This window comes from Streptomyces sp. NRRL F-5630, assembly GCF_000719475.1.
Classification (GTDB): Bacteria; Actinomycetota; Actinomycetes; order Streptomycetales; family Streptomycetaceae; genus Streptomyces.
The window spans coordinates 55,566-113,015 of sequence record NZ_JOGO01000008.1 but is presented as its reverse complement, the minus strand read 5'-3'; the positions used below and the strand labels follow the sequence as shown (position 1 = coordinate 113,015).

At 72.7% G+C, this 57,450-nt stretch carries 45 protein-coding genes (2 of these 45 running past the window's edge); 26 read left to right on the top strand and 19 right to left on the bottom strand.

Annotated elements, in window-relative coordinates:
• Positions 1 to 1,079: the 5' portion of an NADH:flavin oxidoreductase/NADH oxidase gene (locus tag IF99_RS0106355; protein ID WP_030995358.1), read on the bottom strand. 25 nt of this gene lie to the left of the window's left edge; the window shows 1,079 of its 1,104 coding nt (coding positions 1-1,079); its start codon is at positions 1,077 to 1,079; its stop codon lies off the left edge, out of view.
• Positions 1,080 to 1,257: 178 nt separating this feature from the next.
• Between IF99_RS0106355 and mmuM the strand changes: the two genes are divergently transcribed.
• From mmuM to IF99_RS0106335, 4 genes are all read left to right on the top strand, one after another.
• Positions 1,258 to 2,172: a homocysteine S-methyltransferase gene (gene mmuM, locus IF99_RS0106350; RefSeq protein WP_030995357.1), complete on the top strand. Its 915-nt coding sequence runs from the start codon at positions 1,258 to 1,260 to the stop codon at positions 2,170 to 2,172.
• Positions 2,173 to 2,591: 419 nt separating this feature from the next.
• Positions 2,592 to 3,506: an NADP-dependent oxidoreductase gene (locus IF99_RS0106345; protein ID WP_030995356.1), complete on the top strand. Its 915-nt coding sequence runs from the start codon at positions 2,592 to 2,594 to the stop codon at positions 3,504 to 3,506.
• A gap of 40 nt (positions 3,507 to 3,546) precedes the next feature.
• Entirely contained in the window at positions 3,547 to 4,644 is a 1,098-nt protein-coding gene (locus IF99_RS0106340; RefSeq protein WP_420705644.1) for an alkene reductase, read from the top strand.
• Positions 4,641 to 5,120, top strand: coding sequence for a MarR family winged helix-turn-helix transcriptional regulator (locus IF99_RS0106335; RefSeq protein ID WP_030995354.1), 480 nt, complete (start codon positions 4,641 to 4,643; stop codon positions 5,118 to 5,120). Before IF99_RS0106340 ends, IF99_RS0106335 begins: the two co-directional genes overlap by 4 nt.
• Before the next feature lie 23 nt (positions 5,121 to 5,143).
• On the opposite strand, the gene IF99_RS0106330 is transcribed toward IF99_RS0106335, so the two are convergent.
• The 5 genes from IF99_RS0106330 to IF99_RS0106310 form a co-directional block, all read right to left on the bottom strand.
• Entirely contained in the window at positions 5,144 to 8,290 is a 3,147-nt protein-coding gene (locus tag IF99_RS0106330; protein WP_030995353.1) for a glycoside hydrolase family 38 C-terminal domain-containing protein, read from the bottom strand.
• A 66-nt stretch (positions 8,291 to 8,356) separates the two neighbouring features.
• On the bottom strand, positions 8,357 to 9,619 hold the full coding sequence (locus tag IF99_RS0106325; protein WP_078655003.1) for a glycoside hydrolase family 76 protein: 1,263 nt from the start codon (positions 9,617 to 9,619) through the stop codon (positions 8,357 to 8,359).
• A gap of 146 nt (positions 9,620 to 9,765) precedes the next feature.
• Positions 9,766 to 10,587 (bottom strand): carbohydrate ABC transporter permease, encoded by an 822-nt coding sequence (locus tag IF99_RS0106320; RefSeq protein ID WP_030995351.1) that lies wholly within the window; start codon positions 10,585 to 10,587, stop codon positions 9,766 to 9,768.
• On the bottom strand, positions 10,584 to 11,543 hold the full coding sequence (locus tag IF99_RS0106315) for a carbohydrate ABC transporter permease (RefSeq protein WP_030995350.1): 960 nt from the start codon (positions 11,541 to 11,543) through the stop codon (positions 10,584 to 10,586). Before IF99_RS0106315 ends, IF99_RS0106320 begins: the two co-directional genes overlap by 4 nt.
• Complete coding sequence (locus tag IF99_RS0106310) at positions 11,540 to 12,853, bottom strand: ABC transporter substrate-binding protein (RefSeq protein ID WP_030995349.1); 1,314 nt, start codon at positions 12,851 to 12,853, stop codon at positions 11,540 to 11,542. The genes IF99_RS0106315 and IF99_RS0106310 overlap by 4 nt, the downstream gene beginning before the upstream one ends.
• 295 nt (positions 12,854 to 13,148) lie before the next feature.
• Between IF99_RS0106310 and IF99_RS34715 the strand changes: the two genes are divergently transcribed.
• The 4 genes from IF99_RS34715 (at position 13,149) to IF99_RS0106290 (ending at position 18,368) form a co-directional block, all read left to right on the top strand.
• Positions 13,149 to 14,867 (top strand): class I mannose-6-phosphate isomerase, encoded by a 1,719-nt coding sequence (locus IF99_RS34715; RefSeq protein ID WP_030995348.1) that lies wholly within the window; start codon positions 13,149 to 13,151, stop codon positions 14,865 to 14,867.
• On the top strand, positions 14,864 to 15,790 hold the full coding sequence (locus tag IF99_RS34710; protein ID WP_030995347.1) for an ROK family protein: 927 nt from the start codon (positions 14,864 to 14,866) through the stop codon (positions 15,788 to 15,790). Before IF99_RS34715 ends, IF99_RS34710 begins: the two co-directional genes overlap by 4 nt.
• A gap of 44 nt (positions 15,791 to 15,834) precedes the next feature.
• Positions 15,835 to 16,875, top strand: coding sequence for a LacI family DNA-binding transcriptional regulator (locus IF99_RS0106295; RefSeq protein WP_030995346.1), 1,041 nt, complete (start codon positions 15,835 to 15,837; stop codon positions 16,873 to 16,875).
• Between the two features lie 191 nt (positions 16,876 to 17,066).
• On the top strand, positions 17,067 to 18,368 hold the full coding sequence (locus IF99_RS0106290) for a glycoside hydrolase family 125 protein (RefSeq protein ID WP_030995345.1): 1,302 nt from the start codon (positions 17,067 to 17,069) through the stop codon (positions 18,366 to 18,368).
• 66 nt (positions 18,369 to 18,434) lie between these two features.
• On the opposite strand, the gene IF99_RS0106285 is transcribed toward IF99_RS0106290, so the two are convergent.
• On the bottom strand, positions 18,435 to 19,112 hold the full coding sequence (locus tag IF99_RS0106285) for a uracil-DNA glycosylase (RefSeq protein ID WP_107048940.1): 678 nt from the start codon (positions 19,110 to 19,112) through the stop codon (positions 18,435 to 18,437).
• Positions 19,113 to 19,245: 133 nt separating this feature from the next.
• Here IF99_RS0106285 and IF99_RS0106280 point away from each other — a divergent pair, with 133 nt between their 5' ends.
• Together IF99_RS0106280 and IF99_RS0106275 are read left to right on the top strand one after the other, a co-directional pair.
• Positions 19,246 to 20,232: an N-acetylglucosamine kinase gene (locus tag IF99_RS0106280; protein ID WP_030995343.1), complete on the top strand. Its 987-nt coding sequence runs from the start codon at positions 19,246 to 19,248 to the stop codon at positions 20,230 to 20,232.
• Positions 20,233 to 20,397: 165 nt separating this feature from the next.
• Positions 20,398 to 21,336 carry a sirohydrochlorin chelatase gene (locus tag IF99_RS0106275; RefSeq protein WP_199806460.1) on the top strand — a complete coding sequence of 313 codons (939 nt, stop codon included), beginning with the start codon at positions 20,398 to 20,400 and terminating at the stop codon, positions 21,334 to 21,336.
• A gap of 148 nt (positions 21,337 to 21,484) precedes the next feature.
• Here IF99_RS0106275 and IF99_RS0106270 read toward each other — a convergent pair whose 3' ends face one another.
• Complete coding sequence (locus tag IF99_RS0106270) at positions 21,485 to 22,516, bottom strand: lactonase family protein (protein WP_030995341.1); 1,032 nt, start codon at positions 22,514 to 22,516, stop codon at positions 21,485 to 21,487.
• A gap of 359 nt (positions 22,517 to 22,875) precedes the next feature.
• Between IF99_RS0106270 and IF99_RS0106265 the strand changes: the two genes are divergently transcribed.
• The 5 genes from IF99_RS0106265 (at position 22,876) to IF99_RS0106245 (ending at position 28,789) form a co-directional block, all read left to right on the top strand.
• Positions 22,876 to 23,100, top strand: a complete 225-nt coding sequence (locus IF99_RS0106265) for a hypothetical protein (RefSeq protein ID WP_030995340.1) — start codon at positions 22,876 to 22,878, stop codon at positions 23,098 to 23,100.
• An 843-nt stretch (positions 23,101 to 23,943) separates the two neighbouring features.
• Positions 23,944 to 25,263, top strand: coding sequence for an extracellular solute-binding protein (locus IF99_RS0106260; RefSeq protein ID WP_030995339.1), 1,320 nt, complete (start codon positions 23,944 to 23,946; stop codon positions 25,261 to 25,263).
• Between the two features lie 86 nt (positions 25,264 to 25,349).
• On the top strand, positions 25,350 to 26,345 hold the full coding sequence (locus tag IF99_RS0106255) for a carbohydrate ABC transporter permease (RefSeq protein WP_030995338.1): 996 nt from the start codon (positions 25,350 to 25,352) through the stop codon (positions 26,343 to 26,345).
• A 14-nt stretch (positions 26,346 to 26,359) separates the two neighbouring features.
• Complete coding sequence (locus tag IF99_RS0106250) at positions 26,360 to 27,280, top strand: carbohydrate ABC transporter permease (RefSeq protein ID WP_030995337.1); 921 nt, start codon at positions 26,360 to 26,362, stop codon at positions 27,278 to 27,280.
• A 42-nt stretch (positions 27,281 to 27,322) separates the two neighbouring features.
• Entirely contained in the window at positions 27,323 to 28,789 is a 1,467-nt protein-coding gene (locus IF99_RS0106245; protein WP_030995336.1) for a GH1 family beta-glucosidase, read from the top strand.
• 157 nt (positions 28,790 to 28,946) lie between these two features.
• On the opposite strand, the gene IF99_RS0106240 is transcribed toward IF99_RS0106245, so the two are convergent.
• Positions 28,947 to 31,664, bottom strand: coding sequence for a glycoside hydrolase family 2 (locus IF99_RS0106240; protein ID WP_030995335.1), 2,718 nt, complete (start codon positions 31,662 to 31,664; stop codon positions 28,947 to 28,949).
• Between the two features lie 193 nt (positions 31,665 to 31,857).
• Here IF99_RS0106240 and IF99_RS0106235 point away from each other — a divergent pair, with 193 nt between their 5' ends.
• The 5 genes from IF99_RS0106235 to IF99_RS0106215 all read left to right on the top strand — a co-directional run bounded on the left by IF99_RS0106235 (position 31,858) and on the right by IF99_RS0106215 (position 37,799).
• Positions 31,858 to 32,898 carry a LacI family DNA-binding transcriptional regulator gene (locus IF99_RS0106235; protein ID WP_199806459.1) on the top strand — a complete coding sequence of 347 codons (1,041 nt, stop codon included), beginning with the start codon at positions 31,858 to 31,860 and terminating at the stop codon, positions 32,896 to 32,898.
• 189 nt (positions 32,899 to 33,087) lie between these two features.
• The gene (locus tag IF99_RS0106230; protein ID WP_030995333.1) at positions 33,088 to 34,191 is read left to right on the top strand and encodes an ABC transporter substrate-binding protein; all 1,104 of its coding nucleotides are present in this window, start codon (positions 33,088 to 33,090) and stop codon (positions 34,189 to 34,191) included.
• Positions 34,191 to 35,822, top strand: coding sequence for a sugar ABC transporter ATP-binding protein (locus IF99_RS0106225; protein WP_030995332.1), 1,632 nt, complete (start codon positions 34,191 to 34,193; stop codon positions 35,820 to 35,822). The genes IF99_RS0106230 and IF99_RS0106225 overlap by 1 nt, the downstream gene beginning before the upstream one ends.
• Entirely contained in the window at positions 35,815 to 36,777 is a 963-nt protein-coding gene (locus IF99_RS0106220) for an ABC transporter permease (protein WP_030995331.1), read from the top strand. Before IF99_RS0106225 ends, IF99_RS0106220 begins: the two co-directional genes overlap by 8 nt.
• The gene (locus IF99_RS0106215; protein WP_030995330.1) at positions 36,774 to 37,799 is read left to right on the top strand and encodes an ABC transporter permease; all 1,026 of its coding nucleotides are present in this window, start codon (positions 36,774 to 36,776) and stop codon (positions 37,797 to 37,799) included. The genes IF99_RS0106220 and IF99_RS0106215 overlap by 4 nt, the downstream gene beginning before the upstream one ends.
• 93 nt (positions 37,800 to 37,892) lie before the next feature.
• On the opposite strand, the gene IF99_RS0106210 is transcribed toward IF99_RS0106215, so the two are convergent.
• The 7 genes from IF99_RS0106210 to IF99_RS0106180 form a co-directional block, all read right to left on the bottom strand.
• Positions 37,893 to 38,501 (bottom strand): TetR/AcrR family transcriptional regulator, encoded by a 609-nt coding sequence (locus tag IF99_RS0106210; protein ID WP_030995329.1) that lies wholly within the window; start codon positions 38,499 to 38,501, stop codon positions 37,893 to 37,895.
• Positions 38,489 to 39,223: an enoyl-CoA hydratase family protein gene (locus tag IF99_RS0106205; RefSeq protein ID WP_030995328.1), complete on the bottom strand. Its 735-nt coding sequence runs from the start codon at positions 39,221 to 39,223 to the stop codon at positions 38,489 to 38,491. Before IF99_RS0106205 ends, IF99_RS0106210 begins: the two co-directional genes overlap by 13 nt.
• Positions 39,224 to 39,239: 16 nt before the next feature.
• Positions 39,240 to 40,406, bottom strand: a complete 1,167-nt coding sequence (locus tag IF99_RS0106200) for an acyl-CoA dehydrogenase family protein (RefSeq protein ID WP_030995327.1) — start codon at positions 40,404 to 40,406, stop codon at positions 39,240 to 39,242.
• Entirely contained in the window at positions 40,403 to 42,538 is a 2,136-nt protein-coding gene (locus tag IF99_RS0106195; RefSeq protein ID WP_234340601.1) for a biotin carboxylase N-terminal domain-containing protein, read from the bottom strand. The genes IF99_RS0106200 and IF99_RS0106195 overlap by 4 nt, the downstream gene beginning before the upstream one ends.
• An 84-nt stretch (positions 42,539 to 42,622) precedes the next feature.
• A complete protein-coding gene (locus IF99_RS0106190) occupies positions 42,623 to 44,221 on the bottom strand; it encodes an acyl-CoA carboxylase subunit beta (RefSeq protein ID WP_030995325.1) in 1,599 nt (532 codons plus the stop codon).
• Positions 44,218 to 46,020: an acyclic terpene utilization AtuA family protein gene (locus IF99_RS0106185; protein WP_051703388.1), complete on the bottom strand. Its 1,803-nt coding sequence runs from the start codon at positions 46,018 to 46,020 to the stop codon at positions 44,218 to 44,220. The genes IF99_RS0106190 and IF99_RS0106185 overlap by 4 nt, the downstream gene beginning before the upstream one ends.
• Positions 46,021 to 46,387: 367 nt before the next feature.
• On the bottom strand, positions 46,388 to 47,677 hold the full coding sequence (locus tag IF99_RS0106180; protein WP_051703387.1) for an MFS transporter: 1,290 nt from the start codon (positions 47,675 to 47,677) through the stop codon (positions 46,388 to 46,390).
• 105 nt (positions 47,678 to 47,782) lie between these two features.
• Here IF99_RS0106180 and IF99_RS0106175 point away from each other — a divergent pair, with 105 nt between their 5' ends.
• Positions 47,783 to 48,787, top strand: a complete 1,005-nt coding sequence (locus tag IF99_RS0106175; protein ID WP_030995322.1) for an ArsR/SmtB family transcription factor — start codon at positions 47,783 to 47,785, stop codon at positions 48,785 to 48,787.
• Positions 48,788 to 48,910: 123 nt separating this feature from the next.
• On the opposite strand, the gene IF99_RS0106170 is transcribed toward IF99_RS0106175, so the two are convergent.
• Complete coding sequence (locus tag IF99_RS0106170; protein WP_078655002.1) at positions 48,911 to 49,537, bottom strand: TetR/AcrR family transcriptional regulator; 627 nt, start codon at positions 49,535 to 49,537, stop codon at positions 48,911 to 48,913.
• 126 nt (positions 49,538 to 49,663) lie between these two features.
• Between IF99_RS0106170 and IF99_RS0106165 the strand changes: the two genes are divergently transcribed.
• Positions 49,664 to 50,452 (top strand): SDR family NAD(P)-dependent oxidoreductase, encoded by a 789-nt coding sequence (locus IF99_RS0106165; RefSeq protein WP_030995320.1) that lies wholly within the window; start codon positions 49,664 to 49,666, stop codon positions 50,450 to 50,452.
• A 326-nt stretch (positions 50,453 to 50,778) separates the two neighbouring features.
• On the opposite strand, the gene IF99_RS0106160 is transcribed toward IF99_RS0106165, so the two are convergent.
• Together IF99_RS0106160 and IF99_RS0106155 are read right to left on the bottom strand one after the other, a co-directional pair.
• Complete coding sequence (locus IF99_RS0106160) at positions 50,779 to 51,579, bottom strand: GntR family transcriptional regulator (protein WP_078655001.1); 801 nt, start codon at positions 51,577 to 51,579, stop codon at positions 50,779 to 50,781.
• A 130-nt stretch (positions 51,580 to 51,709) separates the two neighbouring features.
• Entirely contained in the window at positions 51,710 to 53,269 is a 1,560-nt protein-coding gene (locus IF99_RS0106155) for a glycoside hydrolase family 3 N-terminal domain-containing protein (protein ID WP_030995318.1), read from the bottom strand.
• Between the two features lie 406 nt (positions 53,270 to 53,675).
• Between IF99_RS0106155 and IF99_RS0106150 the strand changes: the two genes are divergently transcribed.
• The 4 genes in view from IF99_RS0106150 to IF99_RS0106135 are tightly spaced (each overlapping or abutting the next) and all read left to right on the top strand, a layout consistent with a single transcriptional unit that may run on beyond the window.
• Complete coding sequence (locus IF99_RS0106150; protein ID WP_030995317.1) at positions 53,676 to 54,731, top strand: phytanoyl-CoA dioxygenase family protein; 1,056 nt, start codon at positions 53,676 to 53,678, stop codon at positions 54,729 to 54,731.
• Positions 54,713 to 56,038: a DUF6271 family protein gene (locus tag IF99_RS0106145; RefSeq protein ID WP_030995316.1), complete on the top strand. Its 1,326-nt coding sequence runs from the start codon at positions 54,713 to 54,715 to the stop codon at positions 56,036 to 56,038. The genes IF99_RS0106150 and IF99_RS0106145 overlap by 19 nt, the downstream gene beginning before the upstream one ends.
• On the top strand, positions 56,035 to 57,225 hold the full coding sequence (locus IF99_RS0106140; RefSeq protein ID WP_030995315.1) for a type III PLP-dependent enzyme: 1,191 nt from the start codon (positions 56,035 to 56,037) through the stop codon (positions 57,223 to 57,225). The genes IF99_RS0106145 and IF99_RS0106140 overlap by 4 nt, the downstream gene beginning before the upstream one ends.
• Positions 57,222 to 57,450 carry the 5' end (the start) of a GNAT family N-acetyltransferase gene (locus IF99_RS0106135; protein WP_037826515.1) on the top strand. It continues 380 nt past the right edge of the window, so the window shows 229 of its 609 coding nt (coding positions 1-229); its start codon is at positions 57,222 to 57,224; its stop codon lies beyond the right edge, outside the window. Before IF99_RS0106140 ends, IF99_RS0106135 begins: the two co-directional genes overlap by 4 nt.

Sequence of the window (57,450 nt, the reverse complement as noted above, 5' to 3'; positions counted from 1 at the left end):
GCCACGTACGGCCGCTCGCCCAGTTCCGTGGCGGCGTGCGCGGCGAAGTACGGATCGCGCAGGAGTTCGCGGCCGAGGAGGATCGCGTCGGCCTGGCCGTCCGCGAGGATCTTCTCGGCCTGCCGTGCCTCGGTGATGAGCCCGACCGCCGCCGCGGCGAGGTCGGTCTCGTTCTTGACCCGCTCGGCGAAACGCACCTGGTAGCCGGGGCCGGCCGCGATCGGCGCGGTGGGCGAGATGCCGCCCGTGGAGACGTCGAGGAGGTCGACGCCGTGCTCCTTGAGGGTGCGGGCGAAAGCGACGGTCTCGTCGGCGGTCCAGCCCGTACGCGGGTCCTCGGGGTCCTCCTCGAACCAGTCGGTGGCCGAGATGCGGAAGAGCAGCGGCAGTTCCTCGGGCCACACGGCGCGCACGGCGTCGACGACCTCGCGCGCGAAACGGGTGCGGTTCTCGTAGGAGCCGCCGTAGGCGTCGGTGCGGTGGTTGCTGTACGGGGAGAGGAACTGGTGGATGAGGTAGCCGTGCGCGCCGTGGATCTGGACGGTGCGGAACCCGGCGTCGAGCGCGCGGCGCGCCGCGTCGGCGAACTGGCCGACGATCTCGCGGATGCCGTCCTCGGTCAGCTCCTCGGGGACGGTGTGGGCGTCGCTGAAGGGGAGGGCGCTCGGGGCGACGGGCGTCCAGCCGTGCTCCGCGCCGGGCGGGATGGGGGCGCCGCGGTCGACCCACGTGCGCTCCGTCGAGGCCTTGCGGCCCGCGTGCGCGAGCTGGACACCGGAAACCGCGCCCTGCTCGTCGAGGAAGCGGGTGATACGTCGGAAGCCCTCGACCTGCGCGTCGTTCCAGATCCCGAGGTCGTAGGGGCTGATGCGGGCCTCGGGGCTGACGCCGGTCGCCTCGGTGAGGATGAGCCCGGTGCCGCCGGTGGCGCGCGCGGCGAGGTGCTGGAAGTGCCAGTCGTTGGGCACCCCCTGCTCCGGCCCGTCCGGGACGGCGCTGTACTGGCACATGGACGCCATCCAGAGCCGGTTGCGGGCGGTCAGCGACCGGAGGGCGTAGGGCTCGAAGAGCGCGCTCACGCGATTCCCCTTTCGTGGTGAAGTGGCGAGGCCGCCGAGCATAGTACGAACGTCCTCGTAATACGAAACTTCTCGTACGACGTGAGGAGGGGCGGTCCCCTCGGGCCTGTCTTCAATCTCGCCTCGTCGCCCGCAGCACGGCAGAGGCGAGATTGAAGACAGGCCCTAGCCTGGGGGCATGGACGGTACGGGTGCTGACGAGACCGGCTCCGCGGGGTTCGTCCGGGCGCTGGGCGAGCGGGCGGTCGTCCTGGACGGCGGGCTGTCGAACGAGCTGGAGGCCGCGGGGCACGGGCTGGCGGACGCGCTGTGGTCGGCGCGGCTGCTGCGTGACGAGCCCGCCGCGCTCACCGAGGCGCACCGCGCGTACGCCCTGGCCGGGGCGGAGGTCGCGACGACGGCGAGCTACCAGGCGAGCTTCGAGGGCTTCGCGCGGCACGGGATCGACGCGGCGCGCACGCGTGAGCTGCTCGCCCTGTCGGTGGCGGCGGCGCGCGCCTCGGGGAGCCGCTGGGTCGCGGCATCCGTGGGCCCGTACGGCGCGATGCTCGCGGACGGCTCGGAGTACCGGGGGCGGTACGGGGTCGGTCGCGCGGCGCTCGAACGCTTCCACGGTCCCCGGGTGGAGGCCCTGCTGGCGGCCGGGCCCGATGTCCTCGCACTGGAGACGGTCCCGGACGTGGACGAGGCGCGGGCGCTGCTCGCCGTGGTGCGGGGCTGCGGGGTGCCGGTGTGGCTCTCGTACAGCGTGGCGGGCGGCGAGACGCGGGCGGGTCAGTCGCTGGACGCGGCCTTCGGGCTGGCGGCAGGGGCGGACGAGGTGGCGGCGGTGGGGGTCAACTGCTGCGAGCCGCGCGAGGTGGCGGACGCGGTGCGGCGCGCGGTCGCCGCGAGCGGGAAGCCGGGCGTCGCGTACCCGAACAGCGGTGAGCGGTGGGACGCGCACGCGCGGGGCTGGCGCAGCGACCCGAGCTTCGCGCCGGACCTCGCGGCCGAGTGGTACACAGCCGGGGCGCGACTCATCGGCGGGTGCTGCCGGGTGGGGCCGGAGGGGATCAGAGGCGTCGCGGACGTGCTGCGCGCAGGAGCGTGAGCGCGGCGGCGAGCCTCACGAGGCCGCCCGTCAGGAAAGTGGCACGTACTCCCGCACGGGCGAGGTCCGCCGAGCGCGAGGCCGGACACGGTGAGGCAGCACACCACGAGGACCCGATGGCGGGTCCCGGCGGCGAGGCCGACGAGAGCCCCTGGACCGGTTCGGCCATCTCACCACCGTTTTCGCACCGTCCTCGCTCACGCGCGGCCGGGGTCATGCACGACGCCCTCCCCGAGCAGCCGAAGCAGGATTCCGGCGCCAGCGCCACCGTGCCGCGCACTCGGCACCGGCCCCCCGTCCGGCATAGAAACGTGGCTAGCCACAAGAAAACACTTGGCTAGCCACGCAATGGCTGCTACGTTTTACGTGTCCGGCCACATATTCGGGTCGGGCGCCCGGCTCACAAGGAGACAGCAGCCATGAAGGCCATCGTTTTCGACACGTTCGGCGGCACCGAGGTCCTGCACGAGGCGGACCTGGAGATCCCGCAGCCCGGCCCCGGCCAGGTCCGCGTCCGGGTCCACGCGGTCGGCGTCAACCCGGTGGACGGCAAGATCCGCTCCGGCGCCATGGAAGCGATCTTCCCCACCACGCTGCCCGCGATCCCCGGCGGCGAGATCGCCGGTGTCGTCGACGCCGTCGGGGCCGGAGTCGACCACCTCAAGGCCGGTGACGCGGTCCTCGGCTGGTCCGACACCGGCTCCTACGCCCAGTACGCCCTGGCCGACGCGACCGTCCTCGCGCTCAAGCCCGCCGGGCTCGACTGGACGCACGCCGCCGCCCTGCCCGTGGCGAGCGACGGTGCCGACCGCGCCCTGGACATCCTCGACGTCAAGGCGGGCGAGACCCTGCTCATCCATGGCGCCTCCGGCGCCCTCGGCACCATCGCCGTACAGCTCGCCGTCGCCCGAGGTGCCCGCGTCATCGGCACCGCCGGACCGGGCAACCAGGAGTACGTCACCTCCCTCGGCGCCACCGCGCTCGTCTACGGTGACCACCTCGTCGAGCGGGTCCGTGACCTCGCCCCCGACGGTATCGACGCCGTCCTCGACGCCGCGGGCAAGGGCGCCCTGGAGGACTCCCTCACCCTGCGCGGCACCACCGACCGGATCGTCACCACCGCCGACTTCCGCGCCCGCGAACTGGGCGTCGTCTTCTCCGAGGGACCCCAGCGCCGCTCGGCCGCCCGCCTCGCCGAACTGGCCCAGCAGGCCGCCGACGGCACCCTCGTCACCACCGTCGGCGCGACCCACCCGCTCTCCGACGCGGCCAAGGCCCAGCAGGCCAGCGACGCCGGACACAGCCGCGGAAAGCTCGTCCTCACCGTCGACTGACCCGCTCACGCCCGCACCCCCCTTCTACCGAGGAGAACCCGTGTTCGAGAACGTCGACCCCGCCCTGGACGCCCTGTGGGAGCCCGCCCGCGCCGGAAGCCTCCGGCTCCCGCACCGGCTGGCCATGGCACCGATGACCCGCAGCCGCTCCACCCCCGAAGGCGTGCCGACCGCGCTGAACGCCGAGTACTACGCGCAGCGCGCCTCGACCGCGCTGATCATCACCGAGGGCACCCAGCCCTCCTCCGACGGGCAGGGATATCTGCTCACCCCCGGCATCCACTCCCCCGCGCAGGTCGCCGGCTGGCGCAAGGTCACGGACGCCGTACATGCCGAGGGAGGCCGGATCGTCATCCAGTTGATGCACACCGGGCGGATCGCCCACCCCGAGAACACCCCGCACGGCCGGCAGCCGGTGGCACCCTCCGCGATCCGGCCCGCGGGCCTCATGTTCACCGCGGCCGGTATGCGGGAGATGCCCACGCCCCGTGCCCTGTCCACCGACGAAGTCGCCGCCACCGTCGACGACTTCCGGCGCGCCGCCGCCTACGCCGTCGAGGCGGGCGCGGACGGCGTGGAGATCCACGGCGCCAACGGCTACCTCATCCACCAGTTCCTGTCCGGCAACGCCAACGAGCGCACCGACCGCTACGGCGGCTCCGTCGCCCACCGCATCCGGTTCGCCGTCGACGTGGCCGCCGCGGTCGCCGACGAAATCGGCGCCGACCGTACCAGCATCCGTCTGTCCCCCGGCAACCCGTACAACGACATCCGCGAGGACGACACCCACGAGGTGTACCCGGCCCTCGTCCGCGCCCTCGCCCCGCTGGACCTCGCCTACCTGCACCTGATACACGCCGGTGACGAGGAACTGCTGCGCACCTTGCGGTCGCTGTGGCCGGGGACGCTGCTTCTCAACCGGGCCGGTGCCGAACTCGGCGTACGGGCCAAGGACGTATCGGACGGCCTCGCCGATGTCGTCACCGTCGGCGCGCCGGTCCTCGCCAACCCCGACCTCGTCGAGCGGCTACGCTCAGGGGCGCCGCTGAACGCCCCCGACCAGGCCACCTTCTACGGCGGCGGCGCGAGCGGCTACACCGACTACCCCGCCCTGAGCAGCGCGGAAGGAACACGATGACCGACCCGGCGTCCAGGCTCCCCGGCACGGCGCGCGACGGCCGCCTCAGCTACGCGATCTTCCAGCTGGCCCGCGCCCACCGTGCCCACGCCTCCGCCATGCTCCGCGAGATGAACCTGCACCCCGGGCAGGAGCTGCTCCTCATGCAGCTCTTCGACCGCGACGGCCAGACCCAGTCCGAGCTTCTGGACAGCGTGGGGCTGGACCACTCCACGGTCTCGAAGTCGCTGCGCCGTATGCAGGAGGCCGGGCTGCTGGTGCGCGAGCCGGCCGCGTACGACCGTCGGGTGATGATCGTCCATCTCACCGACAAGGGCCGCGCCATGCGGGAGCCGATCGAAGCCATGTGGCGCAGCCTGGAGGAGATCTCGGTCCGGGACCTGACGCCCGAGCAGATCGAGGCGTTCACCGAGGCGGCGTTCGCCATCGAGCGGTCCGTCAGGGACACCGGCCGCGAGGCCCTGCCGCACGCATAGGCCCGGCAGGGCGCCCGCCTCCCTCAGGAGCGCAGGATGAGGAGCACCGCCGCCGTCCCGAGCGGCGCCACCTCGACCGGGACCGCTTGGTCCTCGTCCAGGTCGAGGTCGCTCGGGGTCAGCCCCAGGTAGGTGGTGCGGGCGGCGCGTGCCACGGGGAACGGGGTACGCAGGCGACAGGTGACGGGGGCGTCCGCAAGGGACTGCAACCGCACCAGGAGCGTGCCGTCGCCGGGGACGGTGGCCCCGACCAGGCGCACCCGGGGATCGTCCAGGTCCAGGAAGTGGGTCCGCGCCGGGCACGCGGTCCCGGCGCCGCCCCGGGCCCGTACCGGCACCAGCGGATGGCTGGTGACCGCGGCGATCCGTGCGGCGAATACGTCGGCGTCGGTGTTCTCCTCGGCCGTGGCTGTGGCTGTGGCCGTGGCTTGGGTGAAGCCGGCGCTGTACCGGAAGACGTGGTCGAACCCCTGCTGGGAGGGGAAATTGGTGTCCCAGATGTTGTTGTGCACCCAGGAGAAGACGGTGCCGGGCTCCTCCCGCGGCAGCGACGGCGGGTAGGGGACGTACGGGATCGCGATGCCGCCGAGCTGGACGAGCGGCGCGTCGGCCGTCGCCAGGGCCGCGTGGTGGGTGCCGTCGCTCAGGCTGACCCAGCGCCGGATCGCCCGCATGTGGGCGGCCGAACCCGGCACGGTCTCGCGGTCGGTGCCGAGCACACCGCCCGTGGCCTCGGTGTGCACGACGGGGCGGTCGAGGGCGAAGGGGAACGCGAAGAAGGCGCTCTCCTTGGTCAGGGTCGCGTTCTTGTCGATGCGGTTCTCGATGTCGACGCGGGCCGCGTCGTGCGGCAGGTGCACGCGCACGCGAAGGCGCCGGGTGCCCGCCGGGGCGCATTCGTAGACGAGGGTCTGGCCGGTGGCGTCCGTGATGCGGTCCACGAGCGCGGCCGGCGGGGCGGTGCTGCGGGAGGCCAGCAGGTGCATCGAGTCGTCCGCGACGGTCTTGCTGGACTGGTGGTTGAACCCGCCCGCGGTGGCGTACTCGTCGTACACGTACCCGTTGAAGCCGACGACGGCGTCCTGGCGCACCATCTCGCGGCCAGTCCGTTTGTCGACGATGGAGGCGATGCACGCCTCGCGCAGGTCGACGGTCACGCGCAGGCGGTCGTTCTCCAGAACGCCCACCCCGGTGGGCTCGTCGTGCGGTACGGGGGACTCGGCGCCGGTGACGACGATGTCCAGGCGGACCGCCCCGCAGGCGGGCACGTCCGCGACGGGCACGTGCAGGAAGCGGCCCGCCGCGCGGTGGCGCTCGTTGCTCTGCGCCTCCTCGGCGCAGGGCAGCGGGTGACCGGTGCGTGCGTCGAGGACCTGGACCGGAGTGTCGAGGGCGACGGTGCTCTCCGGCAGGAAGAGGCGGGCGGTCTCGGTCCGTGGCCAGCTGCACGTGTTGACGACGTAGAAGGAGGCCGACGCGTCGTCCGCCGCGGCGAAGGCTTCGCCGAGGAGGGCGGAGGCGGCGTCCAGGAGCGTCTCGGCGTCGTCGTGGGCGCGCAGGGCCTGGGAGTACTTCCAGTGCCACTGCGTCTGCCCGGAGCCGTGGCCGTGGTCGCCATGGGTCCAGGGGTCGCCGGCGCCCCAGGTGTGTTCGTTGAAGAGTGAGGCGGAACGGTAGATGCCCGGAGCTTCGCCGGTCACTTCCGCGCCTCCGTCCACGCCCATGAGAGAGGCGTAGCCGGCCACGGTCTGTGCCTCGGCGAGGGCCGCCTGACCGCGTCGCATGGCGGCGAGCGGGACGGCGCCCGCGCCCACGCCGTCGACCCACCAGTCCGTCCAGTCGCCCCGGTAGGTCTCCAGGCGGTCGCCGACGCGCTGCTCGGCATCCTCGAAGAAGTCCTGGTTGCGGGAGGCGCGCAGCCGCGGGTACGCCCACTGTTCGTTCCAGCGGCGCACCGTGTCGGAGATGACCCGGCGCGGCGGGCCGTTGTCCGCGAACTTGCCGAGCACGCGCAGGTGCAGCACGTCCCACGGGTACGGGTCCGCCGTGTCGGGCAGGTCGAGCGCGGAGAAGCCGGGGATGCCGCGGCCCTGGTGGGGATAGGGATAGCGGGCCAGGGCGCTGAGGTAGGCGGGCAGCAGGTCGTCGACGTGGTCGTACGACTCGTCGAAGCCGAGGATGGAGCCCTCCATGTAGGCGAGGCCGTGCGGGGTGTCCGTGCGCCAGACCAGGACGCTGTTGCCGCTCGGCGTCTGCCAGCGGAAGAGGCGCGGGAGGTGCTCGCCGCCGACGAGGTGGGGGACGGCGCGGCCCGCCCAGTTGTGGGCGACGGACAGGTAGCGGATGCCGTTGTCCGCGAGGACGTCGGGCAGGCCGACCACTTGGCCGGGCACGTCCGTCTGCATGGCCGTGGTGATGTCGATGCCGTGCCGGTCGCGCAACTCGGTTACCGGGCGCAGGAGTTCGTGGAGTTCGTCGGTGGAGCAGGTCTCGGTGTGCAGGTTGAAGGGCATGGCGGTGAGTTCGACGCGGCCCTCGCGCACCCGGCCGAGGAAGTCCTCCACCTGGCGGCGGGGCCGGTTGGCCCGCCAGTCCTGGAAGGAGTGGAAGCCCTCGACGGCCCAGCGGAACCGGGCCGGGTCCGGCCAGTCGTCGGTGTCCCGGCAGAGTTCGAGGAGCGAGTCGAGATAGGCGCGGCTCTCGGCCATCACCCGGCCCTGCGGATCGGTGTAGCCGATGTCCAGGTGGGAGTGCTGGACGAGGTGCAGGGTCCAGTGGCGCTGCGGCGTCACCTGGAAGGCGATCTGTGTGCCCTCTTCGAGGTCGGGGAGTTCGATCAGCAAGGAGGTGGGCTCGGTCACCTCCGGGACCAGGAGGCGGAGGTCGTCGCCCGGACCCGGCACGATCTCGCAGGGGACGGGGGTGCCCCCGCTCGTGGTGACGTGGGCCCGGGTGACGCGTGGCAACGGGGCCGTGCTTCCGGGGCGGAGCACCGCGAGCCGGACGGACTGCAGCAGCCGTCCCTTTCCGTCGTGGCGCAGCAGTGGCTCCCCCGAGAGCCGTACCTGGAGACCGGCGAGGCCGGTGGTGATGGCGACGCGCTCCTTCAGGAGGTCGCGCGCGATGTCGGAGTCCCACCAGGATTGCCTGGTCAGCGGCGGCTTGGGCATGGGGCGTGAGGGTCCTTTGCGTCGGGCGGGTGCGGTGGTGCGGGTGCGGTGGTCCGGGTCGCCGCGTCAGGAGGTGGCGCGGTGGTCGGCTGTTTCGGGGCGGGTCGCTTCGGGGCGGCTCACCTCAGGGCGGGCCGCTCCGGGGCCGGTCGCTTCGGCGAGGGTGGCGAAGATCTGGACCATCGCCGACTGGTTGAGGGTCGCGGCCGGCGCCTGCGGGTCGTAGTCGCCGCCGTTGGACGGCTGGAAGCGGAACAGGCCGGTGGTGGTGTCGCGGTTGGACTTGTACGTGCTGTCCGCGTACGCGCTCATGGCCTTCAGGTAGGCCGGGTCGGGGTGTACGGAGTCCAGGTCGAGCAGGTCCTTGAAGTAGAAGGCGTTGAACACGGCCGGCTGGTCGTGCAGACGGCTGCCCTCGGTCCAGTGGGCGAGGGAGCCGCGCGCGTCCTCCACTGCCCTCTTCAGGTACCGGGCGTCCCCGGTACCGCGGTAGAGGGCGGTGGCGGTGCCGATCATCGCGCCCGAGTTGTAGGTCCACAGGGTCTCGTTGACGCTGCCGTCGTCGCCGCGGTCGTTGATGTACAGGCCGGGCGCCTTGCGCATGCAGGAGTACACCCAGCCGTACCACTGCCGCGCCTTGGTGAGGTACGTACGGTCGTGGGTGTGCGCGTAGAGGCGTGCGGCGAGTTGGGCGGACAAGGCGGTGACGTTGGTGGCGCGGATGGTGTTGGCGGGTGAGTCGTACCAGTCCATGCCGCCCGCGCAGCTCTTGCCGGTGTCGCCGTCCCAGGCGCGGGAGACGACGGGGATGACCTGCTCCGCCCGGTCGAGGAAGCGTGCGTCGCCTGTGGCCTCGTACTGGTCGAGCTGGGTCAGGGCCACGACGGCGTTGTCGTCGTAGTACACGTCGCCGCCGGTGCCGAGCGGGGCCGGGAGGTACGACGCGTAGCCCGGCCGCTCGCCGGAGGTGTGGTACAGCTCGGCGGTGTCGAAGCGGTCGGCCGCGTCCTGCCGGTAGGCGGCGCCGGTGCGCGGCAGGTGCTGCATGTCGACGGCCGCCTGCGCGGCCTCGCGGAACGGCCAGAGGAAGGAGTGGGCGGGGTCGCCGTCCTGGCGGGGTGTGTGCTCCAGGTAGAGGCCGTGCTGGTCGTCACCCTCGTACAGGTGTGTCTGCAGGGCTCGATAGGTGTCGGTGGCGCGGGCGGCCCAGGTGCCGGAGGGGACGGGGCGGACCCGGTCGGGGCTCTGGGCGTGGGCGGGGGCAGCGGTCCAGAGCAGCCCCGCGCAGAGGACGGGGGCGGTGGCACGGGTGAGCAGCGAGCGCAGCATGAGGGGTGCCCTTCGCGAACGGTCGGGGAGTTGAGAGAAGGCGGGTACGGCTCGGCGGTGGAGGAGGGAGGGCGTACGGCTCAGCCCTGCCGGGAGGGGGCGGCTCAGCCGTACGGACGGCTCAGCCGTGCGGGGAGACTGCGGGCTCAGCGATGGATCTTCAGGCTGCTGACGAAGAAGCGCTGGGCGCAGAAGAACAGCACCACGGTGGGGAGCGAGACCAGGAGGGCGCCGGCGAGGACGATGGGCGGTCCGACGTTGGAGTAGTTGCCCTGGAGGTCGGCGAGGGCGGCCATGACGGGCCGGATGTTGCGGCTCGTGACCATGGTGATGCCGAACATGAGGTCGTTCCAGACGGCCACGAACTGGAAGACGAACACGGCGATCATGGCGGACCGGGTCAGCGGGACGTGGATCTGCCAGAACACCCGCCACCAGGACGCGCCGTCCATGCGCGCGGCCTCGACGACCTCCCGGGGCAGGGTCAGCGCGTAGTTGCGCATGACGAAGAACGCGAACGGGACCGCGATCGCCGTGTAGATCAGCACCAGTCCGAGCTGGGTGTCGTAGAGCGAGGTGTGCGCGTAGGACAGGAACAGGGGGCGGAGGAAGACCTGGAGGGGCAGCAGGGTGCCGGAGTAGATCACCCAGAACCACCATGCCTGGCGTTTGACCGGCATGATGACCGTCGCGAAGGCGGCGAACCCGGCGAGCACCGCGGCGGCCAGGGCGCTGACCACGGAGTAGAGGAGGCTGTTGCCGAACGCCGGGCCCAGGTTGGCCTTCTCCCAGGCCTGCGACATGTTGTCGAAGAGCCCGAAGTCCTGGGGCAGCCAGTGCGGACTGCCGGAGTAACTCGCGGCGGGCACAAGTGCGTTGACGACCAGGAGCCAGGTGGGGACGAGCCACAGCAGGGCGAGTACCACGAGCGTGGTGTTGCGCAGAACGCGGCCGAAGGACATCGTCATCCGCCTTTCACGTCGAGCTGGCGGCGCAGGTAGAGCCAGGAGGCGGCCAGGACGATCATGGTGAGGACGACCGCGATCGCCGCTCCCGCGCCGGGCCGCAGTTCGAGGAAGGTCTCGTTGTACATGGAGACGGCGAGCGTCTCGGTGGCCCGTCCGGGGCCGCCCTGGGTGAGCACCCAGATCAGGTCGAACGACTTGAGGCCGTTGACCAGGCTCATGCCGATCACGATGATCGACACCGGCCGGAGCTGCGGCAGGACGATGTGGCGGAACTGCTGCCAGCCGCCCGCGCCGTCCAGCGCACCGGCCTCCAGCGTCTCGGGCGGGATGGACTGCAGTCCGACGAGGAAGAGGATGACGGCGACGCCGGTGGCCTGCCAGGCGTTGGCGAGGATCATCACGAGGGTGTTGCCGGGCCAGGTGAGCAGCCAGCCCTGGGCCAGCGAGTCGAGCCCGACACCGTTGAGGACCTGGTTGACGGCGCCGTCGGTGGTGAGCATGAAGTTCCACACCACGGCCACGGCGGACCCTGAGAGCGCGTACGGCAGCACGACGCAGAGCCGGGCCAGCCGGGAGAGGCGGCTCGCGTTGGTCATGCAGGCGATGGCGAGTCCGAGCACGAACGGGAGCGCGACCGTCCCCACCACCCACATCAGGGTGTTCTGGATGGAGCGGGACAGGGCCGGGTCGGAGGCGAACAGCGTGTAGTTGTCGAACCAGCTGAACGGCGCGGTCCGGGAGTCGCTGAAGAAGCTGCGGTAGACGGTCCACACGAACGGGGCCAGCAGGAACAGCGTGACCAGGAGGACGGCCGGGGCCATGAACCCGCCGGCCGCGAGGCGTTCACGCGCCCCCGCCCAGGTGTGCGCCCGGGGAGGGCGGACGGTCGTGCGCCGGGGCGTGGCAGGTCCGCCGGGCGGGCTCGGCGGGCGTTGCTCGGTCAGAGAAGTACTCATGCTTCGTCTCGCTTCCAGGCCGCCCATTCGCTCCGCGCGCGTTCTTCCATCCGGCGCAGTGTGGTGGCGGGAGAGGTCTGCCCGGCCATGAAGCCGCCGAGGTCGTTGGTGTTGCCCTGAATGAGGCTCGGCGGGCTGGCCTCCCAGTAACGGACAAGGGTGGTGCGGCGGTTGCGGGCGACGTCCCGCTGGAGCCCGGCCACCACCGGGTTGCTGGAGCGCACAGTCGGGTTGGCGGAGCTGTCCTCCAGGAAGTCGCTCCACACCCGCTGCACCGACGGGTCGAGCCAGGCCCCGACGTTCGCCATCGCCGCGTCGTGCGAGGAGGCGCGGCTGGGCACAGCGAACACACCCGACTCGGCGATGACGCTCTTCGGGGTCGAGGTACGCACCGTCGGGAGGATGAAGGCGCCGTACCCGGTGCCCGGCTTCATCCCCGCCGCCGACATGCCGGACGCCTGCCAGGTGCCGTGCAGGAACATGCCGACCGTGCCCTCCTTCAGCGCGCCGGGGCCGCGTGCCTGGTCGAAGTCGGGCGGTGTCATCCAGCCCTTGCGCATGAAGTCCTGCCAGAGGTCCATCGCCCGGCGGGCTGGCTCGTCGGTGTAGGAGGCCTCACCGGCCACCAGGCGGCGGTAGAAGTCCGGGTCGACCTTGCTGACCAGTTCCTGGAACCACTCGATCGCGGGCCAGCCGCCCACCTGGCTGGCGAGGAACGGCGTGATCTTGTGGCGTTTCAGGACCTCGGCGCAGTGCAGCAGCCCGTCCCAGTCGGTGGGGGCGGAGAGGCCGAGCCCGGCGAACACCGGCTTGCTGTAGAAGAGCACGTAGTACGACTCGTACAGCGGGATGCCGTACGCCGCGCCCCGGTAGGAGACGGCGTCGCGCGAGGTGCGGCGCACCCACCCCTTGGCCGCGTACCGCGCGAAGACGCGGGACAGGTCGGTGAGCCCTCCGGCCCGCGCCAGCCGCTTGAGCTGGTATCCGGAGGCCCACTTGACGAGGTCGGAGGACTTCGAGGTCTGCAGGGTCATCTGCACGACCTGCTGGTACGAGGTGACCGACGGGTTCGACAGCGGCCTGAGCGTGTAGCCGGTGATCTTCTCCAGCTCACGGCCCGCCGAGCGGTAGCCCTCGTCCCAGGTGGCGTTGTCGTTGGAAATGCTCGTGGTTCCCGGCTGTGCGGACGTGCTCACGCCCCGGGCGCAGCCTCCCGCGGCCAGAGCGGCCGCACCGGCGGCCGCCCCCGCGAGGAAGCGGCGCCGGGCGAGCGGTACGGCCGTACTGCTGGTCCTGCCCGATGCTGACATGGATCACCTTCACGGAAGCGGGCCACCTGTATGGCTGGATGTGCATCACGGGGCGCTTACGACGCCGGTGGAACAGGGGAGCTGCCCGGTGTGTGTTGCGTGGAGGTTAACGACACCATTCCTGCGGTAGCAAGACTTCACGCCGAAAAGAATGCGGCTCAAGAGACTGACGCAGAATTGCCGCAGGTCATAGCCATTTCGTTCAGGCGGAGGAGTGACGGATCGACCATGGACACCTTCGGCCAGGCATTGTTATCGTTAACTCGCTCGCCTCGCAGCCCATGAAGGAGCACCTGTGCCCGCGCCCCGTACGTACGACCCCCTCCCCACCTACCCGCCGGCCGCCGGAGAGGTGGTCGCCGGCTGGCCCGCTGCGGTCTCCGCGCTGCCGTCAGGACCCTTCGTCCTGGCCGTCGACGGACCGGCCGCGCTCGACTGGGCCGCGCTGGCCGAGGGCCTCGCGGCAGCCGTGCGCTCCGCGGGCCGCGACGTGCGGCTGCTCGATGTCCGTGACCACTACGCGCCGGCGGCCCACGAGCGGATAGCGGCCGAGCCCGTCCCCGCCGACGACCCGTTCTTCACCCCGCTGTCGCGCGGGGACGTCGCGGACCTCTTCGACGCGGTACCGCGGGCCGAACGGCCGACGGGCACCGCGGTGACGGTGGCCTTCGGGCCGGGCGCCGCGCTGTGCGGCCCGGACCTGCTCTGGTACGCGGACCTGCCGAAGCGGTACGCCGAAGCGGCGGTGGCCCAGCGCGCGCTGCCGGTCGGCGCCAACCTGGGGCGTCCGGGCGAAGCCGGCGACCTGGTCCGCCTCTTCTACACCGACTGGCCCGTGCTCGACCGGCACCGGGACGCGATCGCCGCACGCGTCGACCGCTGGATCGACGTGCAGGAACCGGCCCGCCCCGCCTCACTGGAGGGGGCCGCGCTGCGCGGCACGCTCGCGCGGCTGACCCGCGGGCCCGTGCGCACGCGCCCGTACTTCAACTCGACGCCGTGGGGCGGCCAATGGGCGGCCGGCGAACTCGGTTTCACTCCGCAGGCGGGCAACACCGCCCTCGGCTACGAGCTGATAGCGCCCGAGGCCGGTGTCGTCGTCGGCGAGAAGGACGGCCCCCAGGTCGAGATCCCCTTCCAATTGCTGTGCGCCGGACACCCCGAGGACATGCTCGGCGAGGACGTGCACTGCCGGTTCGGCACCTCCTTCCCGATCCGGTTCGACTACCTGGACACCATGGGCGGCGGCAACCTGTCCCTGCACCTGCACCCGCGGGAGCGGTACATGCGGGAGGTCTTCGGCTGGCCCTACACCCAGCACGAGACGTACTACGTCACGGCCTGCGACGAGGGCGCCCGCGTGCTGCTCGGCCTCACCGCGGAGGCGGACCTCGACACCATGCGGCGCCAGGTGGAGGAGGCCATCGCCGACGCCACCCCGATGCCCGTCGAGGAACACGTCCAGTCACACCCGTCGACACCCGGGCAGCTGTTCATGATCCCGGCGGGCACCCCGCACGCGTCCGGCGCGGGCAACCTCGTCCTCGAGGTCAGCGCCACCCCCTACCTGTACTCCCTGCGGCTGTACGACTGGCTCCGCAAGGACGCCACCGGAGCGTCCCGGCCCCTGCCGTACGAGCACGGGTTCGCCAACCTGGACACCGCGCGGCGCGGCGAGGACGTCACCAAGGACCTCGTGCAGGAGCCGCGTACCTCGCGCGCGGGCGAGGGCTGGCGCGAGGAGGTCATCGGCGCGCTGCCCGAGATGTTCTACGCGGTGCACCGTCATGTCGTGGCTCCGGGCGCGGCCCTGCCCGACGACACCGCGGGCCGCTTCCACATCCTCAACGTGGCCGCGGGGGCCGGTGCCGTCATCGAGTACGGCGACGGCGCCACCCACTCCCTCGCCTTCGCCGAGACCCTCACGATCCCCGCCGCCGTCGGCCCCTACCGCGTCCGCGCGCTGGGCGACGCCGAGGTGCGGGTCGTCAAGGCCCTGGTGGTCGACGCGTGACGACGGTTCCCGCGGGGCGGCCCCCGGCGCCCGTCCCGGTCCTCGACGTGGGCGGCACCCATGTCACGGCCGCGCTCGTCGACGTCGGCGCGGATCGCCCCGCACCCTCCGCCGTGATCCGGCTGCCCCTGGGCGCGCACGACGGGGCCGACGCCGTCCTCGACACCATCGCCGAGGCGGCGTCCGCCCTGCCCACCCGGCACGATCCCTGCTGGGGCGTGGCGATGCCCGGCCCCTTCGACTACGCCACCGGCGTCGGCCGCTTCACCGGCGTGGGCAAGTTCGAGTCCCTCCACGGCGTGGACGTCGGCCGCGGCCTGCGCGAGCGGCTGGCAGGACGTGCGCGGCGGCTGCGCTTCCTCAACGACGCCGACGCGTTCGCCATCGGCGAGCACAGAGCGGGCGCCGCGGCGGGCCGCGACCGCGTCGTGTGCCTGACCCTCGGCACGGGCGTGGGCTCCTCGTTCCTCTCCCTCGGCCGCCCGGTCCACACCGGCCCGGCAGTCCCGCCGAGCGGACACGTGCACCATCTGCGCGTCCACGGCGGCCCTTTGGAGAACACCGTGTCGCGCCGGGGCATCCGCGCCCACTACGAACGCCTCTCCCCCGCGCCGGACGGGCGAGGGACCCCCGACGTCCACGAGATAGCGGTGCGCGCCGAGAAGGGCGACGCCGCCGCGGCCCTGACCTTCCGCTACGCTTTCGACGCACTCGGCCAGGCGCTGGCGCCGTGGATCGACCGCTTCGAGGCCACCGCGGTCGTCGTCGGCGGCTCCATGGCCCGGTCGTGGCAGCTGATCCACCCCGCGTTCACCGCGGGGCTCGCCTCGGCCGGCGGACCGGACATACCGGTGTCGCCGGCGCGACAGCCCGAGGCCGCCCCGCTGATCGGGGCCGCCCACTGGGCGCGGAACGCGACATGACGACCAGCGTGCCGGACCAGGCAGGCAGCGAAAGGGGCAGGGGCATGACCGCTCGCCGGGGCAGCGGGCCGACCATGCAGGACGTCGGCAAGCTCGCACAGGTCAGCGCCATGACCGTGTCACGCGTGCTCAAGAACGACCCCGGCGTGTCGCAGGCGACCCGGGAACGGGTCTTCGCCGCCGTCGACCGCCTCGGCTACCGCCGCAACCAGACCGCGCGGAGCCTGCGCCTCGGCGGCAGCGGAATGATCGGCCTGGTCGTCACCAATCTCGCCAACCCCTTCTACTCACGCCTCGCCCTCGGCGTCCAGGAAGTCGCCACGCGGTACGGCTTCCGCATGCTCCTCAGCAACTCGGGCGAACAGGCCGACCGGGAGCCCGAACTCATCGACGACCTCGTCGACCACCAGGTCGAAGGACTGATCGTGGTCCCGGCGGGCAGCCGCCAGCACCACCTGGCTGCCGCCATGCGCCACGTCCCCGTCGTCCTGGCCGCGAGGCCGCCCGCCGGGATCGACACGGACTGCGTCCTCGTCGAGGACTTCCACGGCGCGCGCGAAGCGACCGCCTGCCTCCTGACCGAGGGACACACCCGCGTCGCCTTCCTCGGCAACCCGCCCGCGCTCTACACCGGCGCCGAACGCCTGCGCGGGTTCTGGGCCGCGCACGAGGAGGTCGGCGTCGCCCCGGACAACGCCCTCATCCGCCAGGGCCTCGTCGACTCCGCGACAGCCGAACGAGCCACCCTCGAACTCCTGGACCTGCCCGCCCCGCCCACCGCCCTGTTCTGCACCAACAACCGCCTCAGCCAGGGCGCCATCCGCGCCCTCTACAAGACGGGCCGCACCCTGCCCGTCGCCGGCTTCGACGACTTCGACCTGTCCGACGTCCTCGGCCTGCCGCTCACGCTCGTCTCCTACGACGCCGACGAGGTGGGCCGCCAGGCCGCGCGTCTGCTCATCGACCGCCTCGAACAAGGCGATACGGCTCCGCCGCCCTCCCGACGCGTCACCGTCCCGACCCGGGTCGTCCGGCATGGGACGGCTGCCGGGGGCGTGCCGGAGCGCTCGCACGAGGACTGCTGACACCTTCGGGGCCGGGGCCAGGTCCGGGTGCGGCTTCGGCTTCGGCTTCGGCGGACGACGGCCTCGCGTATGCCGTGCCGCAGGTACGTATGCCATGCCCCCTGTACGTGTGCCGCCCCGTGCACGTATGCCCGACCCCGTGCGGACTTCCGCGCCCCAGCCCTTCCGCCCGACCGCCGAAAGGCCCGCCCATGCGCTTCCCCACCAGCGTCCAGGACCACCCGATCGTCCAGCGGGCGGTACGACGGCTCGACGACCTCGGCGACCCGCGCCTCGGCCGGACGCTGACGCGCTGCCTCGACGACACCCTCGCCCGCACCATCCGGCCCATGCCCGACGGCACCGCCTTCGTCGTCACCGGCGACATCCCCGCCATGTGGCTGCGCGACTCCTCGACACAGCTGATGCCCTACCTCGCGCTCCTGGAGGACAACGCGCCCTTGCAGGACCTCGTACTCGCCGTGCTGCGCCGCCAGTTCCAGCAGATCGCCCGCAATCCCTACGCCAACGCCTTCAACGCCGAACCGTCCGGGCGCGCCCACGACCCGGACGACCTGTGCGAGGACCCGTGGGTGTGGGAGGCGAAGTACGAGGTCGACTCCCTCGCCTTCCCGCTCCTCCTCGCCCGTCGCTTCTGGGCGGCGACCGGGCGCACCGACCACGTCGCCGCCACTCTCCGGACGGCCCGCACCGCCATCGAGATCTGGCGCACGGAGCAGGACCACGAAGACCGCTCCACGTACCGCTTCCTCCGCCGGAACTGCCCGCCGAGCGACACCCTGCCGAACGCGGGACGCGGCACGCCCGTCGCCCGGACCGGGATGACCTGGAGCGGGTTCCGGCCCAGCGACGACGCGTGCGCCTACGGCTACAACATTCCCGCGAACCTGTGTGCCGCCGCCGCCCTCGACGGAACCGCCGAACTGGCCCGCCTCACCGACGACACGCAACTCGCCGAAGGAGCGGCCCAGTTGGCATCGGAGCTGCGTACCGCCGTCCTGCGCCACGGCACCGTCCACCACCCCGAGCACGGCGTGATCTACGCCTACGAGGTGGACGGCCACGGCAACACACTCCTCATGGACGACGCCAACATGCCGGGCCTGCTCTCCCTGCCCCTCGTCGCGAACATCCCGGCCACGGACCCCGTCTACCTCGCCACCCGCGGGTTCGTCCTCTCGTCCGCGAACCCCACCTGGCACCGGGGAGCGGCCGCCGAGGGCATCGGCAGCCCGCACACCCCCGACGGGCACATCTGGCCCATCGCGATCGCCGTACAAGGGCTGACCAGCACCGACCGTGCGGAGGGGTACACGGCCCTGAACACCCTCCTCGCGACCGACGCGGGGACGGGCCAGATGCACGAGTCGTTCCACAAGGACGACCCGCGGCGCTTCACCCGCCCCTGGTTCTCCTGGGCCAACGCCATGTACGCCGAACTCGCCCTCGACGTCGCCGGGCTCGGCTCCCGGCACCTGTGGGCCCCCGCGTGACAGCGGTGCCGGGCGCGGTGTCCGCACCGCGCCCGGCGGGTCACGTCCTCGGCGCCGCTCCCGGCGCTACGGCAGTCGCCAGTCCACCGGCTGCGCGCCCTGCTTGAGGAGCAGGTCGTTGGCACGGCTGAAGGGGCGGGAGCCGAAGAAGCCGCGATCGGCGGACATCGGTGAGGGGTGGGCCGATTCGATGGCGGGGTAGTCGCCGAGGTGCGGGCGCAGGTTGCGGGCGTCGCGGCCCCACAGGATCGAGACGAGGGGCTTGCCGCGCGCGACGAGGGCGCGGATCGCCTGCTCGGTGACCTCCTCCCAGCCCTTGCCGCGGTGGGCGGCCGGGTTGCCGGGGGCGGTCGTGAGCGCCCTGTTGAGGAGCAGCACGCCCTGCCTGGTCCACGGAGTGAGGTCGCCGTTGGAGGGCTGCGGGACACCGAGGTCGGCCTGGAGCTCGCGGTAGATGTTGACCAGCGAGCCCGGCAGACGCCGCACGTCGGGGGCGACGGCGAAGCTCAGGCCGATCGCCATACCGGGCGTCGGGTACGGGTCCTGACCGACGATCAGTACCTTGACCTCGTCCAGCGGCTGCTGGAAGGCGCGCAGGACGTTCTTCCCCGCGGGGAGGTACGTGCGCCCCGCCGCGATCTCGCCGCGCAGGAAGTCCCCCATGGCGGCGATCCGCCCGGCGACAGGGGCGAGGGCCTCGGCCCAGCCCGCTTCGACCACTTCGTTCAAGGGTTGTGCTGGCACGGTGTCACTCTATCGGCGCAGTGACGTACGTCCCAATCCCGGCCCGCGCCCGGCTCCCCCGGGGTGAGCGGGCCGAGGCACGGAGGGCTAGGCTGCCGCCCGCCCCGTCCCGTGAGCCCGAGGAGACCCGCTCATGCCGCCGTACGACACCGCTGGCCGTGAGCCCGTCGTGGTGGGCGTGGACTCGGGCGGTTCCGGGGTGCGCTTCGCGGTGGCGGGCGGCCCGTACCGGGAGCCGAGGGTGCTCGTCTCGCGCGTGCCCGTACGGACGGGGGCCGAGGGGATCTCGGCGGCGCACCTGCTCGAACAGCTCCTGCCCGCCGTGCGCGGCGCGCTGCCCGAGGGGGCGCGGCCCGCCGCGCTCGTGGTGGGCGCGGCGGGGATGGCGACGCTCGGCGCCGACCTGCGGGCCGTGCTTCCCGGGGCGCTCTCCGAGGCGCTCGGGCTGCCGGTGCTGGGACTCGCATCGGACGCGGCGACGGCCTACGCGGGCGCGCTCGGGCAGCGGGCGGGTGCCGTCGTCGCCGCCGGTACGGGGATGATCGCGCTCGGCACCGACCTGCGGGCCTGGCACCGCGCCGACGGCTGGGGCCACCTGCTCGGGGACGCGGGGAGCGGGGCGTGGATCGGGCGGGCCGGGCTCGACGCGGCGCTGCGGGCGCTCGACGGGCGGCCCGGGGGCTCGGCGGCACTGAGGCGCAGGGCCGAGGCGCGGTTCGGCGCGCTGCCGGGGCTGCCCGCGCTGCTGTACCCGCGTACCGACCGGGCGGCCGTCCTCGCCTCCTTCGCGCCGCAGGTCGCCGCCGCCGCGGACGAGGACGGGGACCCGCTCGCCGCCGGGGTGCTGCGCGACGCGGCGGGCCACATCGCGGCCTCCGCCGCGGCGGTCTGCCCGGCGGACGGCGTCGTCGCGCTCACCGGGGGCCTGTTCCGGATGGGGGCGCCGCTGCTCGGCCCCCTCGCCACGGAACTGGCGCGCGTCCTGCCGGACGCGGCGCGAGTGCCGGCGGCGGGCGATCCGCTGGACGGTGCCGTCCTGCTTGCCCGGGCGCTCGCCGGTGACGGGCTCCGACTGCCGCTGGACGAGGCGCACCTGACGGTGCGCCGGGTGTCCGGCTGAGTCGTGCCGGGCGGTGCCCGTGGGGGCTCGGCGACGTCTGGGACGGGGGGAGAAAGCGCGGGACACCGGCCCGTTCCCGTACCGACCGGAAAAATACGGACGGATACCGCGCACGCTCCCCCTGCCCGAACGACGAGCCGGTGGAAACCAGTACCATGCGGCGCCATGAGCACCCCCTCTGGGCCCGCATCCGGCCTGCCCGTCCGCATGCCCCGTCCGCGCCAGTCGGGACGGCACCGCCGCCCCGAACCGGTGGTGGCGCCCGACAACGCCCCCGCCCTCGTCCTGGCCGTGCCCGGGACCCCGGGCAAGGAGGTCCGGCAACTGGCGGACGAGGTCACGAGCATCGCCCGTTCCGAGCTGCCCGGCCTCGACGCGCACGTCGGCTACCTCGACAGCGAGGAGACCGACCCGGTCCAGGCCGAGTACCCGCAGCTGAGTGCCGTGCTCGCGCACGTCTCCGCGCAGCGCGCCGAGCGCCGCGCGCGGGCCGCCGAGGCGGGCGTCGACGTGCCCGCCGACGACGGTCCCGCCGCCGTCGTGGTGCCGCTGCTGGCCGGGCCCGACAGCGCGCTCCTGCGCCGGGTGCGGCAGGCCGTGAACGACAGCCGCGCGGTCGCCGAGCTGACCGCGGTGCTCGGCCCGCACCCGCTGCTCGCCGAAGCCCTGCACGTGCGCCTCTCCGAGGCCGGTCTCGCGCGCGCCGACCGGGCACGGCTGTTCACCGTCGCCACGGCCGCCGACGGGATCATCCTCGCCACGGTGGGCGGGGAGGAGGCCGTGCAGGCGGCCGGGATCACCGGCATGCTGCTCGCCGCGCGGCTCGCCGTGCCCGTCATGGCCGCCGCGCTCGACCAGGAGGGCGCGATCGCCGCGAAGGCGGCCGAGCTGCGCGAGGCCGGGGCGACGCAACTCGCGCTGGCCCCCTACCTCGTGGGCCCCGAGCTGGACGAAGGACTGCTGGGGAGCGCGGCCGAGGAGGCCGAGTGCCCGGCGGCCGAGCCGCTCGGCGCCTACCCGGCGATCGGCAAGCTCGTCGTCGACAAGTACACGGAGGCGCTGGGCATCGGCCAGGCCCGCGCCCAGGGCTTCCCGCAGCGCTGACCCGCCGCGGGGCCACCCGTCCGCCGTCCGCCCGTCGCCGCCGCGTGCTCATCCCGCAGGGCCCGCTCCCGGCGTGCGTACGTGCCGGAGCGGGCCCTGCGCGGCGTGCGGGCCCGGGCCCGTGCGGGCCCGGTGGAGAAGGCCGGCCTCAGGCGAAGACGACGCAGGAGGCGGCGGGCACGGCGACGGAGCCGGTCCTTTCCGGCACCCCGGTGCCGGGATCGACGGCGAACCAGGTGACATTGCCGCTGTGTTCGTTGGCCGTGTAGAGGAAGCGACCGCTGGGGTGCACGGCGAGGTCGCGCGGCCAGGCGCCGCCGCAGGGGACGGTCGTCACGAGGCGGGCCTCGTCGCCCACGAGCGCGAAGACCGAGACGACGTCCTCACCGCGCACGGCGGCCCACAGCCAGCGCCCGTCGGGCGAGACCCGCACCCCCGAGCCGTAGGCGTCGCCCCGCGGCGCGAGCGGCAGCAGCGCGCTCTCCATGACCGCCTTGAGCGTGCCCGCCCCGGCGTCCCAGCGGCACACCGTGAGGGTGGGTGACAGCTCGTTGAGGACGTAGAGGTGTCCCCCGTCCGGGTGGAAGACGAGGTGCCGGGGGCCCGAGCCGGGGCGCAGCGCGAACTCGCGGTGCACGACCGGCGCGCCGTCCACGAGCTTCAGCACGCGCACCGAGTCGGTGCCGAGGTCCACGGTGACGGCCCAGCGGCCCGAGGGGTCGGGCAGCACCTGGTGGGCGTGCGGCTCCTGCTGGCGCTGCGGGTGCGGCCCCGAGCCCTTGTGCGTGAGGACGCCCGAGACGGGACCGAGACGCCCGTCGGCGCGGACGGGGAGCGCCGAGACGCTACCAGAGTTGTAGTTCGCGGTCAGGAGGTGCCCGTCGTACAGACACAGGTGCGTGGGACCTTCCCCGCGTACGGGAACGGGCGGGCCGAGCGGCGTGGGCGCGCCCGCCGTGAGGTCGAGCGCGACGGCGGCCCCCTCGGTCGTCTCGCTGACCGCGTAGAGCCGCTCCCCCGCCGCGTCGAGCGCGAGGAACGAGGGGTCGGGCACCGTCCCGGTGACGCTCCGCGGGGTGAGCGCCCCGGTGGCCGCGTCCACCTCGGCGCGCGTGATGCCCTGGCCACCCCCTGCCGTGTATGACCCGATGTACGCCCGCCCGGCCCACGTACCGTCCACTGCTCCACCCCTCCGCGCCCGGCGGGCACCCCCCTCCGGGACGCCCCGGGCGACGGTAGCAGCCGGGCGGACGGGGGTCGGCGCTGGTGGCGGGGCGGGGCCGGGGCCCGTCCTTCTGGGGGAGGATGCCCCTCGGCGAGGCCCCGGTGGCTCCGGGTCCAACCGGGGGCGCGGGAGTCGTGCGGGCGCCCCCGGCACTTCGGCAGGGTCCGCACACAATCCCTCCCCACAACCGGCTCTCCGCCTGAGCGGCTGTCAAGGGCATACTGTTTCCCGTACAGCACAGGTGTACGACCACCCCTCAGCGGTCACACGACGGGTACGGATGCCGCTCGGGCCTCTACGACGGAAAGGCGGCGATGGCCGTGACTCTTCTCGGCGTGATCCTCGTCGTCCTCGGGGCATGGCTCCTCGCCTCGCTGGCACTCGGCCTCGTCCTCGCCCGGCACACCCACCGCGGCCTGCGCCGCAGGAACGGCGCCGCCCGCAGGCTCGTGATGCTGAAGGTCCCCGACGCGGCGGACGAGCGCCCCACCCTCTCCGCGCCTCAGCCGCCCGCGACGACAGGCCGCGGCACCCGCTGACCCGCCGTACCACCCACCGCCGCCCGCACACGGCCGCTCGACGACGAACGCCCTCCGGCGCCCCGTACGCCTCCGACGTGAGCGACGCCCGGCGGACTCACCCCCCGTGCGCGACGAGACGCACGGCGTCCGGCTGGACGTCCCCCGGCGGGACTCTCGCTAGAGAGGGCCGGAGCGCCACGTATCCGCGAGGCAATCGGTCGTCTGGCAGCTCGGTGGGCGATCTCCTCGCCCCCAGGAACCAGAGCCCGAACGGCCCGTCGCTCCCGTTCACTTCGGCAAAGGCCCTTCGAGCCTTCACCGAGCGGCGCCGGGGCAGCCGCTTCGGGCAATCACCGCCCTCCGCGATCCGTTCACTCCCGGAAGCCACCCCCGTCGGTCGCACTCGCGAATGCCGCGGCCCCGCACGGCCTTGTGCGGCCACCCTCGCACCGGTCCCGGCCCCCCTGCCCCGCCCAGGTCACCGTTCCCAACTGTCAGGTCCTGAACGTGGCCTCTTCGTGACCCCACAGCTACCAAAGCGAGGCCATGGGGCTCAACGCGCGGCGTGAACTGGGCTTTTCACACCTCGGGCGGCCCCGCACCGCCGTCACGGGGCCCGTATCGGCCTCGCGTACGACATACGCCGGCAACAGAACCGACTTCATCTCTTGACAGGCCGCCAGCCCAGGCAGCAACCTTCCGGCATCACGTGGGAACGCTCCCACGTCGGGCGTGGGAGCGTTCCTCAGGCCGTCGCACGCATGCGCGCAGCCCCACCGGCCTGAGCGGCACCGCTTCACCACCCGCTCCCACACGCCGCTTTCTCGACCCGGCACCGTTGCCGGAACTAGGAGTAGTGGAATGCGCATTACCCGAACGGCCCCCGGCCGCGCCAGGAAGAGCGTGGTCCTCGCGACCACGACCCTGACGGCCTGCGCCCTCGTACTGACCGGTTGCAGCGACGACTCCGACTCCTCGGACAAGGCGTCCGACGGATCGATCACCCTGACCGTCGCCGATTACGGCCAGTTCGGGTACAAGGAGGCGAAGCTCTTCGACGAGTACCACAAGCTCCACCCGAACATCACGGTCAAGGAAGACACCACCGCGAACGAGGCGGACTACTACCCGAAGCTGCTCCAGCAGCTCAACAGCAACAGTGGTCTCGGTGACGTCGTCGGGGTCGAGGTCGGGCGCGTCAAGGAGGTCACGGACACCCAGGCGGACAAGTTCGTCGACCTCAGCAAGTCGATCAACGTGGGCGACTGGGTCTCCTGGAAGGAGAAGCAGGCCACCACGAAGGACGGCGCGGTGATCGGCGCCGGCACCGACATCGGCCCGATGTCCCTGTGCTACCGCCGCGACCTCTTCGAGAAGGCGGGGCTGCCCGACGACCGCGAGACGGTGGCCAAGGCCGTCGCAGGCGGCTGGGAGGACTACATCAAGCTCGGTCAGGAGTACAAGAAGAAGGCGCCCGCGGGCACGTACTTCATGGACTCCGCGAGCGCCATGTTCAACGCCGTCGTCTCCTCGAACGCCGAGCAGTACTACGACAAGAGCGGCAAGGCGATCTACAAGGACAGCGCCAGCGTCAAGCAGGGCTGGAAGCTCGCCGCCGAGGTCGCCGACAAGAAGCTGAGCCAGGGCCTCGCGCAGTTCCAGGACCCGTGGACGAACGCGCTGCGCAAGGGCACGATCGCGACGGTGGCCTGCCCCGCGTGGATGGCCGCGCAGATCTCGACCAACTCAGGGGACGCCTTCAAGGGCAAGTGGGACATCGCCAAGTCGCCCGGTGACACGGCCGCCAACTGGGGCGGTTCCTTCCTGAGCGTTCCGAAGGGCGGCAAGCACGTCAAGGAGGCCACGGCGCTCGTCAAGTGGCTGACCGCTCCCGAGCAGCAGGCGAAGACCTTCAAGGCGGTCGGCATCTTCCCGTCCAACAAGAAGGCGTACGACCTCCCGGACGTGAAGACCGCGACGCTGCCGTACTTCAACAACGCACCGATCGGTGAGATCTACGCGGCCGAGGCCCAGGCGATCCCCGAGGCCGTCCTCGGCGCGAAGGACGCCTCGATCAAGGACGAGATCTCGAAGCAGATCAACAACATGGAGCAGCGCGGCACCAAGCCCGCCGACGCCTGGAAGGCGGCCACCGAGACCATCGACAAGTCGATCGGCTGACGGTGCGCCCGGGGTGGCCCGCGCGCCGGCGGGCCACCCCGGGCATCCCTTTCCCCGTCCGTCCGTCCTGGAAGGAAAGGACAACCGTGGCCACCTCCACCCCCACCAGGCCGTCCGCCACTCCCCCGCCCCCGGCGGGGGACGAGGCACGCGCCGAGGCACGCCGCCGGCTGCGCAGCCGGCTGTGGCGCCTGGACGACAAGGCGTCGCCGTACGCCTACATCGCCCCGTTCTTCCTCGTCTTCGCCGCCTTCGGTCTCTACCCGCTGCTCTACACCGGCTGGATCGCGCTGCACCGCGTCGAGCTGACCGGGCTCGACCAGTCCACCTGGATCGGGCTCGACAACTTCCAGCGCGTCCTGGGCGACAGCGAGTTCTGGGACGCGGTCGCGAACACCTTCATCATCGGTGTCATCTCGACCGTGCCACAGCTCCTCGTGGCGCTCGGCCTCGCCCACCTGCTCAACTACCGGCTGCGCGCCTCGACGTTCTGGCGCACGGTGATCCTCACCCCGTACGCGACCTCGGTGGCCACCGCCGCGCTGGTCTTCGCGCTCGTCTTCCGCCCCGACGGCGGTCTGCTCAACTACCTGCTGCACTTCGTCGGACTGGGCGACACCAACTGGGCCAACGGGCACTGGACTTCGAAGATCGCCATCTCGGTCATCGTCATCTGGCGCTGGACCGGCTACAACGCGCTCATCTACCTCGCCGCGATGCAGGCCGTGCCCGCCGACCTCTACGAGGCGGCGTCGATCGACGGGGCCTCGCGCTGGCAGCAGTTCCGCAAGGTGACGATCCCCTCGCTGCGGCCGACGATCCTCTTCACCATCGTCATCTCGACGATCGGCTCGATGCAGCTCTTCGGGGAGCCGCTGCTCCTGGAGGGCGGCACACTCGGTGCCACCGGAGGCAGCGAGCACCAGTACGAGACGCTGAGCATCTATCTCTACAACTACGGCTGGAAGCTCGGCCACCTCGGCCCGGCCGCCGCCGTGGCCTGGTCGATGCTCGCCCTGCTGCTGCTGATCGCGCTGATCCAGTGGCTGATCGGCCGCTTCCTGCGCAAGAGCGCGGGCTGAGAGGGAGCGAACCCATGACCACGACCACACCCACTCCTTCCGTGCTCGCCGCCACGGACCCCGCGGCCCCCGGACCGAAGACGTCCGGCCGAAGCCGCTTCCGCATCGGCGCCGGTGAGCAGTTGCGCGGCGGCCCGTTCACGTACATCGCTCTCGCGGTGGTCGGCCTGCTCTCCGTCTTCCCGCTGTACTGGACGCTGGTGGCCGCCTCGCACGATCAGCAGCGGGTGCTCGACAGCCCGCCGCCGTTCCTGCCGGGCGGCCGCCTGTGGCACAACCTCCAGGCGGCCTGGGAGCAGGCCAGCCTCGGCAAGGCGCTCGTGAACACCCTCATCGTCGCGGGCTGCATCACCGCGGCGACGCTGTTCTTCTGCACCCTGGCCGGGTACGCCTTCGCCAAGCTGCGCTTCCGCGGGCGCGGGGTCCTCATGACCGCGGTGATCGCGACGCTCACCATCCCGCCGCAGCTCAGCGTCGTCCCGCTGTTCATGATCATGTCGGACATCGGCTGGGGCGGAAAGCTCCCCTCCGTCATCTTCCCGACGCTCGTGAGCGCCTTCGGCGTCTTCTTCATGCGGCAGTACCTCATCGAGGCGCTGCCGTACGAGCTGATCGAGGCCGCCAAGGTGGACGGCGCGAACAACCTGCGCATCGTGCGCAGTGTCGTCCTGCCGGCCGCGCGGCCCGCCATGATGGTGCTCGGCATGCTGACCTTCGTGCAGGCGTGGAACGACTTCTTCTGGCCGTTCCTCGCGCTCAACCAGTCCAATCCGACGGTCCAGGTGGCGCTGGGCCAGCTCAGCGCCTCGTACACCCCCGATCAGTCGATCGTGATGGCGGGCGCGCTCATCAGCACCCTGCCGCTCATCGTGGTGTTCATCGTCTTCGGCAAGCAGATCGTGGGCGGCATCATGGCCGGCGCGGTCAAGGGCTGAGCTTTTCCTTCCTTCCCCTTCACTTCATGGGAGCGCTCTCATATGACCGCTGTACGACCCGAGTCCTCCTCTCGGCCGGATGCCGCGCCCGGCGCCTCGTCCTCCTCGTCCCCCACCGGCTTCCCCACCGGTTTCCTGTGGGGTGCCGCGACCGCTTCGTACCAGGTGGAGGGGGCCGCGACGCTGCACGGCCGGACCCCGTCGATCTGGGACACCTTCAGTCACACCCCCGGCAAGGTGCGCAACGGCGACACCGGTGACATCGCGGCGGACCACTACCACCGCTACCGCGAGGACGTCGCGCTGATGAAGGAGCTGGGCCTCGGCGCCTACCGCTTCTCCCTCTCCTGGTCGCGCGTGCAGCCCACGGGCCGCGGCCCGGCCGTCGAGCGGGGGCTCGACTTCTACCGGCGGCTGGTGGACTCGCTCCTGGAGGCCGGGATCACGCCGGTGGCGACGCTCTACCACTGGGATCTCCCGCAGGAGCTGGAGGACGCGGGCGGCTGGCCGCTGCGCGACACGGCCGAGCGCTTCGCGGACTACGCGGCGCTCGTCGCGGGGGCGCTCGGCGACCGCGTGCCGATGTGGACGACGCTCAACGAGCCGTGGTGCTCGGCGTTCCTCGGTTACGGCTCGGGGGTGCACGCCCCGGGCCGTACGGAGCCGGCGGCGACGCTGCGCGCGGCGCACCACCTCAACCTGGCGCACGGCAAGGGCGTCCAGGTGCTGCGCGGGCTGCTCCCCGCGGAGGCGCAGACCTCGATCACGCTCAATCTGCACCAGGTGCGCCCGCTCACGACGAGCCCCGAGGACGCGGACGCGGCGCGGCGGATCGACGAGGTGGGCAACCGGATCTTCACCGGCCCGCTGCTCGACGGCGGCTACCCGGAGGACCTGCGCCGGCGCACCGCACCGCTCGTGGACTGGGACGAGCTCGTGAGGCCCGGTGACCTGGAGACCATCGCGACGCCGTTCGACGTGCTCGGCGTCAACTACTACACGCCGACGATCGTCTCCGCCTCGGACGGCACGGGCGACGCGCGCGACGACGGGCACGGGGCGAGCGACCACTCGCCGTGGACCGGTTCCGAGGACGTCGCCTTCCACCTGGCCCCGGGTGAGCGCACGGCGATGAACTGGGCGGTCGACGCCTCGGGCCTGCACACCCTGCTCACCGAACTGCACGCGACGCACCCCGAGTTGCCGCTCATGGTGACCGAGAACGGCGCGGCCTTCGACGACTACGTCTCGCCCGAGGGCCGGGTCGAGGACCCCGAGCGCATCGCGTACCTGCACTCCCACCTGGAGGCGGTGCGGCAGGCGCTCGCGGACGGCGCGGACGTGCGCGGGTACTTCCTGTGGTCGCTGCTCGACAACTTCGAGTGGTCCTACGGGTACGCGAAGCGCTTCGGCGCGGTGTACGTGGACTACGCCTCGCAGCGGCGCATCCCGAAGGCGAGCGCCCACTGGTACGCGGAGGTGATCCGGCGCGGCGGGCTGCCGGGCTGAGGCCACCGGGCCGGGGGGCCGGGACGGAGTGGGCAGGCGCCGTGGGGGTCGCCGCCCACTCCCGGGAAGGGGCGGGCATCGCGTGGGGGCGCCGCCCGCTCCTTCTCCGTGTGCGCCGGGCCGGTACGGGATCATCCGTACGGGCCCGGCGCCGTGCTCAGCTCGCCGGGCACCCCCGTACCGTGTCCCGCGAGGCGTCGTCGATCAGGGCGCGCTGGGCGGCGCGGACCTTGCCGACGTCTGCCTTCATGACGGAGCGGTCGTAGGTCATGATGCCGTTCAGTTCGCCCTCGACGTCGGCGATCTGCGTGTAGACGGAGCCGTTGCCGCCCTTGCAGGCGAGGGCGTGGACCTCGTCGACCTTCTTGAGGTACTCGTCGGTGTACGCCTCCTTCTCGACGCCGATGTAGCTCTGCTGGACCGGCCAGGCGTGGCCCGGTACGGCGAGGCCGAGACCGCCGAACTCGCCGCTGACGAGCGCGCGTTTGCCGTCGGGCGCCGGGAGGGCCGGGCTGGGGTAGCCGTGCGCGTCGGCGATGTCGCCGTTGCCGCCGTCGACGGCGCCGCAGCAGTTGAGGCCGCTCATGTTGTTGACGAGGCGGCTGGGGTCCCACTTCTTCGCCTGGTCGGCGACGCGGGCCTGGTCGTACTGTCCCCAGCCCTCGTTGAAGGTGACCCACATGATGACCGAGGGGCTGCTCGCGTGCTGGTCGATCATCCGCTTCATCTCGTGCTCGTACTGGGCCTTCTCGCTCGCTTCGTCGGGGACGGCGGACATGGCCGGCATGTCCTGCCACACGAGGAGACCGAGCTTGTCGGCCCAGTAGAACCAGCGGTCGGGTTCGACCTTGATGTGCTTGCGCACGGAGTTGAACCCGAGGTTCTTGTGCTGGACGAGGTCGTACTTGAGGGCCTCGTCGGTGGGCGCGGTGTGGAGGCCGTCGGGCCAGAAGCCCTGGTCGAGCGTGGCCATCATGAAGACGGGCTTGCCGTTGAGCACGGTGCGCGGGGTGCCGTTCACGTTCTGGACGGCGATGTCCCGCATACCGAAGTAGCTGCCGACGCGGTCGTTCCCGGTGGTGACCTCCAGGCGGTAGAGGTGGGGGTCGTCGGGTGACCACAGGTGCGGGTTCTTGACGGGGAGGCGGAGGGTCGTGCCGGTGCGGCCGTGGACGGTGGCGACCTTGCGCTTGCCGTCGTAGGCGGTCGCGGTCACGGGGAGCCCCGCGCGGGTGGCGGCGACGTCGACGGCGAGGCGCTTGTTGCCGACGTCGGGCGTGAGCGTGAGCGCGTCGGCGTGCTCGGCCGCGACGGGTTCCATCCAGACGGTCTGCCAGATGCCGGAGCTGGGCGTGTACCAGATGCCGCTGGGGTCGAGGCGCTGCTTGCCGACGGGCGGGTTCTCGCCGCTCTTCGCGTCGGTCGGGTCGTGGACGCCGACGACCAGTTCCTGCGTGCGTCCCGGCTTGAGCGCGTCGGTGACGTCGGCGGAGAAGCGGTCGTAGCCGCCCTTGTGGCTGGTCACCTTCTTGCCGTTGACCCAGACGTCGGCCTGCCAGTCGACGGCGTCGAAGTTGAGCTGGAGCCGCTGGTCGTGGCCGACCTTCCAGTTCGCCGGCACGGTGAAGGTGCGCCGATACCACATGCGGTCCTCGTGGCGCTCGATGCCGGAGAGTTGCGACTCGACGGGGTAGGGGACGAGGACGCGTTCGGCGAGGTTCTTGCCGATTGGCGGGGCCTCGCCCTCCTTGGCCGCCGCGAACTGCCAGGTGCCGTTGAGGTTCTGCCAGCGGTCGCGGGTGAGCTGGGGGCGCGGGTACTCGGGGTGCGCGTTCTTCGGGCCGACGTCCTTGGCCCAGCGGGTGCTGAGCTGGTACGTGGACTCGTTGGCGCCGCCCGCCCAGAAAGCGCCGATGGTGGAGCCGTCGGCGCCCTTCGTGCGCAGGCCGCCCTGGCCGTCGTAGCGCACGTCGACGGAGCCGCCCGCGCCGACGACGGGTTCCTTGAGCGTCACGAGGAGTTTCGCGGGGTCGGCGGGGTCCTTGCGGACGGTGCCGAGGGGCCAGTCGGCGCCGCCGATGTTGGCGCTGAGGTGCTTGGCGACGGTGCTCGGCGGGGTGGCGAGGGAGCGCGGGAAGCCGAGTGCGAGGGTGCGGCCGGTGCTGGTGACGGTCGCCGAGGTGGCGCCGTCGTAGGACCAGTCCTCGGGGGTGCGGAAGGCGGACTGCGGGACGGGGGCCTGGGTGCCGCCCGGCGGGGTCCAGGAGAAGTGGAGGTTCGAGCCGCCCTCGTGCTCGAAGTACTCCAGCTTGAGGTCGTACGCCTTGCCCGCCTCCAGGGTGACGGGCTGGGAGACCTGTTCCTTGTCCCAGTCGTCGACCCAGTGGTCGATGACGAGCGTGTCGCCGATCCAGAGCCGGAAACCGTTGTCGCCCTTGATCTGGAAGGTGTGCTCGCCGCTCTCGCCGGGGACGAGGCGGCCCGTCCAGCGGACGCTGACGTCGTCGGACCGGCCGGTGGCCTGTTGCAGGCGGGACTCCAGGCTGTCGAAGTCGAGCGAGGGGTCGAAGGCGGTGGCCTTGAGCTGGTCGAAGTCGAAGGCGCCCGGGGCGGACTGGGTGTAGTAGTCGCCCCGGAGGCCGTGCAGCTCCGACGGCTCCACGGTGCCGGGTTCGTGGGCGGCGGGGTGGGGGGTGAGGGTGCCTGCCGCGGGGCGGGTGCTCCCGGTGTCCGAGGCGCTGGCGGTGGGTGTCGCGGTGAGTCCCGCGAGGCCCAGCAGCGCGGCGGCGCACAGGGCGAGGGGGCGTCCCACGCCCCCTGCCGGGGAGAATCTGCTGCGGTTGCGCACGTGCTCCTCCTTCTTGCCGTGAGGCATTGCCACGGGGGCCTTGGCGCAAGGTCCCGCGATGTCATGTCGAGGAAGGGTGGCGGCTCGCCGTTCCAGTCTGTACAACGTTGCAAGGAACGGCAGTTGGCATGAGAGCACGCCCTCTCGCCTACTGTCCAGGGTCATGACAGACGCGCCCGGGCGCCGGGACGCGGAGTGAAGCGGAGGGGTTTTCGTGCGGGTGAGCCTCAAGGACGTCGCGCAACTGGCGGGCGTGTCGATCAAGACCGTCTCGAACGTGGTCAATCACTACGAGCACGTCACGCCGGCCATGCGGGAGCGGGTCCAGCGGGCCATCGACGAACTGGGGTACCGCCCCAATCTGACCGCCCGCAACCTGCGCAAGGGGCGGACGGGGATCATCGCGCTCGCGGTCCCCGAGCTGGGCAATCCCTATTTCGCCGAGTTGGCGGGGGAGGTGATCGACGCGGCGGCCGAGCACGAGCTGACGGTGCTGCTCGACCACACCCGGGGCGAGCGCGAGCGGGAGGTCCTGGTCAGCCAGGGCTTCCGGGCACGGGTCATCGACGGGCTGATCCTCTCGCCGCTGGAACTGGAGCCGGAGGACCTGTCGGCCCGGACGGACGACGTACCCCTCGTGCTGCTCGGGGAGCGGGAGTACGCGCTGCCGTACCCGCACATCGCGATCGACAACGTCGCGGCGGCCCGTAGCGCGGTGCGGCACCTCATCCGGCTCGGCCGGACGCGGATCGCCTTCCTCGGGGCCCGTACCGATTCCCCGAACAGGCCCGCCCAACTGCGGCTCCAGGGCTGGCGGGAGGAGCTGAGGGCGGCCGGGCTCGACGGCGGGGAGCGGCTCGCGGCCCCCACGGGGGGCTGGGACCGGGGGGACGGGGCCGAGGGGATGGCGCGGCTTCTCGACTCGGGGATGCGGCCTGACGCGGTGTTCGCCTACAACGATCTGGTAGCGGTGGGCGCGATGCGGGTGCTGCACGAGCGGGGCCTGCGGGTCCCGTGGGACGTGGCGGTCGTCGGATTCGACGACGTGCCGGAGTCGCGGTACGGCGCCGTGACGCTCACGACGATCTCGCCCGACAAGAAGGCGATCGCCCGGCTCGCGGTGTCCTCGCTGGTCAGCTCCTTGGAGCGGGCGGCGGCGCGGCGCGTGAACGGGGACGGGGACGCGCCGCCCGAGCAGCAGCCCTCCGTCCTCGCCCCCTTCCGCCTCCTGGAGCGCGAGAGCACACTCGGACGGCGCTGAGGCCCGCGTCGCCGAACACCCCGGCGGGGGCGCCTTGGCCGCGAGGGGTTTACAGCCACCTTCCAACGATGTAAAAACCAGACGCACAAGCGGAGTTGACCCCGGTCGCGGGTCGACCGCAGTACGACCACGTTCCTTTCCCTCGTGCCCGTGCGCTCGCACGGGTCCGTGCCGCTACGGGAGAACACCATGAAGTCGTCCGCGTACCACCGCACCACCCTCAAGGCCCTGGTGGCCGTCTCCCTGACCGCGAGTCTCGCCCTCGCCACCGGCTGCGCCAAGTCGGAGGACGACGACAGCGGGTCGAAGGACAAGAACGCGACCGCGAGCGGGGGCAAGGACGCGGGGCAGGTCGTCGAGACCCCGGCGGCCGGCGGCAAGGGCTGCACGCTCGACGCCTACGGGGCGAAGAAGATCGACCTCGCCTCGGCGACGGTGGGCTTCTCGCAGTCCGAGAAGGAGGCCAACCCCTTCCGCATCGCGGAGACGGCCTCGCTCAAGTCCGAGGCGAAGAAGCGCGGCGTCAGACTCCTCGCCGTCAACGCGCAGTCGCAGTTCTCGAAGCAGATCAGCGATGTGCAGGACCTCATCGCGAAGGGCGCGGACCTGCTGGTCATCGCCCCGCTCAACTCCGACGGCTGGGAGCCGGTGCTGCGGGCCGCGAGCGCCAAGAAGATCCCGATCGTCACAATCGACCGCAAGATCAACGCCGAGCCCTGCAAGGACTATGTGAGCTTCATCGGCTCGGACTTCGTCGAGCAGGGCAAGCGCGCGGCGGACAAGATGATCGAGGCGACGGGCGGCAAGGGCGAGGTCGCGATCCTGCTCGGCGCGGCGGGGAACAACGTCACGACGGAGCGCACCAAGGGCTTCAAGGACCGCATCGCCGAGAAGGCCCCGGACCTCAAGGTGGTCTTCGAGCAGACGGGCGACTTCTCCCGCGAGAAGGGCCAGTCGGTCACCGAGCAGCTCATCCAGTCCAAGCCCGGGATCAAGGGCGTCTACGCCGAGAACGACGAGATGGGCCTCGGCGCCGTCAACGCCCTCAAGAGCGCGGGCAAGAAGCCCGGCGCCGTCAAGATCGTGACGGTCGACGGGACGCGCAACGCGGTCAAGCAGATCGTGGACGGCTGGATCTCGGGGGTCATCGAGTCCAACCCGCGCTTCGGCCCGCTCGCCTTCCAGACCCTCGACACCTTCACGAAGGGCGAGGAGGTCCGGCAGGACATCGTCATCAAGGACAGCGCCTACGACAAGGACAACGCCGCGGCCGACCTGGGCAAGGCCTTCTGATGCTCTCCGTCACGGGACTGACCAAGGTCTTTCCCGGGACGCGTGCCCTTGACGGCGTGGACTTCACCGCCCGCGCCGGCGAGGTGCACGCGCTCATCGGGGAGAACGGCGCCGGGAAGTCCACGCTCATCAAGGTGCTGACCGGGGTCTACCGCGCCGACGGGGGCAGCGTCACGTACCAGGGCGAGCAGGTGCGGTTCGCGACGCCGCTCCAGGCACAGGAGGCGGGGATCTCCACGATCTACCAGGAGGTCAACCTCGTCCCGCTCATGAGCGTGGCGCGCAACCTCTTCCTGGGCCGCGAGCCGCGGCGCGCCCTCGGCCTCGTGGACTTCGGGCGGATGCACCGCGAGGCGGCCCAGGCGCTCGCGGCGCTCGGCGTGCGGGTGGATGTACGCCGTCCGCTGGGCGAACTCAGCGTCGGCACACAGCAGATGGTGGCGCTCGCCCGCGCGGTCTCGGTCAACGCGAAGGTCGTCATCATGGACGAGCCGACGTCCTCGCTCGAACCGCGTGAGGTGGAGACGCTCTTCGGCGTCATCCGGATGCTGCGCGAGCGGGGCATCGCGGTGGTGTACGTGAGTCACCGGCTCGACGAGTTGTACGAGGTGTGCGACCAGGTGACGGTGCTGCGCGACGGCAAGGTCGTGCACACCGGGCCGCTCGCGGAGCTGGAGCGGCTGCGGCTCGTCTCGCTCATGCTGGGCAGGCAGCTCGGCGAGGTGCGTGCCGAGGGCGTCACGAAGTTCACGGGCAACCACGCCCGGCAGGGGCAGCCGGTACTCGCCGTGGACGGACTGTCGGTGCGGCACCAGTTGGAGAAGGTGTCGTTCGCGGTCCGCCCCGGGGAGGTCGTCGGGCTCGGCGGGCTCCTCGGTTCGGGCCGCAGCGAGACCGTGCGGGCCGTGGCCGGCGCGCTGCCGCCCGACGCGGGCACGGTCGCGGTGGACGGCGCTCCCGTACGCACCGGGTCGACGCCCGCCGCCATCCGTGCCGGGATCAGCCTGTTGCCCGAGGACCGCAAGGCCGAGGGCATCGTGCCGGGCCTCTCGGTGCGGGAGAACATCGCGCTCGCCGCGCTCCCGGGGCTCTCGCGCTTCGGCCTCGTCGACGAGAAGCGCGTCGACAGGATCGTGGACACCTTCGTGAAGCGGCTGCGCATCAAGACCTCGGGCGTCGGCCAGAAGGTCGGCGAGCTGTCCGGGGGCAACCAGCAGAAGGTGCTGCTGGCGCGCTGGCTCGCGATGCACCCGCAGGTGCTGCTTCTCGACGAGCCGACCCGGGGCATCGACGTCGGGGCGAAGGCGGAGGTGCAGCGGCTCGTCGATGAACTGGCCGGGGAGGGCCTCGGTGTCGTGCTCATCTCCTCCGACCCGGAGGAACTCGTGGAGGGTTCGGACCGCGTGGTGGTGCTGAAGGACGGCGCGGTGGTCGCCGAACTGTCGGGGGCCGAGGTGAGCGAGGACCACCTCATGGCGGCGATCGCGACCGCGCCCTCGGCGGACGAGAAGGCGGGCAAGGCCGAGATCGCCTCGGTGGTACCGGCCGGGGACGCGCTCCTCGGCGGGGGCGGCGGAAGCGGCGGGGGCGGAGGGCGCGACGCCGCCGGGAGGGGGGACGGGGATGACTGAGCTGGCACTGCGCGCGACGCTCGCCGACCGGCAGCGGCTGCGCCGACTGCTCCAGGAGTACGGCGTCTACGCGGGCGTCGTGGTCCTCCTCCTCGTCAACATCGCCTTTACGCCCCACTTCCTGTCCACCGAGAACTTCCGCACCCAGGCCGTCCAGGTCGCACCGATCGTCATCGTGGCGCTCGGCATGGCGCTCGCGATCGGCACCGAGGGCGTGGACCTGTCGGTGGGCGCGGTGATGGCGCTCGCGACCTCGCTCCTCTCGCTCTACCTCGGGTACGGGCTCGTGCCCGCGCTGCTCATGGCGGCGCTCGGCGGGGTGCTCGCGGGGCTCGCCAGTGGAGCGCTCGTCGCCTTCGTCGGGGTGCAGCCGATCGTGGCGACACTCGCGCTGATGGTGGGCGGTCGCGGTCTCGCGCTCGTGCTGCTGCCCCAGCTCAAGGACGTGCGCAATCCGGGGATGAACACGCTCGGCACCGGCTCCGTGCTGGGCATCCCGTATCTCGTCCTCATCGCGGCCGTGCTCGCCGTGGTGGTGGCCTTCGTGGTGCGGCGCACCACGTTCGGGCGGCAGTTGCTCGCGATCGGCGACAGCCGGGCGGCGGCGAAACTCGCGGGGCTCCCGGTGCGGCGCGTGCTCGTGATCGTGTACGTGGTGTCGGGGCTGCTCGCGGCGGTGGCGGGGATTCTCGCGACGGCACGGCTCCAGGCGAGCGACCCGACCTCGCTCGGCACGCTCATGGAACTCTCCGCGATCACCGCCGTCGTGGTGGGCGGCACCCCGCTGTCGGGGGGCCGGGTACGGATCGGCGGCACGGTCGCGGGCGCGGTGCTCATCCAGTTGCTGACGGCCACGCTCATCAAGCACGACCTGCCGCCCTCGTGGACGCAGATCGCGCAGGCCGTCGTCATCGTCCTCGCGGTCTACGCGGCGCGGGAGAGGGGGAAGCGGTGAACGGCACGATCGCCGAGGTCCCGGCCGAGGAGAAGCGGGTGTTCCCCGAGGAACGGGGCCCCGGGCGCGGGGAGCGGCTGAGCGCGCTCGCGCAGCAGCACGGGGCGCTGCTCACGCTCGTCGTGGCGGTCGTCGTCGCGAGCCTGTCCTTCGACACGTTCCTGACCGGGGACAACCTGGAGGGCATGGCGCTGTCCTCGTCGTTCCTGGCCGTGGTGGCGCTCGGCATGACCTTCGTCATCGTCACGGGCGGCATCGACCTGTCGGTGGGCTCGCTCTTCGCGCTCGGCGGGGTGCTCGCGGCGTGGGGTTCGCGGTACGGCACCGCCGTGGCACTGCTGTTGCCGCTCGCGGTGTGCGGGCTCATCGGTCTGGTGAACGGGCTGCTCATCTCGCGGGCACGGCTCGCCCCGTTCATCGTGACGCTGGCGTCGATGCTGGGCGCGCGGGGGCTGCTGCTCGCGGTGACGGACGAGGGCGCGAACACCTACCTTGTCGACAAGTCGACGTGGTTCACGCACCTCGGGCAGAGCAAGCTGCTCGGCGTCGGGGTCCCGGTGTGGCTCACGGTCGCGCTGTTCCTGCTCGGCGGAGTGGCGCTGCGCCGCAGTCGCTTCGGGCAGTACGTGTACGCGGTGGGCGGGAACGAGGACGCGGCGGCGCTCATGGGGGTGCCGGTAGCCCGTACGAAGGCGTACGTCTACACGCTGTCGGGGCTGTGCGCGGGGCTCGCGGGCGCCCTGAACGCGGCGTGGCTGGCCTCGGGCGTGACGATTCTCGGCAACGGTATGGAACTGGACGCGATCTCGGCCGTGGTGATCGGCGGGACGCTCCTGAGCGGCGGGTCCGGTTTCCTGAGCGGCTCGCTCGTCGGTGTCCTGCTGCTGAAAGTGATCCAGAACATCATCAACCAGATCGGTTCGCTGGACTCCTCGTACCAGCAGGTGGTGTCCGGCGCGTTCCTGGCGGTCGTGGTGATCGCGCAGACGTGGCTGGCACGGCGGAGGCGGCGCGTGGGGTGAGGCGCAGGAGCGCCGGTCGGGCGCGGGCGGGTGGTGCGCCGTGCCTCTCGTACGAGGAGGCCCGTGCCCCCGACCGTGTCCCCGCCCCGTGCCTCAGTCCCCCAGCGCCGCGTCGAGGAGCGCGGCCCACTGCCGCACCACGCGCTCCCGGCGCGGGCCGTCGTCCGTGAGGAGGCCGGCGAGGCCCAGGCCGCGGCACATGTCGAGGAGGCCCTGGACCGTTTCGCGCACCCCGGGGCGTGACTCGTCGGCGCCGAGGAGGGTGACGGCGATGCGGTGGGTCTCGCGGCCCACGCGGGCTTCGAGCGCGACGACGGCCTCGCGCAGGCTCTCCTCCTGCGAGGCGACGACCCAGAGTTGGAGGGCGGCGCGGAAGAGGGGGCCCGTGTAGAGGTCGGCGAGGGCGGAGACGACGGCGTGGCGATCGGGCGGGGGGCCGGGGAAGAGAGCGCGCAGGGCCGCGGAGCGTTCTTCGGCCATGTAGGCGACGGCGGCCGTGAAGAGGTCCTCGCGGGTAGGGAAGTGGTGCTGGGCCGCGCCGCGCGAGACGCCCGCGCGTTCCGCGACGACGGCGACGGTGGAGCGGGTCCAGCCGTGTTCGGCGACGCACGTGACGGCGGCTTCGAGGAGCCGTTCGCGCGTGGCGCGGCTGCGGTCCTGCCGGGGTGGTCCGCCGCGTGCGGCGCGTGTCACCGTGCCCATGAAGGGTCCCGTCGTTCGAGGAAGGCCGTCATTCCCTCGCGTGCCTCGGCGGAGGCGAAGAGCCCGGCCGAGAGGGCGAGCATGTCCTCGCCGCGCGCGGCGAAGTCCGCGAGCACTGTAGCGGTGGCGAGTCGCTTGCTCTCGGCGAGCCCCTGCGGGGAGCAGGCGCGCAGGGCGTCGAGCACCGGGGCGAGCGCGGCGTCCACGTCCTCCACGGCCTCGGTGACGAGCCCGATGCGGGCGGCTTCCGCGGCTCCGAAGCGCTCCCCTGTGAGGAAGTAGCGGCGGGCGGCGGTGGGGCTGAGGCGGGCGGCGAGGGGGAGGGAGATGACGGCGGGCGCGAGGCCGAGGCGGGCCTCCGTGAAGGCGAAGTCGGCCGCCGGTCCGGCGAAGCCGAGGTCGCAGGCGCCGAGGAGGCCGAGGCCCCCCGCCCGTACGTGGCCCGTGACGGCGGCGACGACGGGCTTGGGGAGGGCGACGACGGTGTGGAGCAGGGTGAGGATCGCGGCGGGCTCGGGGGGCTCCTTGAGGTCGGCGCCCGCGCTGAAGGTCGTCCCGGTGTGGCCGAGGACGACGGCACGGACGGCGGGGTCCGCGCCCGCCTCGGTGAGAGCCGTCGTGAGCGCGGCGACGAGGGGCGCGGAGAGGGCGTTGCGCCGCTCCGGGGCGTCGAGCAGCACGGCGCGCACGCCCCGCACGTCGGGGCGGATCAGGAGGGTCACGACAACTCCGTTGGCGTCAGTAGGACTTGGGCAGGCCGAGGGTCTGGTGCGAGACGTAGTTGAGGATCATCTCGCGGCTCACGGGCGCGATGCGTGCGACGCGGCTCGCGGTGAGGAGGGGCGCGAGCTGGAACTCCTCGGTGAGGCCGTTGCCGCCGAGGGTGTGGACGGACTGGTCGACGGCGTGCGCGCAGGCTTCGGCGGCGGCGTACTTGGCCATGTTCGCGGCCTCGCCCGCGCCGATGTCGTCGCCCGCGTCGTAGAGCGCGGCGGCGCGGCGGGTCATGAGGCGGGCGAGTTCGAGTTCGATGTGGGCCTGGGCGAGGGGGTGGGCGATGGCCTGGTGGGCGCCGATGGGCGTCTTCCAGACCGTGCGTTCCTTGGCGTACGCGACGGCACGGCCGAGCGCGTAGCGGCCCATGCCGATCGCGAAGGCGGCGGTCATGACGCGTTCGGGGTTGAGCCCGGCGAAGAGCTGGAGGAGACCCGCGTCCTCGTCGCCGACGAGCGCGTCGGCGGGGAGGCGCACGTCGTCGAGCGTCAGCTCGAACTGCTTCTCGGCGGCCTTGAGTTCCATCGCGATGGGCGTGCGCGTGAAGCCCGGAGTGTCCCTCGGGACGATGAAGAGGCAGGGCTTGAGGCGGCCGCTGCGGGCGTCGGCGGTGCGTCCGACGACGAGGACGGCGTCGGCGAGGTCGACGCCCGAGACGAAGACCTTGCGCCCGGTGAGTACCCAGGCCCCGCCCTCGCGGTGCGCGGTGGTGGTGATGCGGTGGGAGTTGGAGCCCGCGTCGGGTTCGGTGATGCCGAAGGCCATGACGCGGCTGCCGTCGGCGAGCCCGGGCAGCCAGGCCCGTTTCTGCGCCTCGGTGCCGAAGCGGGTGAGGACGGTGGCGCAGATCGCCGGGGAGACGACCATCATGAGCAGCGGCGATCCGGCGGCGCCGAGTTCTTCGAGGACGAGGGCGAGTTCGCTGATCCCGCCGCCCCCTCCCCCGTACCCCTCGGGGATGCTCACGCCGAGGTAGCCGAGCTTGCCCGCCTCGCGCCACAGCTCACTCGGGGGCTTCCCGGCGCCGAGCGCGCGGGTGAGGTAGTCGCGGCCGTAGGAGCGGGCGAAGGTGGCGACGGCGGCGCGCAGGTCCTGGTGCTCCTGGCTCTCCACGATGTCGGAAACACTCATGGTGCGGGGTCCTCCTTCGGGGGACGGGGGGTCTCGGGCACGGGGGCGGGCGGGGCGTCGTGCGGCGCGTCGCGCGGTGCCTGGCATCGGGTGTCGCGAAGGCCGTCTCGTGAAGTGTCGTGCGGTGCCTGGCGCGAGGCGTCGCGAAGCCCGTCCCGTGAGCTGTCGCGCGGGGTGTCCCGGGGCGGGTCCGCGATGACCGCGAGGAGCGCGCCGACTTCGACCTGCCGGCCGGGCCCGACCGGGAGGCGGACGAGGACTCCGGCGCGCGGGGCACTCACCCGGTGCTCCATCTTCATCGCCTCCAGCCACAACAGCGGTGCTCCCTCGGCGATTTCGGCCCCTTCACGGAGTCCTTCGGCGAGGCGGACGACGGTGCCGGGGAGCGGGGCGAGGAGGGAGCCGGGCGCGGTGGGGGCGACGGGTGCGGGGAAGCGGGGCAGGGCGGTGAAGGCGTACGAGGCGCCGCCGGGGGTGTCGACGTAGACCTCGGCGCCGTCCTCCTCGCCGTAGACGGCGACGTGGTACGCGCGGCGGACGCCCTCACGCGTGAGGTGGACCGTGCCCGGGCGGGAGGCGGGCTCCACCGTGACGCCGGGGTGGTCCTCCGGGCGGATGCCGTCGCGCGTGGTGCGGTAGCGGATCTCGTGGACGGTGCCCGCGGGTTCGGCGCGGTAGGCGCGCAGCGCGGGGGCCGAGGGGAGGTTCCGCCAGCCGCCGGGGCCGCCACGGCCTCCCGCGGCGGTACGGGCCTGGGCGACGGCGGCGGCGAGCGCGGCCAGTTCCCCGGCGAGGGCGTCGCCGGGCGCGGTCAGCTCGGCGAGACGGCGGCCGTAGAAGGAGGTGTCGGCGCCGCCCGCGACGACCTCGGGGTGGCGCAGGGTGCGTACGAGGAGGTCGCGGTTGGTGACGGGGCCGTGGAGGGTGGTGCGGGCGAGTCCGTCGGCGAGGGCGCGCAGCGCCGCCCGGCGGGTGGGGGCGTGGGCGACGAGTTTGGCGAGGAGCGGGTCGTAGTGGACGCCGATGGTGTCGCCGTCGATGACCCCGGAGTCGGTGCGCAGGTGGCCGGGAACGCGGAAGCGGTGCAGGCGCCCGGTACGGGGGCGCCACTCGTCGGCGGGGTCCTCTGCGTAGAGGCGGGCCTCGACGGCGTGCCCGCTCGGGGCGGGCGGGGCGGGCGGCAGGGGCTCGCCCTCGGCGACGGCGATCTGGAGGGCGACGAGGTCGACGCCGTGGACGGCCTCGGTGACGGGGTGTTCGACCTGGAGGCGCGTGTTCATCTCCAGGAAGTGGGCGCGGTCCTTCTCGACGAGGAACTCGACGGTTCCGGCGCCGGTGTACGCGACGGCGCGCGCGGCGGCCTCGGCGGCCCGGTGCAGGCGCGTGCGCAGCGCGGGCGGCAGGAGAGGAGCGGGTGCCTCCTCGATCACCTTCTGGTGGCGGCGCTGGAGGGAACAGTCGCGGGTGCCGAGGACCCATACGGTGCCGTGGAGGTCGGCGAGTATCTGCACCTCCACGTGCCGGCCCCGGTCGAGGTACGGCTCGGCGAACACCTCGTCGTCGCCGAAGGCGGCGCGGGCCTCGGCGCGCGCGGCGGTGAGTTCCCCGGGAAGGTCCGCGAGATCCCGAACGATCCGCATCCCGCGCCCGCCGCCGCCCGCCGCTGCCTTCAGGAGCAGCGGGAGGTCCTTCTCGGTGGCCTCGGCGGGATCGACGGCGGCGAGGAGGGGGACGCCCGCGCGGGCCATGAGGTCCTTGGCCCGGGTCTTGGACGCCATGGCCTCGATGGCCTCGGGGGGCGGGCCGATCCAGGTGAGCCCGGCGCCGGTGACGGCGCGGGCGAAGGCGGCGTTCTCGGAGAGGAAGCCGTAGCCCGGGTGCACGGCGTCGGCCCCGGCGGCGCGCGCCGCGTCGAGGACGAGGTCGGCGCGCAGGTAGGTGTCGGCGGGCGCGGATCCGGGGAGGCGCACGGCGAAGTCGGCCTCGGTGGCGTGCGGGGCGTGCGTGTCGGGGTCGGAGTGGACGGCGACGGTGGTGATGCCGAGTGCGCGGCAGGTGCGCTGGACGCGGCGGGCGATCTCGCCGCGGTTGGCGACGAGGAGGCGGGTGACGGGGCGCGGGGTGACGGTCATGGGGTGACTCCTCTCGCGGGACGGGGGGTGTGCTCGTACGGGCGGGCGCGGCGCGGCGCGTACGGACCGCGCCGGTACCGTCCCTCACATGCGGAAGACACCGAATCCCCCGCGACTGCCCCGGACTTCGGCCGTGTGGACGGCGGAGAGGCACAGGCCGAGAACCGTGCGCGTGTCGCGCGGGTCGATGATGCCGTCGTCGTAGAGGCGTCCCGAGAGGAAGACGGGCAGGGACTCGGCCTCGACCTGCTGCTCGACCATCGCGCGCAGCGAGGCGTCCGCTTCGTCGTCGTACGGGCGGCCCTTCGCGGCGGCGGAGGCACGGGCGACGAGCGAGAGGACTCCGGCGAGTTGCTGCGGGCCCATGACGGCGGACCTGGCGCTGGGCCAGGCGAACAGGAAGCGCGGGTCGAAGGCGCGCCCGCACATGCCGTAGTGCCCGGCGCCGTAGGAGGCGCCGAGGAGGACGGACAGGTGGGGGACGCGGGAGTTGGCGACGGCGTTGATCATCATGCTGCCGTGCTTGACGATGCCGCCCTGCTCGTACTCCTTGCCGACCATGAAACCGGTCGTGTGGTGGAGGAAGAGGAGGGGGATGTCGCGCTGATTGGCGAGCTGGATGAACTGGGCGGCCTTCTGGGACTCCTCGCTGAACAGGACACCGCGCGCGTTGGCGAGGATGCCGATCGGGTAGCCGTGCAGGCGGGCCCAGCCGGTCGTGAGGCTGGTGCCGTAGAGGGGCTTGAACTCGTCGTAGTCGGAGGCGTCGACGAGGCGCCCGATGACCTCGCGCGGGTCGAAGGGCTCGCGCAGGTCCTCGGGGACGAGGCCGAGGAGTTCCTCGGGGTCGTGGCAGGGGGGCGGGGCGGGTTCCGGGGCGGGGTGGGCCTTGCGGTGGTTCAGGCGGGCGACGACGCGGCGGGCGAGGCGGAGCGCGTCGGGTTCGTCGAGGGCGAGGTGGTCGGCGAGGCCCGAGACACGGGCGTGCATGTCCGCGCCGCCGAGTGATTCGTCGTCGCTCTCCTCGCCCGTGGCCATCTTGACGAGCGGTGGACCGCCGAGGAAGACCTTCGCGTGGTCCTTGACCATCACGACGTGGTCGGACATGCCGGGGATGTACGCGCCGCCCGCCGTCGAGTTGCCGAAGACGACGGCGACGGTCGGGACTCCCTCGGCGGACAGCCGCGTGAGGTCCCGGAAGAGCGCGCCGCCGGGGATGAAGATCTCCTTCTGCGAGGGCAGGTCGGCCCCGCCGGACTCGACGAGGCTGATGACGGGCAGCCGGTTGGCGCGGGCGATCTCGTGGGCGCGCAGCGCCTTCCTCAGCGTCCACGGGTTGCTGGCTCCGCCGCGCACGGTCGGGTCGTTGGCGGTGATGACGCACTCGACGCCGCTCACGGTGCCGATCCCGGTGACGAGCGAGGCGCCCACGGTCCAGTCGCTGCCCCAGCCGGCGAGCGGGGACAGTTCGAGGAACGGGGTGTCGCGGTCGAGGAGGAGTTCGACGCGCTCGCGGGCGAGGAGCTTGCCGCGCCCGCGATGCCGTGTCACGTACTTCTCGCCGCCGCCCGCGAGGGCCTTGGCGTGCTCCGTGCCGAGCGCGGCGAGCTTGTCGAGGAGCGCGGCGCGGCGCGCGAGGTGGGCGGGCGCGGCGGGGTCCACGAGGGTGGGCAGGAGGGTCACGCGCGGGTCTCCTCTGGGGCGTCGGGGGGCGCGGGGTCGGGGTCGCGCGGAGCCTGCGGCACGGGGCCGAGCAGCGCGGCCGGTACGTCGACGTGGCGGGCCCGCAGCCACTCCCCCAGCGCCTTGGCCTGCGGGTCGAAGCGGTGGCGGGCGGCGGCGCCCTCGCCGAGGAGACCTTCCACGACGAAGTTGACGGCGTGGAGGTGGGGCAGGACGTGCCGGGTCACCGTGAGCGGCGCCGTCTCCGGCAGGAGGGTGCGCAGGCGCTCGGTGGTGAGGTGGTGGACGAGCCAGGGCCACGCGGCGGGCTCGCGCGCCCAGACGCCGAGGTTGGCGTCGCCGCCCTTGTCGCCGCTGCGCGCCCCGGCGACGAACCCGAGCGGGACCCGCCGCACCGGCCCCGCCCCGGGCGGCGCCGGCAGCTCCACGCGGGGCGCGGTGGGCGGGGGTGCGGCGGTGCGCGCGGGCGGCGGGACGTCGAGCGTGGCGCCGTCCGGGAGGTGCGCGGTGTGGCGCACGGCGGCCTGCGGGACGGTCGTCGCGGTGAACACGCCGTACGGGGACGGCTTTCCGGGCGGTGCGGTGAGGTGGAAGCCGGGGTAGCCGGCGAGGCCGAGTTCGACGGCGGCGGCGCCGATCCCGCGCCCCACGACCTCGGGGTCGGGATCGCGCACGACGAGGCGGAGCAGGGCGCTCGCGGTCTCCTCGGTGGCGGCGTCGGGATGGTCGGTGCGGACGAGTTCCCAGTCGGCGCGTGCGGGCGGTCGCGCGGCGAGGGCGTCGGCGAGCTGGGCGCGGACGAGCGCCGCCTTGGCGGGGATGTCGAGCCCGGTGAGGACGAAGACGACCTCGCCGCGGTGGCCGCCGAGGCGGCAGAGGCCGACCTTGAGCGTGGGCGGCGGCGCCTCCCCCCGTACCCCGTGCACGCGGACCCGGTCGGGGCCCTCGGCCGCGATCCGTACCGTGTCGAGGCGGGCGACGACGTCGGGCCCCAGGTAGCGCGCCGGTCCCGTCTCGTAGAGGAGCTGGGCCGTGACGGTGCCCGTGGTGACGGCGCCGCCCGTGCCGGGATGCTTGGTGAGGACCGCGCTGCCGTCCGCGGCGATCTCGGCGAGCGGGAAGCCGGGGCGGCGTACGTCGTGGGCGGTGAAGCCGCTGTAGTTGCCCCCCGTGACCTGGGCGCCGCACTCCAGGAGGTGCCCCGCGACGACGGCGCCCGCCAGGCGGTCGTGGTCGTCCGGGCTCCAGCCGAAGTGCGCGGCGGCGGCGCCGCTGACCAGCGCGGCGTCGGTGACGCGCCCGGTGACGACGAGCTGGGCGCCCGAGCGCAGGCACGCGGTGATGCCGTGTCCGCCGAGGTAGGCGTTGGCTGTGAGCACCCCCTCGCCCCAGCTCTCCCGGCCCGCGGCCTCCGGGCGGGCGAGGAGGTCGTCCCCGCTCACGTACGCCACGGGTATGCCGAGCCCTTCGCGGCGCACGAGCCGCCGCAACTCCTCCGCCAACCCCGCCGGGTTGAGGCCGCCCGCGTTGGTGACGACGCGGACGCCGCGCTCGGCGACGAGGTGGAGGCACTCGGCGAGCTGACGCGGGAAGGTGCGGGCGTATCCGGCCGCCGGGTCCTTGAGCCGGTCGCGACCGAGGATGAGCATCGTCAGCTCGGCGAGGTAGTCCCCCGTCAGCACGTCGAGCGGCCCGTCCGACAGCATCTCCCGCACGGCCGAGAAGCGGTCACCGTAGAAACCGGACGCGTTGCCGACCCGGAGCGGGGCGGAGGGCGCCGAGGAGGCTGAGGGAGTCAACGCGGTTGCTCCTTAACGGTGTTGGAGAAAACACGGGGCCTCGCAGAGTGCAGCATCACAGCACGCGACAAAACAAGCAAGCGCGCTTGCATGATTTTCTGCGGCGACACGAGACGACACGCGGAAGGCGCACGGACGGGTGCGGAGGGCGGCTGACGGGGCGGGCGAGCGCGTCGCCCCGTTGACGAGGCAGACGGACCCCGGAACGCTCTCTCGATGCCGTCACGTCTCGCCCCCGTGACGCGCCGCGGCCCGGCACGGCCATGCACGCGACTCCTCCCGGCCCGATACCGCCATGCACACCTCGCACGCCACCGTGCCCCGGCCCGGGGGACCGCGCGACGCCGGCGGACCGGCCGGAAGCGGCCTACAGGGCTCCGGCACCTTCGTCGGCGCGCCAGGTCTCGGGACGTGCCCGCGCTCTGCGTGCTTCGGCCACCAGGAGGACGCAGACAGCGGTGCCGAGCACCGCGGAGCCGGCGACGACGCGGTGCACCGGCCAGAACTCGGCGGCGAGCCCGGCGAGTGCCATGCCGATCCCCTGCACGGTCATCAGGCCCGCCGTCATCAGCGTCATGCCCCGGCCGCGCAGCTCCTCGGGCACGCTGGCCACGAACCACTGGTCCAGCCCCACGGCGTAGGCGCCGCCGACACCGGCCAGCACCAAGAGGGGTATCGCCCAGACGAGCGAGGGCCGCAGCGCGTACCCGGCGAGCGGGAGCAGCCCGAGGGCGGCGAGCGGATACACGATCCGCGAGCGGGTACGCGGAGCGAGCAACGACCCGGCGCCGAGTTCGGCGGCGATGTGCCCGGCGGGCATCGCGCACATCAACAGGCCGAGCGCGGCCGGGGAGGCGCCGATGCTGTCGGCGTACGGTGCGGCGAGCGCCTCGGGCGCCACCACGAACATGGCGGGCACCCAGAAGAGCAGGACCTGGGCACGGGTGCGGCGGTCGGCGAAGAGATACCGGGCCCCGGCCAGGGATTCGGCGAGCAACCGCGCCCGCCTTCGGACGTGACGGGCGGGACGGGCCCGGGTGCCCCAGCGCAGCAGGGCCGCCGAGCACAGGAAGGTGAGCAGGGTGCCGGTGATCGCGCCGCGAGGGGAGAACACCGCGAGCAGTACGCCGCCCGCGCCGTAGCCCGCGAGGAGCGCGCTCTGCGAGACGACGCGCAACAGCGAGCGTCCGAGGACGTACAGGTCGCCCTCGCCCAGGATGTCGGTCAGCGCGGCCATGCGGGTCCCGGTGAACACCGGGGCGATGACGGCGAGCAGGAAGCGCAGGCCCAGCAGCACGATGACCGGAACGCCGGGCAGCACCATGCCCGCGACGATGAGCGCGCACAGCAGATCGCATCCGACCAGGACACGGCGGGCCGGGTAACGGTCGGTGACGCCGCTCAGCAGAGTGCCGCCGATCAGGTAGGGCAGAAATCCGACCGCGAAGGTGAGCGCGCTCAACAGCGGGGAGCGGGTGAGGTCGTAGACGAGGATTGTGAGGGCGATCTCGCTGACGACGACGCCGAGCACGGACAACAGGTGCGCGGCGAACACGGCCCGGAACTCCCGTACGCGCAGTACCGCGCGGTAGCCGGATCGGGCGTCGGGAACATGACCGGGGGAGCCGGCGGGTGCGACCGGTGGTGAGGTGGACATGGGAGTGAGCCTGTGGCGGGAGGACGGGCGATTCCATCCCTTCGGCTCAGGACGAATGTCCCGGCGTCGTTGGAGATCCCCTCCACGGGTGGGAAGGTTCACCGCATGCCGTTCCATCTGCGCTTCGACGCACGCGACCTGCTGCGCGTGCGGTTTGCGATCTCGCCTCTGTGGGAGACGCAGGCCGCTGTCCGGCTCGCGCTGCGCGGGGCCGGACGCGGATACCACCTGCCGTGGCTGCGGCGTACGCGGGAGAGGGCGGCGGCGCTCGATCTGGGCCCGGTCGGGCTGCTGATGCCGGAGGGCGGCCACATCCCGGACTTCTGGAGCCCGCCTCCGCCCGGACCACTGGCCACGTTCGAGGAGGAGCTCGCGCGGGTGCGCGCGACCGATCCAGCGGTCGCGCGCAAGGAGATGGCGCTTGCCTTGGCCGACACGCCGGGCGCCGCTCGCAGCCGGACGGGCCGGACGCTGCTCGCCGATCCGGAGAACGCCGTGGCGCTCCTGGCGGACCGTCTACGACACGCCTGGGAAGTCCTGGTGAAGCCGGACTGGCCACAGCTGCGGGCCTTGCTGGAGGCGGACGTCGCCTACCGTTCCCAGAGGCTCGCGGACGGCGGTCTGGCAGCACTGCTGGGCGAGTTCGGGCCCCGAGTGCGATGGCGCGATTCCACGCTCACGGTGAACGGCACCCGAGGGGACCACGAGCGCGTCCTGGAGGGCGGCGGGCTGGTCCTGATGCCGTCCGTGTTCGTCTGGCCGGACCTGGCGGGCGGCTACGAGGAACCCTGGCAGCCGGCCCTGATCTATCCGGCACGCGGGATCGGCGCGCTATGGCGTACCACGGGTCCGGACGCCTCCGAGGCGTTGGCACGGCTCCTGGGCCAGGCCAGGGCGCGCGTGCTGGGCGCGCTGACCGACCCGGCGTCCACGACCGGCCTTGCCGAGCGGCTCGGACTGGCCCCCTCCTCGGTGTCCGCGCACCTGTCCGCGCTGCGCGGTGCGGGGCTGCTGGTGTCCCGTCGCCAGGGTCACCGCGTGCTGTACGAGCGCACGCCGCTCGGGGCCGCGCTGGCGGCCGGCGGGGCCGACCCGGAGGGGAACGGGTAGCCGTCACCGCGGCCGGGGCGCATCGTCCCGGTACCGGGACGGCGGACTGGGGGGAGGCACCGGGGCGTTCCCGGTCCGGTACGTATGCGGGACCGCCCACCCATGACGGGGTGGGGCACGGCGTCAGCCGACGTTCGTCTCGTTCGGCGGGCCGCCCGCGAGCAGCGAGGGCGAGCTGCCGTTCAGGGCTCCGAGGACCGTGCGGACCTGCAGGTCCACCCTTCTCGCGTCCTCGTCCGGCGCCTCGCCCGCGGCCAGCGCCGGTGCGTCGGCGGGCAGGTCGTGCACTTCGTGCAGCAGCGCGAGATAGACGCGCTGGCACCAGTCCGGATCGCTTGCCGTGATCACGCCTGCTTCGTGGAGGCGCGCGAAGAGCGTGCACAGGCCGTTGCGGACTTCCGGGGTGAGCGCTTCGGTGAGCTGGATGGCGAAGCGATGGCTGAGCTTCAGCTCGAAGACTCTCTCGGTGACCCGGTACAGCGCGATCAGAGGCGGGGCGGTGTCGACACGGGCTTCGGCGAGACCGAGCAGATAGCGCCGGGTCAGCCGCTCGGCCAGGGCGTCCAGCAGCACCTTCCGCGAGGCGAACCGCCGGTGCACGGTGGCGCGCGTCAGTCCGGCGGCGTCGGCGACCCGCTCCAGTGGTGCCGCCGGGTCCTGCGCCAGGACCGTCTCAGCGGCATCCAGGATGCGGGCCACGCTGCGCTCGGCGTCGGCCCGCATCCGCCGGGACGTGCCTGTCTCACCCATGTCGTCTCCTTGGTCTGCGCTATCGTAGCGAAGCCAACTGATACTCCACTGTCGCAGTTATTGACTTTACTGCGACTTCGGCGCATTAATTAATCAGTCAGAGCACCCCACCAAAGGGAGTCCGCCATGGACCTTCAGCTTGAAGGACGACATGTCCTCGTCACCGGGGCGAGCAGGGGGATCGGTCTCGCCCTCGTTCGCGCGTTCATCGGCGAAGGGGCCCGGGTCACCGCCACCGCCCGGCACACCACCCCCGAACTGGACGACACAGGCGCGAAGTTCATCGCGGCGGACCTGTCGGCCCCCGACGGCCCCCGAGCCTTGGTGGACGAGGCTCTGACCGGCATCCCGCAGCTGGACGTCCTGGTCAACAACGTCGGCGGCGGGGTGCTGCCGGACGGGACGGTGGGAGATCCGTTCGACGCCGCGGAGGACGCCTGGGCCGCAGCCCTCACCCTCAATTTCACCGCCGCCGTGGAGGTCACCCGGGCCGCCCTGCCGGCCCTTGTCCGCGCCCAGGGCGCGGTGGTCAACATCAGCTCCGACGCCGCGCGGCGCCCCGGCGGAGAGCCGCTGGCCTACTCCTCGGCCAAGGCCGCGCTCAACTCCTTCACGCGAGGGCTCGCCGAACGGGTGGCGGCCTCGGGGGTCCGCGTCAACACGGTGTCGCCCTCCCTCACGCGGACCAGCCTCACGACCGGCGAGGACGGATACGTCGCCCGCGTCGCGAAGGGGCTGGGGGTCGCGCACGAGACCCTGCTCAAGGCCATGCCCAAGCAGAACGGAATGCTCGTGGACGCCATGATCGATCCCGCCGAGATCGCCCGCGCCGTACTGCTGCTCGCCTCACCCACCATGCCCAGCGCGATCGGCCAGAACTGGGCGATCGACGCGGGCGCCACGAAGATCGTGTGATCGCACCGTCCGGGGCGTCGGACCTCGGAACGCTCGACTCGGGCGCGGTTCCCGGTAGGTACCTCGACTCGGGCGCGGTTCCCGGTACGCAGGTATTGCTCGCCAAGAGGGAGTGCGGCGCCTCCCCCGAGAAGCGGGAGGGCCGGCCACTCCCCCGGCTCAGGGGTCAGCAACGCAAGGACGCGGCTGCGGCCGTTGCCTGCCGTTCACCGGCCCCGGCCCGGCAATCGTGCCGTGGTCTGCGGGAATGACCAGGCGCGAGGTCGTGGAGAGGAGGCCCGCAGCCTCGGGCCCCTCCCTGAGCGGGCCCCCCGCGTTGGCACGGGTCAAGGGCTGTCCCCCCGGCGCACCCCGCTCTTGTCCCCCACCACGGCGCGTGAAGGCGGCGGAGCGGTGTCACACAGGCGCGGCCGTGACGCAGAGAGCCGGGAGACGACGCGGTAGCGGTCACCCCGGTAGACGGCGCGCACGTATGCGACGGGACGGCCCGTTTCGTCGGTGGTGAGGCGTTCGATGAGAAGCGCCGGGGAGAGGTGAGCGACCTCCAGGACGGCGGCCTCGGTCTCGTCGACGAGGACCGGCTCGGTCGACTGGACCGCCTCGTACTGCTCGGCCCGGCGGTGCTCCTCAAGGTACGCGTACAGCTCATCGGCCCGGGGCGGGTGCGTCGGCGGGCCGGGGGCGAGGCCGTGCGGGAGGTAGAGGTGTTCGAGGGACAGCGGGCGTCCTTCGGCCCTCCACAGTCTCGTGACGTGGACGAGGAGGTCCCCGGGCGCCACTCGCAGCCGCTGTCCCGGGGCCCCTTCCGCTCCTTCCACGGAGCATGCGAGGACCTGACCGGAGGTGGTGCCCCGGGGGAGCGGCATGGCCGGGCCGCGGCCGGTCGGGAGGAGTTCCCGCACGGTGTGGGCGGGAGCCGCGACGAACATGCCGCGGCCGTGCTCGCGACGCAGGAGTCCGCAGGCGACGAGTTCGTCCGCTGCCGCGCGCAGGGTCGGCCGGGAGACACCGAGCTGCGCGCTGAGCACGCGCTCGGAGGGGATGGCCTCTCCCACCGCGCGTCCCCTGACAAGAGAGAGGAGGTGTTCGCGGACCCGCTCCTTCTTCGGCGCGGAGCCACCGGCCATTCCCGCGTCCCTCCCGTGTCCTGCTTCGGCGAGCTGCTGTCGAGCTGCTGTGTGGGCGAGTGGCCTCCGGCGCGCGGCGACGCGCACGCCACGGTCCCGGACCGGTGGACGGGACGCGGCGCGACGGATCTCAGGTCAGGTCGGCGGAGGCCGGGACGGCGGGGGACGCCTGCCGCGGGATGTCGTACGCGTGGGGGGCGGAACCGTCGGTGAGGAGCGCGGCGACGGCCTGGGCGGACGCGGTGGAGGCCCCGTGGGTGCAGACGTGTGCCTCCCCGGGCAGCGGGCCGGGCAGCCCGGTCTCGACCACGAGGGCGTCAGGACGGGTCCGGACGATGTCCGTCAGCGCCCGGCGCATCCACGCGTGGCGACCGGCGTCCCGTACGACGACGACCAGAGGGCGCCCTTCGGCGGGAGCGAGCACTCCGGCGGGCAGGGGGGCGTCCGCCGGGAGGTCCTCCTCCCGCAACTGGAGCGAGGTGGTGGCGGGGGTGCGGGCGCGCAGGGGGGCGGCGAGTCCCCACGGGGTTTCCTTGCCGATGGCGAGATTGGTGCGAGGGGCCAGCTCGACGACGTGTGCGGCGCCGGTCAGGGGCAGCCGGGTGCGGGCGGCCTCGGTGAGGCGGATGGCGCGGCGGGCCGCGTCGAGGCCGACGAACGGGTCGGGCGCGCCCGTGGCGTTCTCGCGCAGCGCGGTCGACCAGGTGGCGAACTCGGCCACGCGGCGGGCCGCGTCGGCGAGGCGCTCGGCGGGCAGGTCACCGGCGAGGACGGCGGCGACCAGGGCGTCGGCCAGGCGCCGGGGGATGTCCGGGTCGGCGTTCTCGCCGCCGACGCAGATCGCGTCGGCGCCGGCCGCGACGGCGCGCACGGCGGCGCCCTCGATGCCGTACTGGTCGGCGACCGCGCCCATCTCGATGGCGTCGGTGACGATGAGTCCCTCGTAGCCCAGTTCCTCGCGGAGCAGGGTGGTGAGGATGCGGCGGCTGAGGGTGGCCGGGCTGTCCGGGTCGAGGGCCGGTACGAGAAGGTGTCCGCTCATCATGGCGCGCACACCCGCCGCGATGGCCGCGCGGAAGGGGGGCAGCGCCTGGCGGGCGATGTCGTCGACCGGGGCCTCGTAGACGGGCAGGCCGTGGTGGGAGTCGACCGCGACGTCCCCGTGGCCGGGGAAGTGCTTGGCGCAGGCGGCGACGCCCGCCGACTGGAGGCCGCGAATCCAGGCGGAGGTGTGGCGGGCCACGGTGCCGGGGTCCGCGCCGAAGGAACGGACGCCGATGATGGGGTTGTCGGGATTGCTGTTGACGTCGGCGCTGGGCGCGTAGTCGAGGCTGACGCCCGCCGCGCGCAGCGTGTGGCCGAGGTCCTGGGCGACGGCGTGCGTCGTCGCGGTGTCGTCGAGGTACCCGAGGGCGTGGTTGCCCGGGCGGCTGGAACCGGTGCGGGACTCGATGCGGGTGACGTCGCCGGACTCCTCGTCGATCGCGATGACGAGTTCGGGGTTCTCGGCGCGCAGGCGCGCGGTGAGAGCGGCCACCTGCTCGGGCGTTTCGATGTTGCGGGAGAAGAGCACCACGGAGCCGAGGCCGTCCCGGAGGCAGTCGAGAAGCCACTCGGGAGCGGTGGTGCCGACGAAGCCCGGTTGGAGGACGCCGAGCGCGAGGCGGCGCAGTTCCTTCTCGTTGTGCATGGGGTGCCCTTCGCGTGGTGCCTGCCGAACCGCCAGTGGGCGCACGGAGTTGCCGACGCACCGCTTCCTGGTCTGGACCTTTGAGCCAACGCGCCGCGCGGCGCCCTGTCAAGTGGTCTGGACCAGATTCGGTCGATCGTTCACCGCCTCGTCACACGGAGTCGGAGGACGGGTGGAAAAGTACCGGTCAGTAATGAAAATGACGTGACGTCAGTGACTGAGGAGACATTGACAGGCTTCGTTGGTCTAGTCCAACGTGGGGGGGCGAGGCGCCGTTCCGAACCGTGCGCCCCCGGCCTTCCCCTCCCTCGCGTCCGTCGTCCGCGCATGCCGTGTGCCCTGGCCAGGACACCGCGCCCGGACGACGCCTCGCCATCCCCGCGCTCTAGAGCCCTGGAGTTCCGTCATGCCCACGGCCGACCCGTATCTGCACCGTGCCGCGACCACCCGTCCCTACTTCAGCGCGGACGGCGAGACCTACCTCGCCGCCACCGCGCTGCGCGAGCTGCGCAAGACGCGCCCGCTGCGCGTGCTGAGCGAGGAGCAGTTCTCCTTCTGGCAGACCTACGGCTACGTCGTGGTCGAGCAGGCCGTCCCGCGCGAGGACGCCGAGCGTCTCCTCGAGGTCGCCTGGGAGTTCCAGGGGCTCGACCCCGACCGCCCCGAGACCTGGTACGAGGAGCGCGAGTACCGCTCCGAGCTGGACCAGGAGCTGCACATCTACGGGTTCGTGGAGGCGTACCACCACGAGCTGATGTGGCGGAACCGGCAGAGCCGGCGCGTGTACGAGGCCTTCGCCGACGTCTGGGACTGCGACGAGCTGTGGGTCACCCTGGACCGGCTGAACCTCAACCCGCCGAACATCAAGACTCGCGACCGCTCCCTGATCGAGTACCGCCCGACCGGTTTCGACATCGATCTGCACTGGGACGTCGACAGCACGCGCGTCATCCCGCCCCAGCGCGTCCAGGGCATCCTCGCGCTCAACGACACGGTGCCCGAGCAGGGCGGATTCCAGTGCTGCCCCGAACTCTTCCGGCAGTTCGACCGGTGGAAGGCCGAGCAGCCGGCCGACCGCGATCCCATCCGTCCGGCCGTGGACCGCACCGAGATGCCCGTCGTGCGCCCCGAGTTGCGCGCGGGCGACCTGCTCATCTTCAACGGCCACCTCGCGCACGGCGTGGCACCCAACCTCTCCACCGCCGGGGCCCGCGCGGTCCAGTACCTGTCGATGATGCCCGCTCTGGAGCAGCACAAGGAACTGCGGCGCTCGCGGGTGGACTCGTGGCGCCACCTGAGCACCCCCACCTGGAACGGCACCCTCCTGGGCGACGCCGTACGCCCGGAGGCCGAGCGCTACGCCAGTCCCGAACTCGACGAACTGGGGGAACGCCTGCTCGGCCTGCGCTCCTGGCGGGAGGCGGACACGAAGGAGGCTGACTCGTGCGCAGCGTCTGCCTGACCCTCCCGACCGACCGGGAGTGCGTGGCCACGCTGGGGCTCCTGGCCGAGGAAGCCGCCTACGCGGTCGGGCACTTCGACGTCGAGGTCCACCTCCTCGTCCTCGACTCCAGCGCTCCGCGGACGCGTGCCGCCCACCGGGCGGCGCTGCGGCGGCTCACCCTCCCTCCCCGCGTACGCGTCCACCACGTCGACGAGGAGGAGCAGCGCGCCTTCCTGCGTCACGTGCTCGCGCTCACGGACACCCCGAAGGCCGAACTGCTGCTCGACCTGATGCTTCCCTCGGCGCCCTCCTACGGCGCGTGCACCAACCGGGCGTTCCTCCTGAGCCTCGCGCTCGGCTGCGTATCCGTGCACCGCAGGGACTCCGACAGCCGCTACCAGGAGCACGACGGCCGGAAGGTCTTCCCGATCCACCACGAGCTGCGGGCGCTGGGGGCGCGGGCCGCCGACCTGATCGACGACGTGGACGAGTGCGACCTCACCCCGCGGGAGGCCGCCCGCACCGTCTCCCTCGTCGGGGCGTCCTTCGTCGGCCCGCCCTCCGTCGACATCGCGGAGATCGCCGCCCTGGACCCCGAGGCGTACTACGACGTGGTCAGCCTGTGGGCCCCCGCGGACGCGACGGAGGAGGAGAGGCGGGCGCTGGTCGCCGAGTCCTTCCTCGGAGCGGGCAACGACGCCTTCGAGCGCGACCACACGCTGCTGACCCGGGTCGACCCCATGCGCGTCGACATGTGCAACATCGCCTTCCAGGACGTGCACGCCCGGGTCCCGCTGCCACCGGCGACGAACACCATCGGAAGCGACTACTTCCTCCTCCACCTCGTCCACCACGCGGGGCTCCCCGGTGTCCTGCACAACCGGCATATCGTCAACTACTACACGGGCGAACGCCGTACGGACGCCGGCTTCCTCGCCTACCAGACGCGCTTCGTGAAGTTCCTCCTGTCGATGGCGCACCTCCACCCCGCCTACGCGGCGCTCGCCCGCGCGGGCTCAGGGCTCCTGCGCGACGACGGCACCGTCGACGCGGAGCAGGTGGCCGCCCTCGTGCGGCGCGCCGCCGTCGTGGACCCGGCCGAGAACCTCGATCGCCTCGACCGTGTCGACGACGCCTACCGCCGGCTGGGCGGGCGCTACGCCGACGTCGCCGACCACCTGCGCCCCTCGCGCGAGGCACTGCCGGCGGAGGCCCGCTCGGACATGGAGGACTACGCCCTGCTCATCGACGCCTGGTCCGCCCTCGTCGCCGGAGCGCGCCAGGCCGGCCCGGCGGGACTGCGCGCCGTACAGGAGGAAAGATGACGTCCGCGCCGCCGCCCGCGCCCGAGGGGCCGGAAGGTCACGACCGGCTCGTCTACGACCTCGACGGCATCCGCGCCCGGTACGCCGAGCTGTGCCGCGAACTCCCCTCCGCCACTGTACGGTTCGCCATGAAGGCGGCTCCGGACGACGGGGTGCTGCGCGCCCTCGCCGCCGTGGGCGCCGGGGTGGACGCGGCCGGGCCGCAGGAACTGCGGCAGGCGCTGCGCGCCGGGTTCGCCGTCGAGGACATCCACTACGGCAACACGATCAAGTCCGACGCGGACATCGCGGAGGCGTACGCCCTGGGGGTGCGCCTCTTCGTGACGGACAGCCGCGAGGACCTCGCGGCACTCGCGCGCCACGCCCCCGGCGCGCGGGTGTTCTGCCGGATCGCCGTCGAGGGCGGGAGCGCGCTGTGGGGTCTCAAGCACAAGTTCGGCTGCTCGCCGGACGAGGGCGTGCAGCTCATGCGCGAGGCCGTCACCCTCGGCCTCGTGCCCTCCGGGCTCTCGGTGCACGTGGGCTCGCAGCAGATGGACCCCGACGCCTGGCGCGGCGCGTGCGAACGGCTCGCGGCGGTACTGGAGTCGCTGGGTGAGGAGGGCATCAGGCTGGACCACGTGAACCTCGGGGGCGGCCTGCCCGCGCGGGGGTACCTGAGTGCCGACGGCCAGCCGCTCGACCCGCCGCTGGACAAGATCTTCGCCACGCTCAGGGAGGGGGTCGAACGGCTTCGTTCCGTCCACGGCACCCACCTCGGCGTCGTCGTGGAGCCCGGCCGGTGGCTGGTCGCCGACCACGGCACCATCCACGCCCGCGTCGTACGCCTGACACAGCGGCGCATGCCCAACGGGACGCTTCAGCACTGGCTCTACCTGAGCTGCGGGAAGTTCAACGGTCTGTACGAGATGGACGCCCTCCAGTACCGCCTGCGCTTCCCGACCCGCTCCGCGGCCCCCCGGGTCCCGGCGGTCGTGGCGGGGCCGACCTGCGACAGCGACGACGCCTTCGCCCACGATCGCGGGCACGTGCGCGTCCCCGAGGATCTGCGCTCGGGCGATCCTGTCGAGATCCTCTCCTGCGGCGCGTACGCGCTGAGCTACACGACGCGGGGATTCAACGGCTTCTCCCCCCTCCCCGTCGTCCTCACCGGTGCTCCGCCCGCCTCGCGAGGAGACGGCCGGTGAGCGCGACGCGCGTGACGGCGCGGCCCGTGACAACGGAACCCGCGGCGGCGGAGCCCGAGATCCGGGGCCTCGTCCCGGCGGACTGGGCCGGGATCATCTCGCTGGAGGCCGAGGCGTACACCCCGCTCGGCCTCTCCGAGAGCCCGGCGGTCCTCCGAGCGAAGGCGGCGGTCTCGCCCGGGACGTGCTTCGTGGTGCGCGACGCCGGGGCGGAAGCGGTCGGCG

Excerpts from the sequence above, each read along its gene's own strand:
- IF99_RS0106315 (WP_030995350.1), bottom strand. The coding sequence starts at position 11,543 with ATGAGTACTTCTCTGACCGAGCAACGCCCGCCGAGCCCGCCCGGCGGA.
- IF99_RS0106325 (WP_078655003.1), bottom strand. The coding sequence starts at position 9,619 with ATGCTGCGCTCGCTGCTCACCCGTGCCACCGCCCCCGTCCTCTGCGCG.
- IF99_RS0106250 (WP_030995337.1), top strand. The coding sequence starts at position 26,360 with ATGACCACGACCACACCCACTCCTTCCGTGCTCGCCGCCACGGACCCC.
- IF99_RS0106225 (WP_030995332.1), top strand. The coding sequence starts at position 34,191 with ATGCTCTCCGTCACGGGACTGACCAAGGTCTTTCCCGGGACGCGTGCC.
- IF99_RS0106195 (WP_234340601.1), bottom strand. The coding sequence starts at position 42,538 with ATGACCGTCACCCCGCGCCCCGTCACCCGCCTCCTCGTCGCCAACCGC.
- IF99_RS0106290 (WP_030995345.1), top strand. The coding sequence starts at position 17,067 with ATGCGCTTCCCCACCAGCGTCCAGGACCACCCGATCGTCCAGCGGGCG.
- IF99_RS0106200 (WP_030995327.1), bottom strand. The coding sequence starts at position 40,406 with ATGAGTGTTTCCGACATCGTGGAGAGCCAGGAGCACCAGGACCTGCGC.
- IF99_RS0106260 (WP_030995339.1), top strand. The coding sequence starts at position 23,944 with ATGCGCATTACCCGAACGGCCCCCGGCCGCGCCAGGAAGAGCGTGGTC.
- IF99_RS0106345 (WP_030995356.1), top strand. The coding sequence starts at position 2,592 with ATGAAGGCCATCGTTTTCGACACGTTCGGCGGCACCGAGGTCCTGCAC.
- IF99_RS0106220 (WP_030995331.1), top strand. The coding sequence starts at position 35,815 with ATGACTGAGCTGGCACTGCGCGCGACGCTCGCCGACCGGCAGCGGCTG.
- IF99_RS0106280 (WP_030995343.1), top strand. The coding sequence starts at position 19,246 with ATGCCGCCGTACGACACCGCTGGCCGTGAGCCCGTCGTGGTGGGCGTG.
- IF99_RS0106330 (WP_030995353.1), bottom strand. The coding sequence starts at position 8,290 with ATGCCCAAGCCGCCGCTGACCAGGCAATCCTGGTGGGACTCCGACATC.
- IF99_RS0106210 (WP_030995329.1), bottom strand. The coding sequence starts at position 38,501 with ATGGGCACGGTGACACGCGCCGCACGCGGCGGACCACCCCGGCAGGAC.
- mmuM (WP_030995357.1), top strand. The coding sequence starts at position 1,258 with ATGGACGGTACGGGTGCTGACGAGACCGGCTCCGCGGGGTTCGTCCGG.
- IF99_RS0106245 (WP_030995336.1), top strand. The coding sequence starts at position 27,323 with ATGACCGCTGTACGACCCGAGTCCTCCTCTCGGCCGGATGCCGCGCCC.
- IF99_RS0106320 (WP_030995351.1), bottom strand. The coding sequence starts at position 10,587 with ATGACGATGTCCTTCGGCCGCGTTCTGCGCAACACCACGCTCGTGGTA.
- IF99_RS0106180 (WP_051703387.1), bottom strand. The coding sequence starts at position 47,677 with ATGTCCACCTCACCACCGGTCGCACCCGCCGGCTCCCCCGGTCATGTT.
- IF99_RS0106155 (WP_030995318.1), bottom strand. The coding sequence starts at position 53,269 with ATGCACAACGAGAAGGAACTGCGCCGCCTCGCGCTCGGCGTCCTCCAA.
- IF99_RS0106165 (WP_030995320.1), top strand. The coding sequence starts at position 49,664 with ATGGACCTTCAGCTTGAAGGACGACATGTCCTCGTCACCGGGGCGAGC.
- IF99_RS0106230 (WP_030995333.1), top strand. The coding sequence starts at position 33,088 with ATGAAGTCGTCCGCGTACCACCGCACCACCCTCAAGGCCCTGGTGGCC.
- IF99_RS0106275 (WP_199806460.1), top strand. The coding sequence starts at position 20,398 with ATGAGCACCCCCTCTGGGCCCGCATCCGGCCTGCCCGTCCGCATGCCC.
- IF99_RS0106175 (WP_030995322.1), top strand. The coding sequence starts at position 47,783 with ATGCCGTTCCATCTGCGCTTCGACGCACGCGACCTGCTGCGCGTGCGG.
- IF99_RS0106265 (WP_030995340.1), top strand. The coding sequence starts at position 22,876 with ATGGCCGTGACTCTTCTCGGCGTGATCCTCGTCGTCCTCGGGGCATGG.
- IF99_RS0106335 (WP_030995354.1), top strand. The coding sequence starts at position 4,641 with ATGACCGACCCGGCGTCCAGGCTCCCCGGCACGGCGCGCGACGGCCGC.
- IF99_RS0106140 (WP_030995315.1), top strand. The coding sequence starts at position 56,035 with ATGACGTCCGCGCCGCCGCCCGCGCCCGAGGGGCCGGAAGGTCACGAC.
- IF99_RS0106310 (WP_030995349.1), bottom strand. The coding sequence starts at position 12,853 with ATGTCAGCATCGGGCAGGACCAGCAGTACGGCCGTACCGCTCGCCCGG.
- IF99_RS0106170 (WP_078655002.1), bottom strand. The coding sequence starts at position 49,537 with ATGGGTGAGACAGGCACGTCCCGGCGGATGCGGGCCGACGCCGAGCGC.
- IF99_RS0106240 (WP_030995335.1), bottom strand. The coding sequence starts at position 31,664 with ATGCCTCACGGCAAGAAGGAGGAGCACGTGCGCAACCGCAGCAGATTC.
- IF99_RS0106150 (WP_030995317.1), top strand. The coding sequence starts at position 53,676 with ATGCCCACGGCCGACCCGTATCTGCACCGTGCCGCGACCACCCGTCCC.
- IF99_RS0106295 (WP_030995346.1), top strand. The coding sequence starts at position 15,835 with ATGACCGCTCGCCGGGGCAGCGGGCCGACCATGCAGGACGTCGGCAAG.
- IF99_RS0106160 (WP_078655001.1), bottom strand. The coding sequence starts at position 51,579 with ATGGCCGGTGGCTCCGCGCCGAAGAAGGAGCGGGTCCGCGAACACCTC.